The sequence below is a fragment of the Streptomyces sp. NPDC079167 genome, from assembly GCF_040686735.1.
Lineage (GTDB): Bacteria > Actinomycetota > Actinomycetes > Streptomycetales > Streptomycetaceae > Streptomyces.
Genome location: NZ_JBFBLO010000018.1, coordinates 57,672 through 113,801, shown reverse-complemented (window position 1 = coordinate 113,801; position 56,130 = coordinate 57,672). Strand labels below are relative to the sequence as shown.

Sequence of the window (56,130 nt, the reverse complement as noted above, 5' to 3'; positions counted from 1 at the left end):
GCGGCGTACCGTCCGGCCGGCACCGCCCCGGACCTGCTGACACGCGGCGGCGGATCCACCCACTACCTGGCCACGACGGAGTCCACGCACGGCGAGTTCGGGCTGTACCGCATCAACATGGGGCCCAAGGCCGGCGGCCCGGCCGAGCACTTCCACCGGTCGATCTCCGAGTCGTTCTTCATCCTCGGCGGGACGGTGCGGCTCTACGACGGCGAGCGGTGGGTCGACGCCACCGCCGGCGACTTCCTCTACGTACCCCAGGGCGGCCTGCACGCCTTCCGCAACGACTCCGAGGAACCCGCTTCCATGCTGCTGCTCTTCACGCCCGGAGCACCCCGCGAGGAGTACTTCGAGCAGGTCGGGAAGGTCTCCGACTGGCCCGAGAAGCAGCGGGCGGAGTTCTTCATCAAGCACGACACCTACTGGACGGGCTGATTCCGGGCACGCGGACCGTGCGGGGGCGGCCTTACCCCCGCACGGTCACATCGGCCGCCGGTCAGCGGCGGCGCAGCCCCCGGTCGACGGCGGTGATCAGCTCGCCGTCGTCCGTGTCGCCGTCCAGCGACCAGAACATCGCGCCGCCGAGACCCCGGTCGCGGATGTACGAGGACTTGGCGCGCAGCACCTGCGGATCGTCGTACGTCCACAGGGTGGTGCCGTCGAACAGCCAGGCGTGGCCGTTGCGGGTGTCCCGGTGCACCGCGAACCGTCCGGAGTCGGCCAGCTTCCTGAGCGCCTTGTAGTCCTCGTAGCCGGCGGCGTACGTGGCGGGCGCGGGCGCCGTCGCGGGCTGTCCGAGGCCGTCCCCGCCCCCGGTGACGCCCGTCCATCCCTGACCGTAGAACGGCATGCCCATCACGAGCTTGCGGGCGGGAGCGCCGCGCTTGATCCAGTCGCGGACCGTCCGGTCGACGCTGAAGTCGCCCCTGGCGTACAGCGCGGACTGCTGGGCGGTCGTCGTCTCGCCCGAGACGTGGAAGTCGTAGCCCTGGAGGTTGACGAAGTCGAAGTCCCGCATGATGCGCGGCACGTCGAAGCCCGCGTCGATCTTGGCGGGAGCGGCGGGGACGAAGGCGGACAGCTCGTAGTGCTTCGGCTTCCCCTTGCCCTTCCGGTTGCTCTTGGCATAGGCGTCGAGCTGGGTCCGGAACTCGTGCACCAGGGCTGTGAAGTTCTTCTTGTCCTCGGGGCGGTACACCGTGTCCGTGTCGCCGTCCGAGCCGGGCCACTCCCAGTCGAGGTCGATGCCGTCGAAGAGGCCGGCGGCGGCTCCCTCGCCTCCGCGGGCGCCGTCCACGGGCAGATTGCCCTTGATGTACAGGTCGAGGCAGGAGGAGACGAGCGCCTTGCGGGACGCGGCGGTGCGAGCCGCGTCCGAGAAGTGCGTGGACCAGCTCCAGCCGCCCAGGGAGATCATCACCTTGAGGCCGGGGTGCGCGGCCTTGAGCTCACGCAGCTGGTTGAAGTTGCCCGCGAGGGCCTGCGTGTCGGTGTCGGCGACGCCGTCGACCGACCCGGCGGCGTCCAGCGGACGGGCGTAGTCCGCCCAGGCGTCGGCCTCGCCGGGAACGTTGCCGGTGAAGCACCGGCCTTCGGCGTTCACGTTGCCGAAGGCGTAGTTGATGTGCGTGAGCTTGGCCGCCGTACCGCTGGTTTCCAGGTCCTTGACCTGGAAGTCGCGTCCGTAGACGCCCCATTGGGTGAAGTAGCCGACGGTGCGGTACGCGCGGCCGTGATGGTCCGGGCCCCGGTCGTGGCCGGGTCCGCCGGCGGTGGCCGCGGGGGCGAGGCCTGCCAGCAGGCCCAGGGCGCAGGCGGCGGTGGTCAGTCCGGTCAGGGTTCTTCGGCGCATGGGGCTCGTTCCTGTGCGTGGTCCGGGAAGGGCTGGAGCCGTGCTGTGCACAGGAAGGTATTGGTCTGGACCAAAAACGGTCAAGAGTCCGGGGCGTTCCGGGCGTATGGCTGGCCCGGGTATGCGCAGGTGGGCGCGGAATCATCACTTCGAGTGAAACCCTGGCCTGTGCTTGCGGTACTCAACCCACGGTTGCAACGCTGTTGCTGTCTGTCAACCTGTTGGGAGTGGCCTGTGCCTTTCGGTGAGCAGCCCGCCTATCTGCGCGTGGCGAGCGATCTCAGGGAGAAGATCGTCAACGGCGCGCTGCCGCCCCATACCCGCCTGCCGTCGCAGGCCCGTATCCGTGAGGAGTACGGCGTCTCGGACACCGTGGCGCTGGAGGCCCGCAAGGTGCTGATGGCCGAGGGCCTCGTCGAGGGCCGGTCGGGCTCGGGCACCTATGTGCGGGCGCGTCCGGTCCCGCGCCGGATCGCCCGCTCCGGCTACCGGTCGGGGTCGGGGGCCAGTCCGTTCCGTCAGGAGCAGACGGCGGAAGGGGCGCGGGGGACGTGGGAGTCCCGCAGCGAGCAGGAGGGGGCGAGCGACGAGATCGCCGAGCGGCTCGGGATCGAGCCGGGTGACCGTGTGATGCGCACGAGGTACGTCTTCCGGGAGGCGGGCGAGCCGATGATGCTGTCCACCTCCTGGGAGCCCCTGGCCGTCACGGGGCGTACGCCGGTGATGCTGCCGGAGGAGGGCCCGCTGGGCGGCTGCGGTGTCGTCGACCGCATGGCGGCGATCGACGTCGTCGTGGACAACGTGGCGGAGGAGGTCGGCGCGCGCCCGGGGCTGGCGGAGGAGCTCCTGGCGCTCGGCGGGGTGCCGGGCCATGTGGTGATGGTGATCGGGCGGACGTACTACGCCTCGGGGATGGCGGTGGAGACGGCCGATGTGGTCGTTCCCGCCGACCGCTACAGGATTGCCTACCATCTGCCCGTCAAGTAGCCGCCGGGGTGCGCGGGGTGACAGGTGGACGGCCGTGGTGACCGCTGGGAGCGACGGTCTGTCCGCATCGGTTGGCGCGGGCTTCATGAACCCCGGCCGTACGCAACCGGAGGGCAACCGTTCGCCGTGCCCCCTTGTCATGTCCAAGTCCTAACTTCCCGTGCGTCAGCCGCACGGCGGACCGACGGACGGGAAGTCACCGATGGCGGAAACCGCAACGTCCACGGCGGGCGAACCGTCGCGGCAGGAGCCGCAGGAAGACCCCCGGCCGCCCCGGCGCAGCTACGCCAGGCGCGCGGAGTTCAAGCGGGCTTACCTGTGCGCGGTCAATCCGGCCGGCTTCGGCGCGATGGTGATCGCGTCGACCGTCTCGATCCTCGCCTTCTTCGGTCTCTTCGGCTGATACGCGGAGGCCTTCTCGACCTTCATCGCGGCCGGACTGTCGCTGGTCCTCTGCCCGTTGATCGCCTGGCTGACGGAGGGGGAGTACTACCTGGCGCGGCCGAACCCGGTGAACGGCCCGGACGTCGACATCGCCGATATCACCGCCACGCACACCTGCACGGTGTGCGAAACCGCCTACGAGCTCCCTGACATCGCCGACTGCCCGGTCCGGTCGGGGCCGATCTGCTCCCCGTGCTTCTCGCTGGACGAGGAGTGCGGAGACGTCTGCCGCAAGGCACCCACTGCAGGCCCGGTGCCGATGCCGGTCGTACGGACGCCCGCCGGCTGATACCGCAGAGCCGCCGGCTCGTGGCCGGAAGGGGGCGCATTCTGAGGAGTGCGCCCCCTTTGGTATGGCCGGATGCGTGTCTCTTTGTGTAAACACGCATCCGCTGAGTGAAGGTCAGGCGTACGCTCGGGCATATGCGTACTGCGGTTTCCTGGGGATCCTTAGAGACGTGCACGCCGGTGGGGAGAGGGGCGGGATGCAGGGGAGGGAAGTCATGACTGACAGTGGTGCCGTGCTCCCCTGGCTGGTGATCAGACAGGACGACAACGGCAACAGATACCGCGTCGGGCGTTATGCGACGCAGGACGAGGCCCAGAAGATCGCCGAGGGCCTGGACCGTCATGGACACAAGCAGCTCTACTGGGTGGAGCGAACGAGCCGGAGCGCGCGCCCTTAGCACGCCGGCAGCGCACCGGCAGCGCAAGACGGCGCACAGCGGCGTACCGGTGGGAGGGATTCACCGGGGAGTTACGCTCCCGTCCATGAGTGATTCCGTGGTGGTGGCCGGGGCCGTCTGCCACGGCGGGCGGCTCCTGGCCGCCCGCCGCAGCGCCCCGCCGGAGCTGGCCGGGCGCTGGGAGCTGCCGGGCGGCAAGCTGGAACCCGGGGAGAGCGGCGAGCAGGCGCTCGTACGGGAACTCCGCGAGGAGCTCGGCGTGGAGTCGGAGCCCCTGGAGCGCCTCCCGGGGGAGTGGCCACTGAAGCCGGGCCTGGTGCTCCGGGTGTGGACGGTGCGGCTGCTGTCGGGTGAGCCCGCGCCGCTGGAGGACCACGACGAGCTGCGCTGGCTCGCGCCGGAGGAGACGGACACCGTCGACTGGCTGGACCAGGACCGTCCCGCCGTGGCCGAAGCCGTACGACGTCTGCGGGAGGCCGCGCGGGCCTGAGCGGCGCGGCCGCGCGCCCCTGGGGCGACGCCCGTTTCCGTTCGTTCGCCGCCCGGCAGGGCGACGTACACCCGTACGCCCTATAGGGCGGCACCTGCGGTAGGTTGCGACGTATATCGGGTATGTGCCGATTATGCCCTGCTGACAGGGTGCGCCCCCGCTGCCGTCTCTGGGAAGTGATCGGCGTGACCGATACCGAAGGCGATTGTGCCGAGTGGAGCTTCCCGGCGGTGCCGGGCTCCGTGCGCAGCGCCAGGCATGCGGTCCGTGACGCACTGCACCAGTGGGGGTTCGACGCGGCGGTGGGGGACGTCGCCGTGCTCCTCGTCAGCGAACTCGTGACCAATTCCCTGCGCTACGCCTCCGGCCCCATCGGCGTCCGGCTGAGGTGGCCGCATCCCGACGGTGAGGTGCCCGACGCAGGTGCCGAGGGGTGGGGCCTGCTGGTGGAAGTCTCCGATCCGGTTCCGGATCCGCCCACCGAACGCACGGCCGGACCCGAGGACGAGAGCGGTCGCGGACTGCAGCTCGTGGCTTGTTCCGCGCGCCGCTGGGGGACCCGGCGCGGCAGAAGTGGCAAGACCGTGTGGTTCGAGCTCGCTCTGCCTGGTTAGGAGAGGGAAGGGACGCACAGCGATCACCGGAGGTCGGGCAGAACCTGGCTGAAAGGGACTGAGACCGTGCTGTGATCGTGAACGCCGTGCCGGTGAGGGCCGTAGTGCTGAATACTGCGGGCAGGACCGGTCCGGTGTGTGAGCTGGAGGGGACGGTCGCGTGAGCGAGATACCTGGGACGGCGGGCGACGTCATGTGGCAGAGCAGCCCGCCCGGCTCGATCTATGACTACATCAGGGTCGCATCGTTCTCGATCGGGCCCGACGGGCTGATCGAGCAGTGGAGCCGGCGGGCCGCCGGCCTCTTCGGCATGGCCTCCGACGAGGTGGTGGGCAAGGACCCGGTCGAGGCGTTCATGCCCGCCGAGCTGCGCCCGGGCGCCCACAGGCGGGTCGCCGAGATCCTGGACGGCAAGGAGTGGACGGGCGTCGTCCCGTTCCGGATCCCGGGCGACGACGGGGTCGGCGGGCTTGCCGAGATCTATGTCATGCCGAGCGAGACGGGGGCCGGGGAGCGCGCCGCGCTCTGCATCGTGGTCGACGTCAGAGCGCTGCGGCGCATCGAGACGGACCTCGCTGCCTCACAGGCGATATTCGGCCAATCTCCCTTCGGTTTCGTCCTCTTCGGTACGGACTTCACCGTCGTGCGCGCCAACAAGCGGTTTGCGACCGTCTTCGGCGGCGAGGCCGACGACCACCGCGGCCGCACGGTGGACGACTACCTGACCCGCGGGGAGGCCGAGCGCCTCTCCGGCACGCTCAAGCGGGTCCTGGAGACCGGTGACGCCGTCACCGACCTCCAGCTCGTCGGCACCCCGCCCGGCACCACGGGCCGGCGCCACTGGTCCATGAACCTCTACCGGGTGCACAGCGGCGCCGGACGCCCCGTGGGCGTCGCGGGACTCGCCACCGATGTCACGCAACGGCACATCGCCGCCCGCGAGGCCGCCAGCGCCCGCCGCAATCTCGCCCTCCTCAACGAGGCCAGCGCCCGCATCGGTAACTCCCTCGACCTGGAGACCACCGCCCGGGAACTGCTGGACGTCGCGGTGCCCGTCTTCTGCGACCTCGCCTCCGTCGACCTCTACCAGGGGCTGCTCACCGGCGAGGAGGCCTCGCCCGCCAGCTGGGGCAGGCACCAGGAGTCCGGCACCGGCTCCGCCGAGCTGCGCCGGGTCGCCCATGCCAGCGCCGTCTCCGACGCCCTTCCCGGAGCCCTCTCCGGCGTGGGCGGTGGAGCGGAGGCCGCCGGGGACACCGGGCACCCCGCGCTCGGTGCGGTCCACCGCTACCCGTTCCACTCCCCCTGTGCCGTCGCCCTGCGCACCGGCCGTGTCGAGGACGTGCCCGGCGACGAACGCGGCTTCGTCCACTCCACCCTCGCCGTGCCGATGGTCGCGCACGACGTCGTCGTAGGCCTCGTCCAGTTCTCCCGCACCAAGGGCAGCGAGCCCTTCGGGGAGCGGGACCGGGCGCTGGCCACCGAGCTCGCCGCCCGCGCGGCCGTCTGTATCGACAACGCCCGCCTCTACCGCCGGGAGCACGAGCGGGCGCTCATCCTCCAGCGCAGCCTGCTCCCGCCGGGCGACCCCGAGGCGGCGGGCCTGGACATCGCCTGCCGCTACCTTCCGGGCAACACGGCCACGGAGGTCGGCGGCGACTGGTTCGACGTCATCGAGCTCCCCGGCCACCGCACGGCCCTGGTCGTCGGCGACGTGATGGGCCGTGGACTGCGGGCAGCCGTCGCGATGGGTGAACTCCGCACCGCCGTACGCACGCTGGCGCTCCTCGACCTGGAGCCCGCCGAGGTCCTCTCCGCCCTGGACGAGGTCGCCCGTGGGCTGGGCACCCCCGGGGGCGGCGAGCGGAGCGAAGGCTTCGGCGCGGGCGGCGGCGCCCAGTGGCCCTCGCGGGCCGCCCACAAGTCACGCGAGGCAGACCTCTCCGAGGTGTATCTGGCGACCTGTGTGTACGCGGTCTACGACCCGGTCACCCGGCGGTGCACCTTCGCCAACGCCGGTCACCTCCCTCCGGTGGTGGCCGAGCCGGGTGAGCCGGCCCTGCTGCTCGACGTGCCCCCGGGCATGCCGCTCGGCGTCGGCGGCGAACCCTTCGAGGAGGTCGAGGTGGAGCTCAAGGAGGGCGCCCTCCTCGCCCTGTACACCGACGGGCTCGTCGAGTCGCGCGACCATCCGCTCGACGAAGGCCTCGACGCCTTCCGGCATGCCCTCACCGAACCGTCACAGCCCCTCGAGGACGTCTGCGACCACGTGCTGACGACCCTCGACACCCGGCACGGCGAGGACGACATCGCCCTGCTGATGGCCCGTATCCAGGGGCTCGCCCCGGACGCGGTGGGCGACTGGCGGCTTCCGCGGGAGCTCCGCTCCGTCGCCCGCGCCCGTGAGCTGGCCCGTACACAGCTCATCAGCTGGGGCCTGGACGACCTGGTGGACACCACCGAACTGCTCGTCAGCGAACTCGTCACCAACGCCCTGCGCTACGGCGAGGGGGAGATCCGGCTCCGCCTGCTCCGCGACCGCACGCTCGTCTGCGAGGTGTGGGACGCGGGTCTCGTCCAGCCGCGGCGCCGGCGCGCCCGCGACACCGACGAGGGCGGCCGCGGGCTGCAGCTGGTCGGGCTGCTCAGCGCGGCCTGGGGCTCGCGGCGCACCCCGCGCGGCAAGACGGTGTGGTTCGAGCTGGCGCTGCCCGACGGAGAGCCCGCCGCCGAGCTCTCCGTGGAGCAGCTGCTGAGCATGTACTGACGGGGCCCGGCGAGGTCATGGCCCCGGTCAGGAAGCCGACTTCAGGGCGGCGAGCCGCGCCTCGATCTCCGCACTGTCCCCAAGGCTGTCCAGCTGCTCGAACTGGGCGTCCAGGGACGACGCGGCCAGTTCCTGCTTGCCCACCGCCCGCGCCTCCTCGCGCCGGACCTTGTCCTCGAAGCGGCCGAGCTCGCTCGTCGGGTCCATGACGTCGATGCTCTTGACGGCGTCCATCATCCGGTTCTGCGCCTGGGCGGACGCGGCGCGTGCGACCAGCTCGTCGCGCTTGGACTTCAGCTGGGTCAGCTTGGTCTTCATCTGGTCGAGACCCGTCTTCAGCTTGTCCACCACCACCGTCTGGGAGGCGATCGTCGGCTCGGCCGTCTTCGCCTCCTGCTCGGACTGGAGCTGCCTGCCCAGCGCCACCTTGGCGAGGTTGTCGAACTTGTCGGCGTCCACTCCCGCTGCCGCGGCGCGCAGCTCGTCCGCCTTCCTGCTGGCGGCGAGCGCCTTCCGGCCCCACTCCCTCGCCGCGTCGACATCCTCCCGGTGGTCCTCCTCCAGCAGCCTGAGGTTGCCGATGGTGGCGGCCACCGCCTGCTCGGCCTCCGCGATGTTGTTCGTGTAGTCGCGGATCAGCTGGTCCAGCATCTTCTGCGGATCCTCCGCCTGGTCGATCAGGGCGTTGATGTTGGCCCGCGCCAGCTGAGTGACGCGGCCGAGGACGGTCTGCTTGGTCATGGCACCTCTCCTTGTGCGAGATCTCTTCGTACGGAAGCCGGTGGGGCGTACGGAAGCCGGTGGAGCGTATCGCGGTCAGAAGCGGCCTCCGCCGCCCCGCCGGCCACGCGTCCCCCCGCCGCCGAAGCTGCCCGGCCCGCCGCCGAACCCACCCCCGGAACCACCGAACCCGCCCCCGAAGCCGCCGCCGAACCCTCCGCCCCGCCCGCCGAGCAGCCCGCCCAGGAGGATGCCGCCCAGCACGGCACCGCCCGTCCCGCCCCCGCCACGCGGACCTCCGAAGCCGCCACCGTCGCCGTAACCGCGTACGTCCTGCTCGGCCAGGCTCCGCGCCTGCGTGGCCAGGGCGTCCGCCTGCTGCGCCTCGGCCAGGGCGGCCTGCGGGTCGCCTCCCTCCGCCAGCACCCGGGCCCTCTCCCACCGCCGCTGGGCCTCCGCCAGCCGGGTGCGGGCCTGGCTGCCCACCGCGCCCCGGTTGGTGGTGACGTAGTCCGCCGCGGCACCGATCGCCGCCCGCGCGGTGAGCATCGCCTGGTCGAGCAGCGAACGGGCCCGCCGGTCGCCGTGCTCCTGCGCGCGTGCTCCCGCCAGCGCCTCGTCCAGCGCGGCGTCCGCCTCCTCCACCCTGCGCAGCGCGTCGATCGGGTCGTAAGGGCCGGCGCCGATCTCCCCCCTCACATCTCGGGCCACCGCCTCGGCGCGGGCCACCCGGCCCCGCAGGTCCGCGGTCGGCACGCCCTCGGGGGTGCCGTCCAGCAGCCCCCTGGCGTCGGCGAGGTCCGTCTCGGTCTCGGTGAGGGCGCCCGGCAGCCTCTCCGCGGCCTCGGCCAGCTCCCCGGCCCGCCGGTCGACCGCGTCCACGAGGGTGGCCACCTGCTTGATCGCGCCCTCCGCCGCACGGACGTACACGGCGGCCCGGGAGCTGTCCCCGCTGTCCACGGCCTGGCGCGCCTGGTTGAGGGTGGAGGTGACGAAGACCAGCCGGTCCTCGGCCTGCTCGACGTCCCCGGCGGCGGGAGCGGTCGCCGACTCCGCGTAACGCTCCCGCATCGCGCCGAGGGCCGTCTGCGCGGCGGAGACGCGAGCGACCAGGTCACGGTAGGAGGTCTCGGCGGTGGCCACGGCCTGCGGGGCGGTCTGTTCGAGGGAGCGCAACCGGTCGAAGTCCTCCGACACGGCGTCCAGGCGTCCGTTGGCGTCCGAACAGCGGCTGATGATCTCGTCGAGCATGCGGCGCCGTGTCGCGTCGTCCTCGGGGAAGGCGTCGTCCAGCTGCTGCCGCAGCCGGAAGGCCGCGGTCAGCTCGTTCTTGGCGTAACGGACCGCCTCGGCGAAGGGGGCCGCGGCCTCCTCGCCGAACTGGGCCGTGGCGAAGCCGAGCTCCTCCTCGCTGGTGCGCACGGCGTCGTCCGTGTCGACCAGGTCCTCCTTCGCCCTCGCGTCCAGGTCCGGCAGGGGCACCGGCGGCTCGGCCGCCGCCCCCGCCTCGCCGCCCCAGCCGCCCGCCGCCGGCGTCGTCCGGGTCGTCGTACTCCGTCTGCGGCGGGTGAGGGCGAAGACCGCGACGGCGCACGCGACGACGAGTACGGCGACGGGCACGATCAGGTTCGCCGAGGCACCGCCGCCGGAGCCGCCCCCGGGGTCGGCGGCGCCCGGCGTGACGGCGGGGGTGGGCACGGGCTCGCCCCCGAGCACCGCCGCGTAGCCGTCGGCGGCGCCGATCGCTGCTCCGGCCCAGTCGTTCTGCCGGAGAGCCGGCTCGATCGCCGTGTTCGCCACGTCCTGGAGCTGCGCGTCGGTGAGGCGTGACCCCTGGTCGACGGAGTAGGCGTACTGCCGGTCGCGGGTGGCCACGGCCAGCAGCACGTCCTCCTGACCCAGGCCGTTACGGTTCGCGGTCTCGTCGGTCCAGGTCCGGGCGTCCCGGCCGGAGAAGTCACGGACGTACGCCACGAACAGCTGCACCCGCTGCTCTTCGAACAAGCGGTCGAGGGAAGCCTCGACCTGCCGCTCCCGGTCGCCGAGCGCGTCCACCTTGTCGGTGATCTGCCCGTCACGGGACAGGGTCACGGGGTCCTCGGCCCGGGCTCCCGGAGTGCCCGGCAGGGCGGTCCAGAGCACCGCCGCCAGGGCGGCGATGAGGACCCTGCCGGGTATCGAAAGCCGGGACATCCCGGTACGGCTCGCAAGCGGCGTCACATTTGGGAGGCTATGTCCGCCCACTGCCGCCCGCGACCCGGCACCGGGACCCGGTCAGATGCGGTACCTGTCACGGAACCAGGCATGGAGCTGCCCGGACCCGGAGCCGCCCGCCGGTACGGCGACGGCGTCCGGGGCGGTGAGAGCCCCGGCCGACAGGGCGGCTGCCCCTGTCCCGGCGGCGGTGAGAAATGTGCGACGGTCCATCGGATACCTCGCGGGAGGAGCCATCGACTGTCACCGTGCCGGCGGAGGGGCCGGTCAGGGGCCCTGCCGGAGGGCCGGCTCAGGCGGTGCGGGGCAGCTCGCGGGAGCGGCCGAGGGAGCCCAGCAATGCGGCGGAAGGACGCGCGGTGCGTTCGAACGTCTCCCGGTCCACGCCGATCAGGCCGAACGTCGGGGCCAACGAGCCCCTGGGCCCGGCGACGGGCAACAGCGGGCCCGTCCGCGCGCGCCGCCGGCCTTTACCCAAGAATAGACAGGCTGCCTTGCAAGCTGCCCTGTCCATCTTTACGGTGGAGACCATGTCCGGAACGAGAGAGAACGCAGCACCGCAGACCCCCGTCGACCCCACGGCCGAGGATGTGGCGACGGACCTCTCGGCCGTGGTCGGGCGACTGCTCAGGCGGCTGCGGAGCTCCTCGGCCGACAGTCTGCTCACCCCCTCCCAGCGCTCGGCCCTCGCCAGACTGGAGGACGGCGGGCCGGCCACGACGGCGGCCCTGGCCAGGGCGGAGCTCGTGCGGCCCCAGTCGATGCGGCTGACCCTCGGCGCGCTGGAGAGCCAGGGTTTCGTCACCCGGGCCCCCGATCCGGCGGACGGCCGCAAGTCCCTCGTGTCGGTCACGGAGGAGGGGAGCACCGTCCTGGCCGGGGTGCGCGCAGCCAAGCGGAGCTGGCTGGCCGACGCGATCGCCGGCGAGCTGGACGGGGCGGAGCGCCGCGCGCTCGCCGAGGCCGTCGAGCTCATCGGCCGTCTGGTCGACAAGTGACCCGGCGCGGGACGGAACCGGCCACCGGCGCGCCGGTGGCGGAACCCCGGCCCGCGCCGGTGGCGGAACCCCGTCCCGGTTTCGGCGCCCGGCTCACCGCGCCGCTGCTGATGGGCTCCCTGCTCAACCCGCTGAACACCACGATGATCTCCACCGCCCTGGTGGCCATCGGGCACTCCTTCGACATCGGGGCAGCCGACACCGCCTGGCTCATCTCCGTCCTCTACCTCGCCAGCGCCGTCGCCCAGCCCGTCCTCGGCAAGCTCGCCGACACCCTCGGCCCGCGCCGGGTCTTCCTGGCCGGCCTCGTCGTCGTGGTCGCCTCCGGGCTGGTCGGCGCACTGGCCCCCGGTTTCGGCACCCTGATCGTCTCCCGGCTGCTGCTCGGCATCGGTACGTCGGCCGCCTACCCGGCCGCCATGGCCGTCCTGCGTGACGAGTCGCACCGGCTCGGCCGCCCCACCCCGCGCCCCGTGCTCGCCAGGCTCTCCTTCGCGGCCCTGGGCAGCGCAGCCGTCGGCCCCGCGCTCGGCGGGCTGCTCGTGTCGGCCGTCGGCTGGCGCGGCATCTTCGCCGTCAACGTGCCGGTCGCCCTGCTCGCCCTCGGTGCCGCGCTGCTCTGGGTCCCGGCCGACCCGCCGCGCGAGCGGGCCGCCGGCGGGGGCGCGCCGAAGCTCGCCCTGGACCCCCTGGGCATCGGACTGTTCACGACCGCGCTGACCGTGCTGGTCTTCTTCCTGCTCGACCTCGCCCACCCGCAGTGGTGGCTGCTCGCCCCCTTCGCCGTCCTGACGGCGGTCCTGGTCCGGTGGCAGTTGCGCACCCCGCAGCCGTTCATAGACATCCGGATGCTCGCCGGCAACGGCCCCCTGCTGCGTACGTACCTGCGCCACGGCCTCAGCTATCTGCTGATCTACTGCGTCATGTACGGCTACACACAGTGGCTGGAGGAGGCCCGCGGCTTCTCCTCCGGGCACACCGGGCTGCTCATGCTGCCGATGTCGGTCACCGCGCTCGTCTGCTCGCTGCTCGGCGCCCGTACGAAGGGGCTGCGCGCCCCGCTGACCGTGGCCTGCCTGCTGCTCACCGCCGGCGCGGGCCTCCTGCTGTTCCTCTCCGGCGAGACCCCGCTCGCCGTCCTGCTGCTCGCCGGAGCGTGCTTCGGCGTCCCCCAGGGACTCATCGGCACGAGCAACCAGGCGGCCGTCCAGGCCTACGCGCCCCCCGAGAGCATCGGCGCCGCCGCCGGGCTCCAGCGCACCGCCCAGTACATCGGCGCCATCACCGCGTCCAGCCTGATCGCCCTGGCCTACGCCGACGCGGCGAGCGACGCGGGACTGCACCTCATGGCGGCGGTCTCCGTCGTCCTGGCGGTGCTGCTGGCCGCCCTGACCCTCACCGACCGCGCCCTGCGGCCCCGCACCTGACCCCCGGCACGTCCGCACATCGCACATCGCACATCGCACATCGCACATCAAGGAGTACGCACATGACCGCCACCGTCCTGGACCCCCGGACCGCACTCGTCGTCGTCGACCTGCAGAAAGGCATCGTCGCCCTTCCCACGGCCCACCCGGCCGAGGACGTCGTGGCCAACTCGGTGACCCTCGCCGAAGCCTTCCGCGCCAAGGACCTCCCGGTCTTCCTGGTCCGCGTGACAGGCGGCGCCCCCGGCCGCAACGAGGGCAGGGCCCCGGGCGGCAGGCCCGCCGCTGACTGGGCCGACATCCTGCCCGAGCTCGGCCCGCGCGAAGGCGACACCGTCGTGACCAAGCAGCAGTGGGGCGCCTTCTACGGCACGGCGCTCGACCTCGAACTGCGCCGCCGCGGCATCACCCAGGTCGTGGTCACCGGCATCGCCACCAGCATCGGCGTCGAGTCCACCGCCCGCGCCGCGCACGAACACGGCTACCACGTCACCGTCGCGACGGACGCCGTCACCGACATGGACGCCGAGGCCCACCGCAACAGCGTCGAGAAGATCTTCCCCAGGCTCGGCGAGACCGGAACCACCGCCGCGATCGTCGAGCTCCTGGGCTGACCCGCCGCCCGGGCCGGTACCGGGGCCGCACGGGTGACGTCGGCGGCCCCACCGGCCGCGTCTGCCGCCTCCCGCGCGTGAAGGTGCTTTCAGTGGATCAGCGAATCAGTCTGATCAACTGCAAATGCCACCAGAACGCATCATCCGGTCCATTCCGGTACGGGGTGGGCCGGGCCGGCCCCGGAGGTATCAGCCATGGCCCACGTCGGCGTCCCACGCGGGACGGCCCGAAAGCGCCGCTCGCTCGCGCTCCTGGCGACAGGTGTGCTCACGATCCCGGCGCTGGCGGGCTGCACCTCGGACAGCGAGGGCCCCACCTCGGCGGCCGTCCCGCAGGACATCGCCCCCGCCTCCCGGGACCAGGTGACCGAGGGCTCCACCCTCAGGTGGGCGATCGACGCGGTCCCCGCCACCCTCAACACCTTCCAGGCCGACGCCGACAGCGCGACCACACGGATCACCGGCGCCCTGCTGCCCTCGCTCTTCCCGCTGGACGCGCGGGGGGAGCCGCAGCTGAACCCCGACTATCTGGAGTCGGCGAAGGTCATCGAGCAGGAGCCCAAGCAGGTCGTCCTCTACAAGCTCAACCAGCAGGCGGTGTGGAGCGACGGCCGGGAGATCGGCGCCCCCGACTTCGTCGCGCAGTGGCGTGCGCTGAGCGGGAAGGACTCGGCCTTCTGGACCGCGCGCAACGCGGGATACGAGCGGATCGAGAAGATCGAGCGCGGCAAGGACGACCTGCAGGTCCGGGTCACGTTCGCCAAGCCGTACGCGGACTGGCGCTCGCTCTTCTCGCCGCTGTACCCGAAGGAGGTGACGGGGTCGCCCGGCACCTTCAACGACGGTGCCAGGGCCACCCTGAAGAACACCGCCGGGCCGTTCCGGCTGCGCAGTGTGAACAAGGACAAGGGCACGGTCGTCCTCGACCGGAACCCGCGCTGGTGGGGCGACGAGGCCAAGCTCGAATCCCTGGTCTTCCGCGCCGTCGAGCCCGAGGACCGCACCGAGGCGCTGACCGAGGGCACGGTGGACGTCGCCGACATCGACTCCGCCACGGCGAACGACATCGCCCTCGCGGCGCGCTACCAGGGCGGCAACGGCGGGCCGCCCGCCCACGGCCCGGGAGCCGACATCACCCCCGCGGCGGCCCTGCGGTCCTGGGCCCTGGCCCACGGTTCGGACGAGGAGGCCGCCGAGACCGCGCAGGCCGCCCGCGAGAAGAACCGGGAAGCCGTCGCGGCGTACGCCGCCGAACAGCAGGCGCTGAAGGGCTTCGCCGTACGCAAGTCACTGGAGCCCGCCTACACGCAGCTCGCGCTGAACGGCGAGTCCGGGCCCCTCTCCGACGACCGGGTGCGCCGCGCCATCGCCCGCACCCTGGACCGCCAGGAGCTCGCCGACACCGTCCTGAAGCCGCTCGGCCTGCCCGCGAAGCCGCCCGGCAGCCACCTGGCCCTGGCCGGACAGCCCGGCTACCAGGACGGCAGCGGCGCGCTCGGCGACCAGGACACCAAGGAGGCGCAGGCGCTGCTGGCCGACGCGGGATGGACCGTGGGCGGGGCCGTCCGCAAGACCGAGGACACCAAGGCGGGCAGCGAGGCCGAGAAGAAGGCCGACGAGAAGAAGGCCGACGAGAAGAAGACGGCCGAGGAGAAGGGCGCCGACAAGGCGGAGAAGGACGACAAGGCCTCGCGCGAGGAGGGGACGTACATCGTCGGCGACGAGAAGCCGGGCGACCGCCCCGCCGGTGACGCCGAGATCACCGCGCAGGACAAGCAGCCCGGCGGCGCCGCCGGAGCCTACGCCCCCGCGGGCACGGCCGCACCGGCCCCCGCGGCCGTCAAGGACCGCCTGGGCAAGGGCGGCAAGCCGCTGAGCCTCCGTTTCGTCCTGCCGTCGGGCCCCGGATCGCAGCCGCTGCGGACCGTCGGCGAGAAGATCGTCGAGATGCTGGACTCGATCGGCATCAGCACACAGATCACCAAGGTCGACGACGACAGCTACTTCAAGGACCACATCGCCTCCGGCGACTACGACATGGCGCTGTACTCCTGGCCCGCCACCGCCTACCCGGCGACCGACGGCCGCCCGATCTTCGCCAAGCCCGAGCCCGCCACCGACGGGTCGCTCCTCGTCGAGCAGAACTACACGCGGGTCGGCTCGGACCACATCGACCAGCTCTTCGACCGCGCGGTCTCCGAGCTCGACGCCAACGCGTCGCGGGACCTCCTGAAGCAGGCCGACGCACGGATCTGGGCCGCCGCGGGATCGATTCCGCTGTATCAGAGGCCACAGCTGGTCGCCGTCGACAAGAAGCTGGCGAACATCGGCGCCTTCGGCTTCGCCGCACCTCGTTACGAGGACATCGGATTCACCGGGCGGGAAGCGGCAGGTTCCCCCGCGAATCGTAAGAAGTAGCAGGTCAAAGCCACATTTGAAGCTCAGATGCAGCTCAATTCCCTTGCCCGCCGGAGCCCCCGGCGGGCAAGGTGGTGTCTGCCCAGACCCGGGCCGCTCGTCCTCCCACACCCCTTGCCGTCCGGCCACGCACCGGTTGGACGATGGCGTAATACCAGCTGAATATCGGCTGAATAGTGGCTGTAGCCCTGGCCTGTGGATCGGGCAGGGAAGCCCCGGACCGATCGGGCCCGTACCATTGGACTAGCCGTGGCGTGCCGCCCGGCGGGCGTACGAGGACTCGAAGACCGACTGAGACGCCTGATCCCACGATCCGAGAGAAGCGCAAGCCACCCATGCCCACGCGCCACGACATCCGTAACGTAGCCATTGTCGCCCACGTCGACCACGGCAAGACCACGCTGGTCGACGCCATGCTCAAGCAGGCGGGCGCCTTCGCCGCGCACGCCGCCGAGAACCTCGACGAACGCATGATGGACTCGAACGACCTGGAGCGTGAGAAGGGCATCACGATCCTCGCCAAGAACACGGCGGTGAAGTATCACCCCAAGGACGGCGGGGACCCGATCACGATCAACATCATCGACACCCCCGGCCACGCCGACTTCGGCGGCGAGGTCGAGCGTGGTCTGTCGATGGTGGACGCGGTCGTCCTGCTGGTCGACGCCTCCGAGGGCCCGCTGCCCCAGACCCGCTTCGTGCTGCGCAAGGCCCTGACCGCCAAGCTGCCGGTCATCCTCTGCATCAACAAGACGGACCGGCCGGACTCCCGGATCGCCGAGGTCATCGACGAGACCTACGACCTCTTCCTGGACCTGGACGCCGACGAGGACCAGATCGAGTTCCCGATCGTCTACGCCTGCGCCCGTGACGGCGTCGCCTCGCTGACCAAGCCGGAGGACGGCACCGTCCCCGCGGACAGCGACAGCCTGGAGCCCTTCTTCACGACCATCCTCTCCACGGTCCCCGCGCCGGAGTACGACGAGGCCGCCCCGCTGCAGGCCCACGTCACCAACCTGGACGCCGACAACTTCCTCGGCCGTATCGCGCTGTGCCGCGTCGAGCAGGGCGAGCTGCGCAAGGGCCAGACGGTCGCGTGGATCAAGCGCGACGGCACGATCTCCAACGTGCGCATCACCGAGCTCCTGATGACCGAGGCGCTCACCCGCAAGCCGGCCGAGAAGGCGGGCCCGGGCGACATCTGCGCCGTCGCCGGTTTCCCGGACATCATGATCGGCGAGACGCTGGCCGACCCCGAGAACCCGGTCGCGCTCCCGCTGATCACGGTCGACGAGCCGGCCATCTCGATGACCATCGGCACGAACACCTCGCCGCTCGTCGGCAAGGGCGGCAAGGGCCACAAGGTCACCGCCCGCCAGGTGAAGGACCGCCTGGACCGCGAGCTCATCGGTAACGTCTCGCTCCGCGTCCTGGACACCGAGCGCCCGGACGCCTGGGAGGTCCAGGGCCGCGGTGAGCTCGCGCTGGCCATCCTGGTCGAGCAGATGCGCCGTGAGGGCTTCGAGCTGACGGTCGGGAAGCCGGAGGTCGTCACCAAGCAGATCGACGGCAAGACGCACGAGCCGATCGAGCGCATGACCATCGACTCGCCCGAGGAGCACCTCGGCGCCATCACGCAGCTGATGGCGACCCGTAAGGGCCGCATGGAGACGATGACGAACCACGGCTCCGGCTGGGTCCGCATGGAGTGGATCGTGCCCTCCCGCGGCCTCATCGGCTTCCGTACGGAGTTCCTGACCCAGACCCGCGGCACGGGCATCGCGCACTCCATCTTCGAGGGCCACGAGCCCTGGTTCGGTGACCTGCGCACCCGTCACAACGGCTCGCTGGTCGCCGACCGCTCGGGCTCGGTGACGCCGTTCGCGATGGTCAACCTCCAGGAGCGCGGTGTCATCTTCACCGAGGCCGGCACCGAGGTCTACGAGGGCATGATCGTCGGCGAGAACTCCCGCGCCGACGACATGGACGTGAACATCACCAAGGAGAAGAAGCTCACCAACATGCGTGCGGCTTCCGCGGACACCACGGAGAACGTGGTCCCCGCCCGCAAGCTCTCGCTGGAGCAGTCCCTGGAGTTCTGCCGCGAGGACGAGTGCATCGAGGTGACCCCGGAGACCGTGCGTATCCGCAAGGTCGTCCTGGACCAGAAGCAGCGCGGCCGTACGGCCTCGCGCGCGAAGAACGGCTGACCTGGTCCCGATCGCCCGAACCGGCGTCCGAACCGTCGGAACGAGCCATTGACACGAGGCCTGGGCCCCCGCAGACACTGTGGGGGCCCAGGCCTTTCGTCAACCTGTTTTCCTGACCGAGGTGTCCGGTTATCGGGCGTCGCTCTCCGGAACATGTGTTAACGGTCCGTTTCGGGGGTGTCTGTCTGGGATCACTTTGTCCGGATTTCGGGCAACCACCCCTTCTCGATGTTGTCAAACCGAGACCCTTTAAGTGTGGTTTACAGCCCGGTGTTCCTTAATAGTTGGCTCCATTGAGCTCGGGTCAATGGGTCGTCGCACTGTGGGGAGTGCGGACTCACGAGCACACTCGGGGCACTGCAAACGATCGCCGTCAGGGGTGTCGGTGGATCTGTTCAGTGCCCCTCTTGTAGTCAAAAGTGGACTCATGAGGAGGAAACCCATGCGCGGTGCCAAGAGCGCCAAGTGGGTCGCGGGAGCGGCAATCATCGCCCTGGCCGCGACTGCCTGTGGCGGGGGCGACAGTGACGACAGCAGCAATGCCTCGAAGGAGAAGGGCAAGCCCGCGGGCTACGTCTCCATCGACGTCGGTGAGCCGCAGAAGCCGCTGATCCCGGCCGACACCAACGAGTCGCTCGGCAGCTACGTCATCCAGTCGCTGTTCACCCAGCTCCTGGACTTCGACGCGGACGGCAACATCGTCTACACGAACGCCGAGTCCGTGAAGTCGACGGACAACAAGACGTGGACGGTCAAGCTCAAGGCCGGCTGGAAGTTCCACGACGGCACCCCGGTGACGTCCGAGTCCTACATCAAGGCCTGGAACTGGTACGCCAACAGCAAGAACGCCCAGCAGAACGCGTTCTGGTTCGAGGACATCAAGGGCTACGCGGACGTCCACCCCGAGAAGGGTGACCCCAAGGCCACGGAGATGTCCGGTCTGAAGGCGGTCGACGACACGACCTTCACGATCGAGCTCAACAACGCCGTGCCGTACTACGAGTACAAGCTCGGCTACACCACCTTCGCCCCGCTGCCGGAGGTGTTCTACAAGGACACCAAGGCGTTCGGCCAGGCTCCGGTCGGCAACGGTCCCTACATCTTCGAGAAGTGGGACCACAAGAAGCTCATCCAGGTCAAGGCCAACCCTGACTACCAGGGCCCGAACAAGGCCAAGAACAAGGGTGTCCTCTTCAAGAACTACGCGACCGTCGAGGCCGCGTACCAGGACCTCCTCTCCGGCAACCTGGACATGATCCGCCAGGTCGGCCCGAAGGACCTGCCGAAGTACAAGACGGACCTCGGTGACCGCGCGATCGACGAGCCGTACGCGGCCATCCAGTCGATCGTCCCGACGTTCTACTCGAAGACCTTCAAGGACATCAACCCGAAGGTCCTCCAGGGTCTGTCGATGGGCATCGACCGCGACACGATCACCAAGACCGTGCTCAACGGCACCCGCAAGCCCGCCACCAGCTTCACGCCTCCGGGCGTCGCCGGTAACCAGGACCTGGGCACCGACGTGTTCAAGTTCGACGCGGCCAAGGCGAAGAAGCTCGTCGCCGAGGGCGGCGGCGTTCCGGGCAACAAGCTCTGGATCCAGTACAACGCCGACGGCGGCCACAAGGAGTGGGTGACCGCGGTCTGCGAGTCCATCCGCAACTCGACCGGGGTCGACTGTGTCCCGGACGCCAAGCCGGACTTCCAGACCGACCTGGAGGCGCGTGACAACGACCAGGTCAAGTCGATGTACCGCGGTGGCTGGGTGGCCGACTACCCCGTGAACGTCAACTTCATGCGGGAGCTGTACGGCACCACGGCGGAGGCCAACAACGGCCGGTTCTCCGACAAGGAGGTCGACGCGGCCTTCAAGAAGGGCGACAACGCGAAGACCCTGGACGAGTCGATCAAGGCTTACCAGGACGCGGAGAAGCTCCTCCTCGAGAAGATGCCGGCGATCCCGCTCTGGGAGTACAAGACCAACGGTGGTTACTCGAAGGCTGTCGACAACGTGACCATCGACTTCCACGGTGACTACAACATCACCGAAGTCACGGTCAACAAGTAACACACGCCTGAGGGCCCCCACTCGGCCATCAGCCGCCCACACCAGGCAGTAGGTCCCGGGGGGCCGCTCTCCGTATCCGGAGGGCGGCCCCTGGGCTGCTTTACCCCTAATCGGAGGCAAACATGGGGCGTTACGTCGCGCGGCGACTGCTCCAGATGATCCCGGTCTTCCTCGGATCAACCGCGCTGGTCTTCGCCATGATGTATCTGCTGCCCGGCGACCCCGTGCGCGCACTTGCAGGCGAACAGGCAGTCGACCCCACGCAGATCGCGGAAATGAAGAAGGAGCTGGGGCTCGACCTGCCGTTCTGGCACCAGTACTGGAACTACCTCGTGAACCTGTTCCAGGGTGATTTCGGCACACAGATCGCCAGCGGGCGACCCGTCGCCGACATCATTTCGGAAGCGTTCCCGATCACCGTCCGGCTGGCCCTGTTTGCCTTCATCTTCACGGTCGTCGTCGGTATCTCCATGGGCGTCTTCGCGGGTCTGAAGGCCGACACCCTTCGCGACCGCGGGCTGCTCGTCCTGACGCTCCTGCTCATCTCGGTCCCCTCGTTCGTGCTGGGCTTCCTCGGCCAGTACTTCTTCGCCTTCCAGCTCGGCTGGGTCGAACCCAACGTGAGCCTGGAAGCGACCTCCAGCGAGCTGATCCTGCCCGCGGTCGTCCTCGGGTCACTGTCGCTCGCCTATGTGGCGCGACTGACCCGTACCTCGGTCGCGGAGAACCTGCGCTCCGACTACATGCGCACCGCCGTGGCCAAGGGGCTGCCGCGCCGTCGCATCGTCGGTGTCCACCTGATGCGTAACTCGATGATCCCCGTCGTCACCTTTCTCGGCACCGACCTCGGTGCCCTGCTGGGCGGCGCCGTCGTCACCGAGGGCATCTTCAACGTCAAGGGTGTCGGTTACAACGTCTTCGACGCGCTCCGGCACCGCGAAGGCGCCACCGTCGTCGGCATCGTGACACTGATCGTCGTCGTCTATCTCGTCGCCAGCCTGGTCGTCGACCTGCTCTACGCGGTCCTGGACCCGAGGATCCGTTATGCCTGAGACGCTCAAGGAAACCACCGCGGACAAGACCGAGGCCGTGGCCGCGCCCGCCACCGCCGCTCCCGTGGGCAAGCCCCGCAGTCTGTGGTCGGACGCCTGGCACGACCTGCGGCGCAGCCCGCTGTTCGTCGTCTCGGCCGTCCTGATCTTCTTCCTGCTGGTGATGGCGATATTCCCCGGCCTGTTCACCGGAGCCGACCCGCGCTACGCAGACCTGGCCCACCACTACCTGCAGAAGCCCAAGTGGGGGAACTTCTTCCAGGAGGACTGGTTCGGGTACGACATCCAGGGGCGCTCGATCTACGCGCGTGTCGTCTACGGCGCCCGTGCCTCGATCACCGTCGCCGTCGTCGTGACCGCCCTGGTCACGATCCTGGGCACCGTGGTCGGCATGCTCGCCGGCTACTTCGGCGGCTGGATCGACACGATTCTGTCCCGGGTCACCGACATCTTCTTCGGCGTGCCCTTCATCCTCGGCGCGATGGTCGTCCTGACCTCGTTCGAGGAGCGCAAGATCTGGGTCGTCATCCTGGCCCTGGCCTTCCTCGGCTGGACCCAGATCGCCCGTGTCGCGCGAGGCTCGGTGCTGACGATCAAGCAGGCGGACTACGTGATGGCGGCCAAGGCGCTCGGCGCCTCGACCACCCGCATCCTGCTCCGGCACATCCTGCCCAACGCGATCGCCCCGGTGATCGTGGTCGCGACCATCGCGCTCGGCGGCTACATCTCGGCCGAGGCGACCCTGTCCTTCCTGGGCATCGGGCTCGCCGAGCCGACCGTGTCGTGGGGTGTCGACATCTCCTCCGGCCAGGAGCAGCTGCGTAACGCCGCGTTCGTCCTGATCATCCCGTCGGTCATGGTGTCGATCACCGTTCTGGCGTTCATCATGCTCGGCGATGCGGTGCGCAACGCCCTCGATCCCAAGCTGCGCTGAGGGAGGCGTACATGACCATCATCGACAAGACGGCGGATGTTCCTGCTCCGCGTGGTTCGAACGACGAGAGCGGCCCGCTGCTCGAAGTCCGCGATCTGCACGTGGAGTTCCACACCCGTGACGGCGTCGCCAAGGCCGTCAACGGAGTCAACTACAGCGTCAGTGCCGGCGAGACCCTCGCCGTGCTCGGCGAGTCCGGTTCCGGCAAGTCCGTGACCGCTCAGGCGATCATGGGCATCCTGGACATGCCTCCGGGCCGCATCCCCAAGGGAGAGATCTTCTTCCGCGGCCAGGACATGCTCAAGATGTCCAACGAGGAGCGCCGGAAGATCCGCGGCCAGAAGATCGCCATGATCTTCCAGGACGCGCTCTCCTCGCTGAACCCGGTCCTCTCGGTGGGCTACCAGCTCGGCGAGATGTTCCGCGTGCACCAGGGCCTCTCCAAGAAGGAGGCCAAGGCCAAGGCCATCGCACTGATGGACCGCGTGCGCATCCCGGCCGCCAAGGAGCGGGTCAACGACTACCCGCACCAGTTCTCCGGCGGTATGCGCCAGCGCATCATGATCGCCATGGCGCTGGCCCTGGAGCCCGACCTGATCATCGCGGACGAGCCCACCACGGCGCTCGACGTGACCGTGCAGGCGCAGGTCATGGACCTGCTCGCGGAGCTCCAGCGCGACTTCAACATGGGCCTGATCCTGATCACGCACGACCTCGGCGTGGTCGCCGACGTCGCCGACAAGATCGCCGTGATGTACGCGGGCCGGATCGTCGAGACCGCTCCGGTCCACGAGATCTACAAGCGCCCCGCGCACCCGTACACCAAGGGCCTGCTGGAGTCGATCCCGCGCCTGGACCAGAAGGGCCAGGAGCTCTACGCGATCAAGGGCCTGCCGCCCAACCTGCTGCACGTGCCGTCCGGCTGCGCCTTCAACCCGCGCTGCTCGATGGCGCAGGACATCTGCCGTACGGACATCCCGGCGCTGCGCCCGGTGACCGAGCAGGACGGCACCGAGCTGGTCGGCCGCGGCAGCGCCTGCCACTTCTGGAAGGAGACGATCCATGGCTGACCTCGAGAAGGGGCCCGTGGACGCCACCCCGAACGTCACCGAAGTGGCGACGGTCAACGCGGGCACCGAGTCCGAGGCCGTCGCGGCCATCGACTCGCCGGTCCCGCAGGGGGAGCCGATCCTCCAGGTGCGCAACCTGGTCAAGCACTTCCCGCTGACCCAGGGCATCCTGTTCAAGAAGCAGGTCGGCGCGGTCAAGGCCGTGGACGGGATCTCGTTCGATCTCTACCAGGGCGAGACGCTCGGCATCGTGGGCGAGTCCGGCTGTGGCAAGTCCACCGTCGCCAAGCTCCTGATGACTCTGGAGCGGGCCACCGCCGGTGAGGTCTTCTACAAGGGCCAGGACATCACCAAGCTGTCCGGCCGTGCGCTGAAGGCCGTGCGCCGCAACATCCAGATGGTCTTCCAGGACCCGTACACCTCGCTGAACCCGCGTATGACGGTCGGCGACATCATCGGGGAGACCTTCGAGATCCACCCCGAGGCGGCCCCGAAGGGTGAGCGGCGCCGCAAGGTGCAGGACCTGCTGGACGTCGTCGGTCTGAACCCGGAGTACATCAACCGGTATCCGCACCAGTTCTCCGGCGGTCAGCGCCAGCGCATCGGGATCGCCCGGGGCCTCGCGCTCAACCCCGAGATCATCATCTGCGACGAGCCGGTCTCCGCGCTCGACGTGTCGGTGCAGGCGCAGGTCATCAACCTGATGGAGAAGCTCCAGGACGAGTTCAACCTCTCCTACCTCTTCATCGCGCACGACCTGTCGATCGTCCGGCACATCTCGGACCGGGTCGGGGTCATGTACCTCGGCAAGATGGCCGAGATCGGCACGGACCAGCAGATCTACGACCACCCGACGCACCCCTACACCCAGGCGCTGCTGTCGGCGGTCCCCGTACCGGACCCCGAGGCCCGTGACGGCCGGGAGCGCATCATCCTCTCCGGTGACGTCCCGTCGCCGGCGAACCCGCCGTCCGGCTGCCGCTTCCGTACGCGGTGCTGGAAGGCCCAGGACAAGTGCGCCACCGAGGTGCCGCTGCTGGCGATCCCCGAGCGCTTCAAGGCCTCGGACACGCCGGCGGCGCACGAGTCGGCCTGCCACTTCGCCGAGGAGAAGGACGTCGTGCACGCGGCGTAGGACCTGATCGGACCGAACCGGAACGCCCGGCCCCCCCCGAGGGGCCGGGCGTTCCGGCGTTCCGTCCCGCCCGTACGGCGTACGGCGTAGGCCGACATGCGACGGAGTGTCATATGGGGTGATATGAGGCATTGAGCCACTCAAGGGAACCCTAGGAGGCACTCCATGCGCGGAGCCACACAGGCCAGGTGGGCCGCATGCGCCGTCGCTGTCGCCCTGGCGGCCACGGCCTGCGGCGGCGGGGACAGCGGTGGCGGCGGTGGAGCCGACGGGATCGTGAGCTCGTCCTGGGGAGACCCGCAGAACCCGTTGGAGCCGGCGAACACGAACGAGGTGCAGGGCGGCAAGGTCCTCGACATGGTCTTCCGCGGGCTCGTGCGCTACGACCCCAAGACGGGCAAGGCCGAGAACGAGATCGCCGAGAAGATCGAGTCGACGGACTCGCAGAACTTCACGATCACGATCAAGGACAACTGGACCTTCAGCAACGGCGAGAAGATCACCGCGAAGTCTTTCGTCGACGCCTGGAACTACGGCGCCGCTCTGAAGAACAACCAGAAGAACGCCTACTTCTTCCAGTACATCGACGGTTACGACAAGGTGCACCCGGAGTCCGGCGAGGCGTCCGCCACCACCCTCTCCGGCCTCCAGGTGGTCAACGGCACGACCTTCACCGCCAAGCTGTCGCAGAAGTTCTCCCTCTGGCCCGACACCCTCGGCTACGCCGCTTTCGTGCCGCTGCCCAAGGTCTTCTACACCGACCACGACGCCTGGCTCTCCAAGCCCATCGGCAACGGTCCCTACACCATCGACCAGTACGCCAAGGGCTCGTCGATGAGCCTGCGCCGGTGGGACGACTACCCCGGTGCGGACAAGGCGCAGAACGGCGGCATCGACCTCAAGGTCTACACCGACAACAACACCGCCTACACCGACCTGACCGCGGGCAACCTCGACCTGGTCGACGACGTACCCGCCTCCCAGCTCAAGAACGTCGAGGCGGACCTGGGCGACCGGTACATCAACACACCCGCCGGCATCATCCAGACACTCGCCTTCCCCTTCTACGAGAAGGCCTGGGACACCCCGGACGCGACCAAGGTCCGCCGGGGACTGTCCATGGCGATCAACCGGGCCCAGATCACCGACCAGATCTTCCAGAAGACCCGCACCCCCGCCTCCGACTGGACCTCGCCGGTCCTCGGCGCGGAGGGCGGCTTCAAGAAGGGCCTCTGCGGCCCCGCCTGCGAGTACGACAAGGCGGAGGCCAAGAAGCTGATCGAGGAGGGCGGCGGCATCCCCGGCGGCCAGCTCAAGATCTCGTACAACGCCGACACCGGCTCCCACAAGGAGTGGGTCGACGCGGTCTGCAACAGCATCAACAACGTCATGGGCAACAACAAGGCGTGTGTCGGCGGGCCCGTCGGCACCTTCGCCGACTTCCGCAGCCAGGTCTCCACCCAGAAGCTGACCGGAGCCTGGCGCGCGGGCTGGCAGATGGACTACCCGCTGATCCAGAACTTCCTCCAGCCGCTCTACTACACCAACGCCCCGTCCAACGACGGGAAGTGGAGCAACCAGAAATTCGACGACCTGGTCGACAAGGCCAACGCGGAGAGCGACAAGGCCAAGGCCGTCGCCACCTTCCAGGACGCGGAGAAGGTCCTCGTCGAGCAGATGCCCGTCATCCCGCTCTGGTACCAGAACGGCAGCGCGGGCTACTCGGACAGGGTCGAGAACGTCTCGCTGAACCCTTTCAGCGTCCCGGTGTACGACCAGATCAAGGTCAAGTGACCCGCTGAAGCCGGGTGGCCGGTGCGGCAGCCGCACCGGCCACCCGGCTTTCCGGTCCTCCCGCCCGCCAGCCCCGACCCCCGGGAGTCCTCATGGGACGTTATGTGATCCGGCGGCTGCTGCAGATGATCCCGGTCTTCTTCGGCACCACGCTGCTGATCTTCCTCATGGTGCACGTGATGGGCGACCCCGTCGCGGGCCTCTGCGGCGACCGCCAGTGCGACCCCGCGACCGCCGCCCAGCTGCGCAGCGAGTTCGGCCTCGACAAGCCGGTCTGGCAGCAGTACCTGACCTACATGGGCAACGTCTTCACCGGCGACTTCGGCACCGCGTTCAACGGTCAGAAGGTCACGGAGCTGATGGGCACCGCCTTCCCGATCACCATCCGGCTCACCATCGTCGCCATCGTGTTCGAGATCGTCATCGGCATCAGCCTCGGCGTCGTCACCGGCCTGCGCCGCGGCCGGCCCGTCGACACCACGGTGCTGATCCTGACCCTGGTCGTCATCTCCGTACCGACGTTCGTCACCGGCCTGCTCCTCCAGCTCCTGCTGGGCGTGGAGTGGGGCGTCATCAAGCCGTCCGTCTCCTCGGAGGCCCCGGTCGACGAACTCATCGTCCCCGGACTCGTGCTGGCCTCCGTCTCACTCGCCTACGTCACCCGGCTCACCCGCACGTCGATCGCCGAGAACGCCCGCGCCGACTACGTCCGTACCGCCGTCGCCAAGGGCCTCCCCAGACGCCGCGTGGTCGTGCGGCACCTGCTGCGCAACTCCCTGATCCCCGTCATCACCTTCATCGGTACGGACGTGGGCGCCCTGATGGGCGGGGCGATCGTCACCGAGCGCATCTTCAACATCCACGGAGTCGGCTACCAGCTCTACCAGGGGATCCTGCGCCAGAACTCCCAGACCGTCGTCGGGTTCGTCACCGTGCTGGTCCTCGTCTTCCTGGCGGCCAACCTGATCGTCGACCTCCTGTACGCCGTACTCGACCCGAGGATCCGCTATGCCTGAGCCGAAGCCGTGGGACGGGACGACGGGCAGCGGAGCGATCTCGGGCGCCGGGGCGGGCGGCGCGATGGACCTCGCCATGGACGAGGGCACCACCCTGGAGAAGACGCCCGGAGGCCCCGAAGGCACCGGACCCACCGGCAAGCCGCGCAGCCTGTGGTCCGACGCCTGGCGCGACCTGCGCCGCAACCCGGTCTTCATCATCTCCGCACTGGTCATCCTCTTCCTGGTGATCATCTCGATCTGGCCGTCGCTGATCGCCGGCCAGGACCCCCTCGACTGCGACCTGGCCAAGGCACAGGAGGGCTCCCAGCCCGGGCACCCCTTCGGCTTCGACGGACAGGGCTGCGACGTCTACACCCGCACCGTCTACGGCGCGCGGACCTCGGTGGCGGTCGGCGTCCTCTCCACCCTCGGGGTCTCGCTGCTGGGGGGCGTGCTGGGTGGCCTCGCCGGCTTCTTCGGCGGGACGTGGGACGCCGTGCTCTCCCGCATCACGGACGTCTTCTTCGGCATCCCCGTGGTACTGGGCGGGCTGGTCTTCCTGTCCGTCGTCACCAGCTCCACCGTCTGGCCCGTGATCGGCTTCATCGTGCTGCTCGGCTGGCCCCAGATCGCACGTATCGCCCGGGGTTCCGTCATCACCGCCAAACAGAACGACTACGTCCAGGCGGCCCGCGCGCTGGGTGCCTCGAACTCGCGGATGATGCTCCGGCACATCACCCCCAACGCCATCGCCCCGGTGATCGTCGTCGCGACCATCGCCCTCGGTACGTACATCTCGCTGGAGGCGACCCTGTCGTTCCTCGGGGTGGGCCTGAAGCCGCCGGCGGTCTCCTGGGGGATCGACATCTCCGCCGCCTCCCAGTACATCCGCAACGCCCCGCACATGCTGCTCTGGCCGGCCGGGGCGCTGGCGGTCACCGTGCTCGCCTTCATCATGCTCGGCGACGCGGTGCGCGACGCCCTCGACCCCAAGCTGCGCTGAGGAGCCCGCTGCCATGTTGCTCGAAGTGCGCGATCTGCATGTGGAGTTCCACACCCGGGACGGTGTCGCCAAGGCCGTCAACGGGGTCAACTACTCGGTGTCCGAGGGGGAGACGCTCGCCGTCCTCGGCGAGTCCGGCTCGGGCAAGTCCGTCACCGCCCAGGCGATCATGGGCATCCTCGACATGCCGCCCGGGAAGATCAGCGGGGGCGAGATCCTCTTCAAGGACCGCGACCTGCTGAAGCTCAAGAACGAGGAGCGCCGGCGGATCCGCGGCCAGGAGATGGCCATGATCTTCCAGGACGCGCTGTCCTCGCTGAATCCGGTCCTCAGCGTGGGCGCGCAGCTCGGCGAGATGTTCGTCGTGCACCGGGGGATGTCACGCGGCGACGCCAAGGCCAAGGCGATCGAGCTGATGGACCGGGTGCGCATCCCGGCGGCCCGGCAGCGGGTGGGCGACTTCCCCCACCAGTTCTCCGGCGGTATGCGCCAGCGCATCATGATCGCGATGGCGCTGGCGCTGGAGCCCGACCTGATCATCGCCGACGAACCGACCACAGCCCTCGACGTGACCGTCCAGGCCCAGGTGATGGAGCTGCTCGCGGAGCTCCAGCGCGAGCTCAACATGGGGCTCATCCTCATCACCCACGACCTCGGCGTGGTCGCCGACGTCGCCGACAAGATCGCCGTGATGTACGCGGGCCGGATCGTCGAGACCTCACCCGTCCACGAGATCTACAAGGCACCGGCCCACCCGTACACCAAGGGCCTGCTGAAGTCGATCCCGCGCCTGGACCAGAAGGGCCAGGAGCTGTACGCGATCAAGGGGCTGCCGCCCAACCTGCTGCACATCCCGCCGGGCTGCGCCTTCCACCCGCGCTGCCCCATGGCGCAGGCCGTGTGCCGCACGGACGTGCCGCCGCTCTACACCGTGGACGAGGAACGCCGGAGCGCCTGCCACTTCTGGAAGGAGACGCTCGATGCACGCTGACGAGACGGGCCGCGGGGGCGGCGGTTCCACGCTCCGGGCCGAGGCGCCCGTGCGCCCGTACGCCGGGGGCGAACCGATCCTGGAGGTGCGCGGGCTGGTCAAGCACTACCCGCTGACCCGGGGCATCCTCTTCAAGAAGCAGGTCGGCGCGGTCAAGGCCGTCGACGGCGTGGACTTCGACCTCGCGGCGGGCGAGACGCTCGGCATCGTGGGGGAGTCCGGCTGCGGCAAGTCGACCGTCGCCAAGATGCTCGTCCACCTGGAGCCGCCGACCGGGGGCTCGATCCGCTACAGGGGCGAGGACATCACCAAGCTGTCCGGGCGCGCCCTGAAGGCCGTGCGCCGCAACATCCAGATGGTCTTCCAGGACCCGTACACCTCGCTGAACCCGCGTATGACGGTCGGCGACATCATCGGGGAGCCGTACGAGATCCACCCCGAGGTGGCGCCCAAGGGCAGCCGCCGGCAGAAGGTGCAGGACCTGCTGGACGTCGTCGGTCTGAACCCGGAGTACATCAACCGGTATCCGCACCAGTTCTCCGGCGGTCAGCGCCAGCGCATCGGGATCGCCCGGGGCCTCGCGCTCAACCCCGAGATCATCGTCGCCGACGAACCGGTCTCCGCGCTCGACGTGTCCGTCCAGGCCCAGGTCGTCAACCTGCTGGACCGGCTGCAGAGCGAATTCGACCTGAGCTTCCTCTTCATCGCGCACGACCTGTCTATCGTCCGGCACATCTCCGACCGGGTCGGCGTCATGTACCTCGGCAGGATCGTCGAGATCGGCACGGACGAGGAGATCTACGACCACCCGACGCACCCCTACACCCAGGCGCTGCTGTCGGCCGTCCCGGTGCCCGACCCGACGGCCCGTGAGCACCGCGAGCGGATCATCCTCCACGGTGACGTGCCCTCACCGGCGAACATCCCGTCCGGCTGCCGCTTCCGCACCCGGTGCTGGAAGGCGCAGGAACGGTGCGAGCTGGAGGTGCCGCTGCTGGCGGTCCCGGCGGTCCTCCGGGACACGGACACACCGGCCCGGCACGACTCCGCGTGCCACTTCGCGGAGGAGAAGCAGGTGGTGCCGCCGGAGGACGTGCGGGAGGCGCCCGAGGACGACAAAGGGCGATAAATGAGCCTCATTTCCGTTAACACAGAGGCAACTTGACCGTCGTCGCACCGATATACGGACCTCCCACCATGGAGTGCGTACGGCCGTGCGGGTGCCGTGAACCGGCCGGGGCGTTCATCACGTCGCCCCGGCCGGCTGCACGCGCCCGCTCCGCCTCACAGGTCCCCTTGTCCATCGGCGGACCGCGGTGGAGTATCGCCGGTGTGATACTCACACGGGGAGCCAGGATCACCGGAGCGGTGCTCTGCGCCGTACTCGCGGCCGTCGTCGCGGGATGGATCGTGCGGGATCTACGGGCCGTCGGTGACGTGCCGGTCCTGCTGCGGTACTGGGCCGGCTACACGGACGGCTGGCCGAAGGCACTGCCCGCCACCCTCCAGGCCGACCCGGTGCTGCTCGTCGTCTACGTCCTCGCGCTGATCGCCGCGCTGCGCTCCTCGGTCGCCGCGTCCACACTGGTCGCCACCGGCCTGGTCACGCTCGCCCTGCGACTGCCGGGCGTCTGGACGATCGGATCGTCATGGATGGACGGGCGGTTCGAGGACGAGCTCCGCACCCGTGCCCTCATCGGCACCTTCGTCGCCCTGGCCGCCGGCCTCGCACTCGTCGTCACCGGAGCAGCGGGCCGCAGGCAACCCGTCGACTCCTACGGCTCCGACGAGCCGCTGCCCACCCGGCCCGGCCGCGGCGCCGGGGTCACGGCCTTCCTGGCGCTCGGCACCTCGGGGGCGGTCCTGATCGCCTGGGAGATCCGTCAGCTCTTCACGCTCCCCGACGCGCTCTATCCCGCCTGGTTCATCGGCGGAAAGACCCTCACGCTCGGGCTGACGGCCACCCCGCCCGGCTGGAGCAGCCTCGCGCTCGGGACGGCCTGCCTGGTGGTGGCCTGGACCGCGCTCTTCCGTGCCGTCCACGCCCGCCCGCTCGGCATGATCGTCGCCGGATTCCTGCTGGTCTCCGGCGGGTGCGGAATCGCCCGCGTCGTCCACAACGGGTGGCTGGAGCACTTCGGCGGGGCGCCGCTCGAACAGCAGCTCAGCATGGGCACCTCGTTCCTCCTCGCCTTCGCCGGGGCCGCGGCACTCCTCGTCCTCGCGCGCAGGGGCTTCGAGCGCACCGGCGGACAGAACGAGGGGTACGGGGGCCACGGCTATCCGCAGGGCGGGGCGCCGGGTTACGAATACCCGCAGGGCGGGGCGCCCGGTTACGGACACCCGCAGAGCGGGGCGGCGCCCGGCTACGGATACCCGCAGACCGGGAGCACGCCTCCCTACGGCTATCCGCAGAGCGGCGGCAGGCCGGGCAACCCGCCGCCGCCCGCCTCCCCGCCGCCCGGCTGGTGACGGCCGGTCCGAGAGGCTGCCAGGGGCCTACGCCCGGGACAGACCCAGGGACCGCCGGAGGAAGTCCACCTGGAGCAGCAGCAGGTTTTCGGCCACCTGCTCCTGCGGGGTCATGTGCGTCACCCCGCTCAGCGGCAGCACCTCGTGCGGGCGCCCGGCGGACAGCAGCGCGGACGAGAGCCGCAGCGCGTGGGCGACCACCACGTTGTCGTCGGCGAGCCCGTGGACGATCATCATCGGCCGCACGGTGTCGGCCGGCTCGGAGAGCCCCTCGTCGGTCACCAGGGAGTTGCGGGCGTACACCCCGGGCTGTGCCGCCGGGTCGCCGAGATAGCGCTCGGTGTAGTGGGTGTCGTACAGCCGCCAGTCCGTCACCGGAGCGCCGACGACGGCCGCGTGGAAGACATCGGGACGCCGCAGCACCGCGAGTGCCGAGAGGTAGCCGCCGTACGACCAGCCGCGCATGGCCACCTTGGAGAGATCCAGGGGAAAGCGCCCGGCCAGGGCGTGCAGCGCCTCGACCTGGTCGTCGAGGGTGAGCGTCAGGTCGTCCCGCACCGCCTTCTCCCAGCCGGGCGAACGGCCGGGCGCGCCCCGGCCGTCCGCGACGATCACGGCGAAACCGTGGTCCGCGAACCACTGGGACGTGAGGTGCGGATTGTGGGCCGCGACCACCCGCCGGCCGTGCGGGCCGCCGTAGGGGTCCATCAGCACCGGGAGCGGGCCGTCCGATTCCTTGTATCCGGTGGGGAGCAGCACGGCGCACGGGATCCGCCGTGCGCCCCCCTCCGTCAGCCGGACGTTCGCGGTCAGGACCGGCTCCTGGGCGAGGTTCGCCACATCGGCGATCCGCTTGCCGTCCCGCAGTACCCGCACCGCCGCCCCGGGGTGCTCCAGGGACGCCGAGACCAGCACCGTCACACCGCCCGCCCGCACCGCGGAGTGCACCCCGGGGCCCTCGCTGACGCGCTCCACGCCCAGCTCGTTGACCCGGTACACATGGCTCTGCCCCGTCTCCGGGTCCGCCGCGCCCTCACCCGCGGTCGCCTGCACCAGGATGTCGGACTCCCCGATGTCCAGCACCGCCTGGACGTGCAGCTGGTCACCGGTCAGCGGCCGGTCACCGACCGAGAGCACCCGCGCGCCCCCCTCGTCGGCGACCCGCACGAGCCGCCCGTCAGGCGCCCAGGCGGGCACCCCGGCGAAAAGATCAAGCCACACACCGTCTTCGTCGACGTGCACCGTGCGGGTCGCGCCGCTCTCCGTGTCGACGGCCAGATACAGCTGGCTGCGCTGGTCGCGGGCCTGCACCAGAAGCAGCGGGGCGCCGTGCGATGACCAGTGCACCCGCGCCAGATAGGGGAAGCGGGACCGGTCCCAGACAACCTCCGTGCGGGTGCCGTCCAGGGCCATCACGAAGAGCCGCACCTCGGCGTTGGCCGTTCCCGCCGCCGGATAGGCCACCTCGGCCGGCTTGCTCCCGGGGTGTGCCGGATCGGCGATCCACCACCGCTGTACGGCGCTGTCGTCGGCCCGGGCGACCAGCAGGCGGTCCGAGTCCGGCGACCACCAGAAGCCGCGGTAGCGGCTCATCTCCTCGGCCGCGACGAACTCCGCGAGGCCGTACGACGTGTGTGCGTCCTCCGGCTCCGCGACCGGCCGGTCACCGTCGCCCTCCGCCCCCACGACGCGCAGCGCGCCCCGTGTCACGTAGGCGATGTGCCGGCCGTCGGGGGAGGGGCGCGGGTCGATCACCGGACCCGGTACGGGCAGGGCGCGTGCCGTGCCCGCCCTCAACTCGGCTACGTACGCCTTCCCGGAGAGTGCGAAGGCCGCCAACTCGGCGGCGCCGTCCACCGCGTAACCCACGATGCCCGCCGAGCCCTCCCTCGTCCGCTCGCGCCGCGCCCTCTCCTGGGGCGACAGCTTCTCCGCCGAACCGCCCAGCAGGGTCTCCGGATCGGCCGCGATCCGCTCGTCGCCCGTCGCGGTGTCCAGCACCATGAGCCGGTTCGTCCGGTCGGTGCCGGAAGCCGACCGGAGGAACAGCACCCGCGTCCCATCCGGTGAGACGGTGAAGGCGCGGGGTGCGCCGAGAGTGAACCGCTGGGTCCTGGCGTGCTGGCGGGGAAAGGTCAACTTCTGCGAGGTCATGGCCCCGAACCTAGTCTGCGGCGGCCGGTCCGTGCGCCCCTCGTGCTGCTGTGCCCCGATCAATGCGTCGGCACGGATAGTTATGATCCGTAGCGCTCGGTGGGTATGAACCTGCTGGCTCCATGTGTGCTGCCCGTCCCGACCGTACTGATGGAGGTGAACCGCCGTGGCACTCTCGATTTCGGCGGTGGTGCTGCTGGCGATCGTCGTCTTCCTGCTCATCCGGAAATCCGGACTGAAGGGCGGACACGCGGTGGTCTGCATGTTGCTCGGCTTCTACATGGCGAGCTCGTCGATCGCCCCGACCATCTCGGAGGTGACGTCGAACGTGGCAGGCATGATCGGGGGCATCAAGTTCTGACGACCGTCCCGCCCTCCGACGGATACCCCGCCGGGCGCCCCCCACACCGTGGGGCGTTCGGCCGGTGGGCCGGCCTGCTCGTAGGGTGGTCCCATGAAGGACCTCCCCACCCGCCGTCTGCTCCTGGTGCACGCGCACCCCGACGACGAGTCGATCAACAACGGCGCCACCATGGCCAGGTACGCGGCCGAGGGCGCCCACGTCGCCCTCGTGACGTGCACCCTCGGCGAGGAGGGCGAGGTCATCCCGCCGGACCTCGCGCATCTCGCCGCCGACCGGGACGGCGGACTGGGCGACCACCGCATCGGCGAACTCGCCGCCGCGATGCGGGCGCTCGGGGTCACCGACCACCGGTTCCTGGGCGGCCCCGGCAGGTTCCGTGACTCCGGGATGATGGGCACCGAGCAGAATCACCGGCCCGGCGCCTTCTGGGCCGCCGACCTCGACGAGGCGGCCGGCCACCTCGTCGGAGTGATCCGCTCCCTCCGCCCCCAGGTCCTCGTCACGTACGACCCCGACGGCGGCTACGGCCACCCGGACCACATCCAGGCGCACCGCGTCGCGATGCGCGCGGCCGGCCTGGCCGCCGATCCCGCGTACGACGCCGACGCCGGGGCCCCGCACACCATCGCCAAGATCTACTGGAACCGGGTGCCCCGCTCCGTGGCCGAGGCGGCCTTCACACGGCTGCGGGACACCGCCCCCGACACCTTCCCGGGGATCGCCGCGGTCGACGACGTGCCCGGTGTCGTGGACGACGCACGGATCACGGCGGAGATCGACGGTTCGGCGTACGCCACGGCCAAGACCGAGGCCATGCGGGCGCACGCCACCCAGATCGCCGTGGAGGGGCCGTTCTTCGCTCTTTCGAACGACTTGGGACAGCCCCTTTTCACCACCGAGTACTACGAGTTGGCGCGGGGTACCCGGGGCGGGGACGACGGTTCCCGCGAGCACGACCTCTTCGCGGGCGTGACGGACGCGGCCCTCGCACCGGGAGCACAGACATGAGCAGCAGGCAGAGGCCACGCGCCTCGTCACAGGCGCCGCGCACCAACGCCCCGCCGAGGAGCCCCGCCCCCACCGGTCTCGCCGCGCCCTTGAACCCCGCGCGGATCCCCCTGTACGTGGGACTCGCGGTGCTCGGCGCGGCCGTCGGGATCGCCGGCACCCTCGTCCAGGCGGCTCTGTTCCCGGGCGGGCTGCTGCTCGCACTCGCGGCGTCGGCGGGTCTCTTCTACGGCGGCCGGGTACTGACGGGGACACAGCTCGGCGCCCTGGCGCCGGCGGTGGGCTGGTTCATCGCCCTCGTGCTCCTCCTCGGCGGGCGACCCGAGGGCGACTACGTCTTCGGCCAGGAGCTCGGCCTGGCCCTCTTCATGCTCGGAGGGACGGCTGTGGCTGTGATGTGCGCCACGATGTCGCGGCTGCGGTATCCGGCCGGTGGCACCGGCCCGAACGGCGCGTGATGTGGTATGTCCGCTCCCGGATTGCCCCTCCGCGCGGTGACGGGTGCATCCTTGTTCCCCCCGGGCGCGGCGAGTCTTACGGTGGCGGCCAGTATGGTGGTGCGCGCGCCGAGCCGTCCCCTGGCCTGCGGCATGGGGGAAGTACGGGCGGCGGAGCCAATCGGGAGAACCTGCTTTGAGTCGTGAAACTGACAGTTCGTCCTCCGGGCCCCAGGGGCGCGGAGGAGCCGCGTACCCGTCGGGTACGCCGCCGTACGGATCACGCCAGTATCCGTCGCTGCACCCGTCCCAGGACGGGACGGAGGAGACTCCGGAGCCTGCGGATCCGCCTCAGCCCGAGGAGCCCAGAACAGAGACGACGCTGACGACGCGTATCCGGATCAACATTCCGGGCTCGCGTCCGATCCCGCCTGTCGTCATGCGTACGCCGATGAGTGACGCGTCCGCCGACCGTCCGGACCCGGAGCGCACCGCCTCCACCCCGAGGCCCGGCGCACCCGCGCCGTCCTCCGGTGGAGCGCCCGCTCCCGGCCCGGACGCGCGTGACGGCGGCCCGGCAGCCGACGCCCCGGCCGAGAAGCCGGCCAGGGAGAAGAGCGGCAGCGACTGGTTCGCGCCGCGCAAGGCCCCGGCCCCCGTCCCGGGCGTGGGCGCCGCGCCCGCGGCCTCGGCTGCGGGCGCGCCCGGCCAGGGTCCCGGACCCGGCCAGGGCCCCGGTCAGCGTCCTGGCGCAGGGCAGGGCCAGGGCCCCGGTGGTGGATCCGCCGGCGGTCCCTCCGGCGCGGGCGGTGGCCCCACGCCGCCCCGCCCGGACATGCCGTACTTCCCCGACGGTCCGCAGCGGCCCGGCGACCCGGGCGGCGCACCCCGTCCCGGCCGCAGTGCCCTCGACGACCTCGACTCCGGTCCTCGGTCCACTCCGAACCCGGGCATGCGGCCCCCGGCCGGCCAGGGCCCCACCGGGCCCACCACCGGCCCGGCCACCGGAAGTTCGTCCCTGACGCCGAACCTCGACCGTCTCCCCGGTGGACCCGGTGGACCCGGTGGACCCGGCGGACCCGGCGGACCCGGCCAGGCGGCGGCCGGCGGACCCTCCGGGCCCCGGCCCGGCGGCCCCGGTGGCGTACCCCCGCGGATGTCGGACGACACCGCGATCCTGACGCCGCAGGCTCCCGCCCCCGCCCCCGTCCCCGGCTCCGGCGGGCATGTCTCCGGTGACACGCTCACCAGCGGTATCCCCGTCATCCCCGCGGAGCCCCGCTCGGCGTTCCCGGGCGGTCCCGGTGGGATCCGGCCGCCCGAGGGCCCCAGGGGCGGCGGACCGGTGGACGAGGGCGCCCCGGCGCCCGCTCCCGCCCCCCGGCCCGCTCCGAAGCCCGCGGCGCCCGCCAGGAAGGGCCGCTCCAAGGTGGTCCTGCTGGGCGTGGCCGTCGTCGTGCTGCTCGGCGTGGCCTACGGCGCCGGCCTGCTGATGAACCACTCCGAGGTGCCCAAGGGCACCACCGTGCTCGGCGTCGACATCGGCGGCGGCACGAAGGAGGAGGCGGTCACCAAGCTGGAGGCCGCCCTCGGCAAGCGCGCCCGGACGCCTCTGCGGCTGTCCGTGGACGGCAAGGAGGAGAAGCTCGCCCCCGACAAGGCCGGCCTCACCCTGGACAGCCAGGAGACCGTCCGCGGCGCCGCGGGCAGCGACTACAACCCGGTCTCGGTGATCGGCTCGCTGTTCGGCGGGGCACGTCCCGCCGACCCGGTGATCCCGGTCGACGAGGAGAAGCTCGGGGTCGCGCTGACCGACCTGGCAGGCGTCGCCGGCTCCAGCAACGACGGCACGATCAAGTTCGAGCCGAACAAGGCCGTGGCCGTCCCCGGCAAGTCGGGCAAGTCGCTGGACGTCAACCGGTCGATGATCTCCGTCCGGGACGCCTATCGCGCGCAGGTCCAGACCGGCGAGCCGGCCGTCGTCGAACTGCCGGTAGCCGCCACCGAACCCACCATCACCCAGGCCGAACTGGACCGGGCGATGAAGGAGTTCGCCGAGCCGGCGATGTCCGGCCTGGTCACCATCAAGGCAGGACCCAAGCAGATCGACTTCGGCCCCGCGAGGTCCCTGCCGCAGATCCTGTCCATGAAGCCGGTCGACGGCAAGCTGGTCCCCGTCTACAACAGGGAAGCGATCGACACCCTGCTGGACGGCGTCTTCGACGGCATCATGATCACCAAGGGTGACGGGAAGAAGCACGAGGTCAGCCCGACCGACGTGGCCCAGGCCATGCAGGGCGCACTGCTCGGCAAGACCCCCGCGGAGCGCACCGCCACGATCGACCTGACCGGCGCGGGCTGACCGGACGCGATCCGCCCGCACGAACGCCCCCGCCCGGACTTCCGAGCGGGGGCGTTCGTCGTGAGGCCCTGCCCCGTCTAGGGGAAGGAGACGATCTGGGACGGGACGGTGTCCGTACCGGAGGTGGGGGCTCCGGTGTCGTTGATGACGTGGTCGTACTGTCCCTGGCCGCCGAGGGAGACGACGAGCAGGTCGTGGAATTTGACTCCGGGTTTCACCGGGGCCTGGAAGCCGTGCTGCTGTCGGATGGTCGGGTCGACGTTGAAGTAGCAGTAGCTGCCCATGCCCCAGCCCTCGTGGGTGGTGACGGAGTCGTCGACCTTGTAGGCGGCGTAGCCCTTGATGTCGCCGTTCTGGATGGCTGCCTGGCTGGGGGCGTCGTACGCCTTCTCGTTCTGGAAGAAGATCGTCCTGCCGTTCTCGCCGGACCACTGGACGTCGTACTTGTTGAAGTGCTCGACGAACAGCCCGGTGGCCAGCACGTCGTCGCCCTTGACGTGGACGCCGTAGTCGGCGCGGTTGGTCTCCCAGCCGACGCCCTCTCCGTGGTCCGCGCGCCAGACCCAGGTGTGGTCGATGATCGTGTCGTCGCTGTTGACGACGATGCTGGTGGTCGCCTTGCCGGGGCCGGCTCCACCGATGCGTACGAACACGTCCTGGAGGCTGGTCGGGTTGGCCGAGTGGTCGCCCGACGCGCCGTCGGGGCCGACCTCGACGAGCGTCTCGGAGTTGACCGGTCCCGCGTCCACGAGGAGTCCGGCGAGCTTGACGCCGTCGACGTCGCCGACCTTGATGGCGGTCACTCCGTTGTCCGGGATGATCGTGGCGAGGCCCAGGCCGAGGGCGACGGTGTTCGCCCGGTCGATCTCGATGGGCTGGTCGACGTGGTAGACGCCCGGGGTGAACAGCAGGTGCAGGCCCTGGCGTACGGCCGCGTTGATGGTCTGCGCGGTCGCGCCGGGCTTCACCACGTAGAACTGGCTGAGCGGGATGGACTCGCCCTGCGGGGTGCCGTTCCACGAGACCCCGCGTGCGTTGGTGCGCTTGGCGGGGACGAAGACTTTGTAGTCGTTGCCGTCGAGGTAGAGGAAGGGCTTTTCCCGGGAGACGGGGGTGGTGTCCAGGGTGGTGTAGGGCGGCTCGGGGAAGCTCTGGGCGGGGGCGCCCTCGACGCCGGAGAACGTCATGTTCCAGACGCCGTTGCCCCAGCTGCCGACGGAGCTGTCGCGGGTGTACCACTGCTGCTGCGAGTAGGGCCCGACCTGGCCGTCGATCTTGCTGTCGGCGATGTAGCCGCCGCTCGCCCAGCCGTAGCCGTCGGGTGCGAGGTTGAGGCCGCCCTTGACGTGCATACGGCGGAAGGGGGCGGCCTGGGAGACGGCCCACCGGTTGGTGCCGCTGACGGGGTTGAGGGCGAGGTTCTCGGCCGAGCGCCAGAAGTTCTGGGTGGCGTTGCCGTCGAACCAGCCCGCGTCCACGGTGACATCGCCGTTGAAGGTCGTGTCGTCGGGGTTCAGGCCGAGCCCGGCGATCGAGGTGTAGAAGCCGATCTGGGCGTTGATGTCGTCGTACGTGCCCGGCTTGAACATCAGCGCGTAACGGTCGCTGCCGAACTGGTTCGACTCCTGCTTCTTGAAGACCTCGTCGACCTTGCCCTGGATGTCCGGGGTCGAGGGGTCGAAGACCAGCACGTTGGGGCCGAGATCACCACCGCCGGGGACCTCCTCGGCCTCGTCACCGAACGCCGACCCGGCTGTGGGGAAGGCCATCAGCAGCGAAACGGCGAGCGCGGCGAAGCCGAGCGTCCTGGAGCGGCGGTGCCGGCGAGGTGCGGTGGGGGGTGCGGAACTCGTGGGGGGAACTTGCATGGATGACGTCTCCTGGGTCGTGGTACAGGTGCACGACGGAACCTCGAGAGAGGCGAGAGAGCGCTCTCTCGTGTCGCCGATGTAACCGGTTTCGCCCTGGACACGTCAAGAGGTGTGCGTCAGGAGCCTCACCCGATCGCCGAGCGGGCAAGAAATGGCGTGCTCCGTAAGGCAATTGAGGCCCTTTGTGTGCAGACGGCGCCCTCTGTGAGTTCACAGGGTGACCGCACGGGGACCGCCCTAGTTCAGCAGCGCTCTGGCTGCCTGCGCGCGGTGGCGGATGGCCTCGGCCGCCGTCGGCTCGATGCCGTCGACGATCTCGGCGTACTCGTCCATCTCCGCCGCCCCGCGCAGGAACTCCCCGCGCTGCACGAGGAGCTGGGCCCTCTCGTAGCGGAGCCTGGCCGGGTGCGAGGGCAGCAGCAGGGAGAGTTCGAGTGCCCACAGCGCCACGTCCGTACGCTCGGGACGCGCCGACGCCCAGGCCCGGACGTTGTTCAGGATCCGCAGCACGGTCTCCAGCGGCCTGGCGGGCACCGGCATCGCCGCCCCCGGCGGCTCCCCGGTCATCCCCGTCACCATCAGATCCGCGTCCTCGCCGCTCAGGGGCGCGCCGCCGGCGAAGGGGTCGGCCAGCACCCGCTCGGCCGGGTCGCCGAAACCGACGACGTAATGGCCGGGGAGGGCCAGCCCGTAGACGGGCGCTCCGGCCCGCCGCGCGACCTCGATCCAGACCACGGACAACAGGATGGGCAGCCCTCTGCGGCGCAGCAGCACCTGCTGGAGCACCGACGAGTCCAGCCGCTGGTAGTCCTGGGACGAGCCCGCGAAACCGCAGCGCTCGCCGAGCAGTCCGGCCAGTGCGGACGCCCACGCGCGGGCGTCACGGGCTCCGTACGGCAGGAGGCCCGCCAGCCGGTCCAGCTCGATCTGCGCCGCGTCGATGCCGTGGGGGTCGGCGTCCCCGGGTGACGGCGGCGCGGTCTCCGCGCCGAGCAGCAGACAGAGCAGCGCGAGGTCGGGCCGTTCGGCGCGTGCCTCCTCGGCGAACCGCCGTCGTCGTTCGGCCGTGCCGGGATCCTCGGCGCTCATGTGTGCACGTCCCCCTTGCTGCTCTCCCCGCTACGCGGGCCGGAAGTGGTGATAGCTGTGGTGGGTGGCGAAGCCCATGCCGTCGTACAGCGCACGGGCACCTTCATTGTCCGCCTCCACCTGGAGCCACGCGGCCGAGGCGCCCTCGTCCAGCGCCGTGCGGGCCAGCGCCGTCATGACGGCCGTCGCGAGACCGCGGCGCCGGTGCTCCGGGCCGACCTCGACGGCCATGAACCCCGCCCAGCGGCCGTCCACGACGCAACGCCCGATCGCGGCGGGAACCCCCGCCGGACCCTCGTCCGGGACGGAGGCGAACCACACGGAGGGGCCGCTGCCCAGCACCTTCAGCACATGGGCCCCCGGGGTCTCGAAGCGCTGGTACCGGGAGAGCCACGCCTCGTCCGGCGCACGTACCAGCCGTACGGCGGAGATGTCCGCGTCCAGGTCCCCGACGGGTGCGAGCGCCGCGATCCGCACCTCGGCGGTCACCTCGCGCCGCCACCCGTGCTCCTCCAGGTCCGCGCAGAGCGCCTCCTGCGTGCCCTCGGCGCCCGTGGCGGTCTGGACGTAGGCGGGCAGCCCCCGTTCCCCGTACCAGCGGCGGACACGCCCGAGCGCCTCGCCGATCGGGAGACCCGGATCGCCGAGCGGAAGCACGGAGTTGGCGCGGCGGGTGAATCCGCCGGCCGCGCGCAGCCGCCAGTCGCCCAGGAGTTCGCTCTCGACGGGCTCCCAGGCGCGCGCGGTCGCCCTGGCGAGTTCCCCGAACGACGCGGCGGGACCGCGGCGGCGAGCCGGGGCCGGAGGCACCACCTTCCCCGCCACCAGCGCCGATTCCGCAATCCGGATACTCTCGCCGTTCTTCGTCGTGACGGACAGCACTCCGCCGTCCCACGATGTGAGAACCCCGACCGTGTCGGTGAACTTCGCGCCCTCGCCGGGCACGTCGGCGGTGCGCCGTACCGATACGCGTTTGCCCACGTCAGCAGGGGTTATGCGAACCTCGAGCCGTCCGCCCATGGTGAATTCCACAGCTCTGTCTGCCCCTCCTGTTCGGATCGTGCCCCGGAACGGAGATACTAGGGGCGGGCATCGACGACGCCGCGCTCCCGCGCGAGAGCCAACGCCCTACCGAGGAGGAACGACAGCGTGACCTACGTCATCGCGCAGCCTTGTGTCGACGTGAAGGACAAGGCCTGCATCGAAGAGTGCCCCGTCGACTGCATCTACGAGGGCTCCAGGTCCTTGTACATCCATCCGGACGAGTGTGTCGACTGCGGAGCCTGTGAGCCGGTCTGCCCGGTCGAGGCCATCTTCTACGAGGACGACACCCCGGAGGAGTGGAAGGACTACTACAAGGCGAACGTCGAGTTCTTCGACGACCTCGGCTCGCCGGGCGGCGCCTCCAAGCTGGGTCTCATCGAGCGCGACCACGCGTTCATCGCCGCGCTGCCGCCGCAGAACCAGTAACGGCCCCACCCGCGGCAGGAAGTGAGCCGGCTCCCTGCCTGCCGCGGGTGAGCCGTCGGCGGTGGTACGAGCGCCGCCCGGTCCCGTACGGCTTGTCACCGTGCGGGACCGAGGCGTTTCCCGCCCCCACGTCCCCGTACGAGAAAGCAGAGTTCCGTGTCCGCAGCAGTTCCCGTCTCCTCCCGTCTCCCGGTCTTCCCCTGGGACAAGCTGGCGCCCTACAAGGCGACGGCCGTGGCCCACCCGGACGGCCTCGTGGACCTGTCGGTCGGCACGCCGGTCGACCCGGTACCCGAGCTGATCCAGCGGGCGCTGGTCGCCGCTGCGGACAGCCCCGGCTATCCGACGGTGTGGGGGACCGACGCGCTGCGTGACGCGCTGACCGGATGGGTGGAGCGCAGGCTCGGCGCGGCGGCCGGGGTGACCCACGAGAACGTGCTTCCGGTCGTGGGCTCCAAGGAGCTGGTCGCCTGGCTGCCGACCCAGCTGGGTCTCGGCGCGGGCGACAAGGTCGCCTACCCCCGGCTCGCCTACCCGACGTACGAGGTCGGCGCGCGGCTCTGCGGCGCCGAGCCCGTCGTCTACGACGACCCGACGGAGCTGGACCCGGAGGGCCTGAAGCTGCTCTGGCTCAACTCCCCGTCCAACCCGACGGGCCGCGTCCTGCCGAAGGACGAGCTGATCCGGATCGTCGCCTGGGCGCGCGAGCACGGGGTGCTGGTCTTCAGCGACGAGTGCTACCTCGAGCTCGGCTGGGAGGCCGAGCCCGTCTCCGTGCTCCACGCGGACGTCTGCGGCGGCACGTACGAGGGCGTCGTGGCCGTCCACTCGCTCTCCAAGCGCTCCAACCTCGCCGGTTACCGCGCGGCCTTCGTCGCGGGTGACGCGGCCGTCCTCGGTGAGCTGCTCCAGATCCGCAAGCACGGCGGGATGATGACTCCGGCCCCGGTCCAGGCGGCGACGGTCGCGGCGCTGGGCGACGACACGCACGTGGCGGAGCAGCGGGAGCGCTACGCGCGGCGGCGCACCGTGCTGCGGGCGGCCCTGGAGGCCCACGGCTTCCGGATCGAGCACAGCGAGGCGAGCCTCTACCTCTGGGCCACGCGCGACGAGCCCTGCTGGGAGACCGTGGCGCGTCTGGCGGAGCTCGGCATCCTCGTGGCGCCGGGCGACTTCTACGGGCCGGCCGGCGACCGCTTCGTACGGGTGGCCCTGACGGCCTCGGACGAGCGCGTGGACGCGGCGGTCAAGCGGCTGTCCTGAGCCCACGGACCCCCGGTGTACGCCGAGGGGCCTCGGGAGTGCGCACTCCCGAGGCCCCTCCGTGCGCCTGTGACGGCGCGTGTTCCGGCGGATCAGCCGATCGGCAGGCTCTTGGTCGGGAGGGTGTCCTCCGTCAGCTCGCCGTCCGCCACGGATCCGGCCGTCCGGAGGGTCTTGCCCGCGGCGGGAAGGGTCGTGCCGACCACCTTGCCGCCGGTCTCGTTCGCCACCTCGGAGCCCTGCTTCGACGCGGAGTCCAGCGTGCTGCTGAGTCCGGCGCCGTCGAGCGAGGTGAGGCCGCCGAGCGCGGGGGTCTGCGGGAGCCCCGCGGCACCCGCGGCACCGGCCGCGCCGACCACAGGGGCCGCACCCGCGGCGATCAGCAGCGCGGCACGGGCGATCCGGCGGGTCAGGGGGAGGGACATGATGCTCCTTCGACGGGACGTCAACGGTTACGCGGCGGACGTGGAGTCCGCCTGTCCGGTGATCGGACGCACTGAACAACCGGTCCGGGGGCGGGGAAGGTTGCGGGGCACCGAGGTAAAGACTGGGTAATGCGTCGGATAATCCGCAATGGAGGAACCCGGGCGAACGGCGCATTCGGTGGTCGTGTGATGAACCGTCACTTCCCTGCGTGGGCACGGGAATCGACCCGTAGTGCCAGGGCGGGGAAACAGGTGCGGCAGCAGGGGGCCGACGGACGCCGAACGGCCCGTACGGATGACAGGCCGTACTACTGAGCGAGTCGCATTCGGACCGTTGTGGCGCCCGATTCCTCGCGATCCGTCCGCCAGCCCGACCCGGCGGTCCACGTCCGGCCCGCGTACGAGACCTCCGCGATCCGCAGGGTCCCGGCCCGGGCGACCGCCCAGTGGGCGAGTTCCCAGCCGCGCCGGGGCATCGCCTCGTCCGCGGCCCGCACGGGCACCGACACCGTGCCCGCCGCCGAGGCGCCCGCCGACCCGGCCGACGGCAGGACGTCCGACCCGAAGGCACGCACCAGATCGGACCGGACCTCCGCCGCGTCCCCGGACTCCCCGGCCTCCGGCGCCGGCGCCGAGCAGGTCAGGGAGGCCGGGGCACGTCCGGTCAGCGCGTCGGCCAGCAGCCGGGCATCCGGCTCGTGCTTGGCGTACGCGTCCGGGAACGCGCTCTTCTGCACCCACTGGGCCGCGACGGTCAGCTTCAGGTCCAGATAGCGCGGGACCTCGACGAGCTCCTCGTAGAACTTCCCGGCCGAGTAGACCGGGTCCATGATCTGCCCGGGCGTGCCCCACCCCTGCGAGGGGCGCTGCTGGAAGAGGCCGAGCGAGTCCCGGTCCCCGTGGTCGAGGTTGCGCAGCGTGGACTCCTGCATCGCGGTCGCCAGCGCGATGGTCACCGCGCGCTCCGGCAGCCCCCGCGTGGTGCCCACGGCGGAGATCGTGGCGGCGTTGGCGGCCTGGTCCGGGCTCAGCTCGTACGTACGCCCCTCACCCCCGTCCGCGGGGCCCACGGTGCAGCGGGGCACGCCGCTGCCGCCGGAGAGGTACCGCACGGCGAGATAGCCGGCCAGTGACAGGATCACGGCGAAGGCGGCCGCGACACGGAAGGCGCGGCCACGGCGGGAAGAGGGGCTGGTCCTGGGCACGGGGCCACCGTACTGGAGGGTAGGAGCGGCGCCGGTTAGGGTCGTGGCCATGGATGGACACACGCTCGACCTCGCCCTGGACGGCCCGGCACTCACCGCACAGCTGGTCGATTTCCCGTCGGTCAGCGGGCAGGAGAAGGACCTCGCCGACGCCATCGAGGCGGCCCTGCGCCCGCTGCCGCACCTGACCGTCGACCGCCACGGCAACAACATCGTGGCCAGGACGCAGCTGGGCCGCGCCGAGCGGGTCGTGCTGGCGGGGCACATCGACACCGTCCCGATCGCGGACAACGTGCCGTCCAGGCTCGACGACGACGGCGTGCTGTGGGGCTGCGGGACCTCCGACATGAAGTCGGGCGTGGCCGTCCAGCTGCGCATCGCGGCGACGGTGCCGGAGCCCAACCGCGACCTCACCTTCATCTTCTACGACAACGAAGAGGTCGCCGCCCACCTCAACGGCCTCGGTCATGTGGCCGAGGCGCACCCCGAATGGCTCGACGCCGACTTCGCCGTGCTCCTCGAGGGCTCCAACGGTGAGGTCGAGGGCGGCTGCCAGGGCACGCTCCGCGTCCATCTGCGCTTCAAGGGCGAACGGGCCCACTCCGCACGCGGCTGGATGGGCTCCAACGCGGTCCACGCGGCGGCCCCGGCGCTGGCCCGGCTGGCCGCGTACGAGCCGCGCCGCCCGGTGATCGACGGGCTGGAGTACCGCGAAGGGCTGAACGCCGTCGGCATCGAGGGCGGCGTCGCCACCAATGTCATCCCGGACGCCTGCACCCTGGTCGTCAACTACCGCTACGCCCCCGACATCACGGCCGAGGAGGCCGAGGCACACGTCCAGGAGGTCTTCGCGGACTGCGGTGTCGACGAGTTCGTCGTGGACGACCACACCGGAGCCGCGATGCCCGGTCTCTCGCACCCCGCCGCCAAGGCGTTCATGGACGCGGTCGGCGGCGTCGCGCGGCCCAAGTTCGGCTGGACCGACGTGTCCCGGTTCGGCTCCCTGGGCGTTCCCGCGGTGAACTACGGCCCGGGCGACCCGCTCTTCGCGCACAAGCGGGACGAGCACGTGCGTGTCGAGCGGATCACGCACTGCGAGGAGCGCCTCCGCTCCTGGCTCACCAGCTGACTCACGGCATTCCCCTGCGCGTAACCTCCGCCGATCTACGCTGAAGCGACACACGCACATCGCAGGTCGGCGGAGGGAGCAGGTCATGGGCAACCCGGAGGACGCACGGATCCCCGAGGGCGCGCAGATTCCCGAGGGTGCGGTGAAGCCCGAGGAACAGCGACTGGGTCCGGTACTGCGCCGCAGGGACCAGGTCCAGCCGGGCACGACCGATCAGCGGCTGCTGGATACGGAGGGCGACTCGGAGTGGGTCCACACCGACCCCTGGCGGGTCATGCGGATCCAGTCCGAGTTCGTCGAGGGATTCGGCGCGCTGGCAGAACTTCCCAGCGCCATCAGCGTCTTCGGTTCGGCCCGCACCCCGGCGGGCGGACCTGAGTACGAGGCGGGCGTACAGATCGGCAAGGCGCTCGTCGAGGCGGGATTCGCCGTCATCACGGGCGGTGGCCCCGGCGCCATGGAGGCGGCGAACAAGGGGGCCAGGGACGCCAAGGGCGTCTCCGTCGGACTCGGCATCGAGCTGCCCTTCGAGTCCGGCCTGAATCCACATGTCGACATCGGCGTCAACTTCCGCTACTTCTTCGTCCGCAAGACGATGTTCGTGAAGTACGCGCAGGGCTTCGTCGTCCTGCCCGGCGGCCTGGGCACGCTGGACGAGCTCTTCGAGGCGCTGACCCTGGTGCAGACGGGCAAGGTGACGCGCTTCCCGATCGTCCTCTTCGGCACGGCGTACTGGGGCGGCCTGGTCGACTGGCTGAGGGACACCGTGGTCGCGGGGGGCAAGGCGTCCGAGCGGGACCTGATGCTGTTCCACGTCACGGACGACGTGGACGAGGCGGTCCGGCTGGTCACGAAGGAAGTCGGCCGCTAGCCGGGGCGGGGCGGGGCGGGGCCGCTGCCCCGCCCCGCCCTCCCGGGCTCCGCACGGCGACCGGCCTACGCGAGGCCCCGGCGCGCGACCGCCGGCGGCCGGTGGCCCGCGACGGACGCCACCATGTCGAGGACCTGCCGGGTCTCGGCCACCTCGTGCACCCGGTACACCCGCGCCCCCAGCCAGGCCGACACGGCCGTCGTCGCGAGCGTGCCGATGACGCGCTCCTTGACCGGCCTGTCGAGCGTCTCCCCGACGAAGTCCTTGTTGGAGAGGGAGACCAGCACCGGCCAGCCCGTGGCCGTCATCTCCTCCAGCCGGCGCGTCGCCTCCAGAGAGTGCCGGGTGTTCTTCCCGAAGTCGTGCCCCGGGTCGATCATGATCCCGTCCGGCCTCACCCCGAGCTCCACGGCACGCTCGGCGAGACCCAGGGTCACGCGCAGGATGTCCGCCATCACGTCGTCGTAGGCGGCTCGGTGCGGTCGCGTACGGGGCTCGGCGCCGCCCGCGTGCGTGCACACCAGGCCCGCCCCGAACCGCGCGGCCACCTCCGCCAGCTTCGGATCGACGCCGCCCCACGCGTCGTTCAGCAGATCCGCCCCGGCCTCGCAGACGGCCTCGCCCACGTCGTGCCGCCAGGTGTCCACGCTGATCACGACGTCCGGGTGGCGGCGGCGCACCTCGGCGACGAAGCCGACCGTACGGCGCGCCTCCTCCTGCGCCGTGACCTCCTCGCCGGGGCCGGCCTTCACCCCGCCGATGTCGATGATCGCGGCGCCGTCCGCGACGGCCTGCTCGACCCGGGAGAGCGCGGGTTCGTCATGGAAGGTCGCCCCCTGGTCGTAGAAGGAGTCGGGAGTCCGGTTCACGATCGCCATGATCACCGGCTCGTTCGGCCCGAACTCCCGCCGTCCCAGCCTGAGCGTCCCGCTTGGCATTCCTGCTTCCTCCCTGTAGCCCGCCTGCGACCTTAGACCGGCCGGCGGGCGGGAGGCGGCACCAGGTCACCCGGCGGAGTCCAGGCGTCCGCGCTGCCCGGCGGTCAGCTTCAGCGACACCCCGGCGAGCGCCTCGTCCAGTGGTCCAGGAGCTCGAACGAGCGGCGTTCGTCCTGGGCCGTGCCGAACGTCATGGCCCCGGGAATCAGGCTCTTGCTCATGACCTTCGCGCCAGGCGGATTCGGCCCGGCGCTACGCTCCGATGCCGTGGACCCTTCCCGGACCAATCACGCCTGGGCGACGCTGCTGGACGTCGGCCCACCGGAACGCGGCCGGCGCCGCCTGCACGACCGGCTGGCTCACGCCCTGCGCACCGCGATACGGGACGGCCGACTCGTGGAGGGCGCCGCCGTGCCCCCGAGCCGCGCGCTCGCCGAGGAACTCGGCTGCTCGCGCTGGGTCGTGACGGAGGCGTACGGGCAGCTCGTCGCGGAGGGATACCTCTCCGCCCGGGTCGGCTCCGCCACGCGCGTCTCGTGGTCACCGGAGACCACGCCGCCGCGACCCCGGGAGCGGCGGGCACCCGAGCGCCCGCCCATCCGTTACGACCTCGCGCCCGGGCTCCCCGACCTGTGGGCGTTTCCGCGCCGCAGGTGGGCGGAGGCCGTCCGGGCGGTCACGGGCTCGGCCGTCCATGACGACCTCGGGCGGCCCGACCCCACCGGACACGAGGTGCTGCGGACCACCGTCGGGGAGTACCTGCGGCGCTCACGCGGCGCGGACACGCACGCCGGATCCGTGTCCGTGTGCGCGGGCGCCACCGACGGTCTGTTCCGCACCTGCCGGGCGCTGCTGGCCGAGGGGATCGCCGACCTGGCCGTGGAGGACCCGGGCTGGAGGCGGCTGCGGGACGCCGCGACGAGCGCGGGCCTGCGTGTGCACCCGGTGCCCGTCGATCACCACGGCCTCCGCGTCGAGGACCTCGGGCGTACGCCCGCCAGGGCCGTCGTCGTCGGCGCGGCACACCAGTTCCCCACGGGTACCGTGCTGTCGCCGGAGCGCCGGGCCGGCCTGGTGCGCTGGGCCCGCGAGGTGGACGGCTTCGTCATCGAGGACGACTACGACGCCGAGTTCCGCTACGACCACCACCCCGTCGCCGTCATGCAGGGGATGGATCCGAGCAGGGTCGTCCTCCTCGGCTCGGTCAGCAAGACGCTGTCGCCCGCCCTCGGCCTGGGCTGGCTGGTCGCCCCCGCCCGCATGAGCCCGGCGCTCCGGGCGGCGAACCCCGTCGCCACGGCACCACCTGTACTCGACCAGCTCGCGCTCGCCACCTTCCTCGACCGCGGGTGGTACGACGCCCATCTGCGCGCGTCGCGGCGGCGGTTCCGCTCCCGCCGCGACCTGCTGGTCCGTACGCTCGGCGACCGGGTGCCGAAGGGCCGGGTCTCCGGCAGCGCCGCCGGGCTCCACATCCTGCTCCACCTGCCGGACGGCACCGGCCTCCGGGAGGCGGTCCGGTCCGCCGCAGCCGCCGGGCTGCGCCTGACGGACCTGGACGACTACCGCGCGGAGCGAACGGAGCGGCGCGCGCTCGTCCTCGGTTACGGCAACATCAGCGGGACGGAGATCCCTCCGGCCGTCGAGCTCCTGCGTGAGGCGCTGGGCCCGGCTGTTCCTCGGTGAGGCCCTGACTGTCGGTGGCGCATGGCACGATCTGACCTGGACAGGTATTCCGCTCCCGGGGAGATGCACGTGTTCTGGTTCTTGCTGCTCACGATGGCCGTGGTGGTGGCCGCGGTCACCCTGGCGGTGGTCGGCGGAGGCGGAAGCGCGGTGCTGCAGGACGTCGAGCCCGAGCGGCTCACCGACCCGCTGCCCGCCAACCGTCCGGTCGGCCGGGCCGACGTCGAAGCCATGCGGCTGCCGATGGCCGTGCGCGGCTACCGCATGACGGACGTGGACGAGGCCCTCGGCCGGCTGGGGGCCGAGCTCGCCGAGCGCGACGCCCACATCGCCGAGCTGGAGTCGGCGCTCGCCGGGGCCCAGGCGACCGCGGTGAACGGTCCCGACCTCTTCAAACGGCCGGGCGAGCCCGCCGCGGGGGACGGCCCGCAGGACGAGGAGGGCGGGCGATGAGTGACGCGGAGCCCGCGGCCGACGGGCGGCTGCGCTGCCCGTGGGGTCTGGCCACGGAGGACTACCTCACCTATCACGACACCGAGTGGGGCCGACCGGTCCACGGCGACGACGCCCTCTTCGAGCGGCTCTGCCTGGAGGCGTTCCAGTCGGGGCTGTCGTGGCTGACGATCCTGCGCCGCCGCGAGGGTTTCCGCAGCGCGTTCGCCGGATTCAAGATCTCCGCCGTGGCGGAGTTCACCGACGCCGACAAGGAGCGCCTCCTCGCCGACGCCGGGATCATCCGCAACCGCGCGAAGATCGACGCCACCCTCGCGAACGCCAAGGTGCTGGCGGGCTGGGACGCGGGCGAGCTGGACGCGCTCATCTGGTCGCACGCACCTGACCCGGCCTCGCGGCCGGTCCCGCGCGCACTCGCCGACGTCCCGGCGGTCACCCCGGAGTCCACGGCGCTGGCCAAGGAGCTGAAGAAGCGCTCCATCCGCTTCGTCGGGCCCACGACGGCGTACGCCCTGATGCAGGCCTGCGGCCTCGTCGACGACCACCTCGCCGACTGCGTGGCCAGGGGCGGCGGCCGGTAAGGCTTCCCCGTCCGGATCGGGCGATCCGGACGGGGGACCCCCTGCCCTACCTGCCGAGATACTTGGGGGGCTGCTTGGCGAGGAACGCCTCGACCGCGATCGTGTGGTCCTGCGACGCGCCCGCCCTCGTCTGGAGTTCGTCCTCCTTCTCCAGGGTCTCGGCGAGCGTGTGCCCGGCGCCGTACGCCACGGACGCCTTCAGCGCCGCGTAGGCCACCGTCGGTCCGTCCGCCAGGGCGCGGGCCACCGCGTGCGCCTCCTTCGCCAGGTCGGCGGCGGGCACCACCTTGTTCACGATGCCCAGCTCGTACGCCTCCTGGGCGGAGACCGAACGCGGGAAGAACAGCAGGTCGGCGGCGCGGCTCGCGCCGATCAACCGCGGCAGGGTCCAGGAGACACCCGAGTCGGCGGTCAGCGCGACCCCCGCGAAGGACGTGTTGAAGGCCGCGGTGTCGGCGACCACGCGGTAGTCGGCGGCGAGCGCGAACCCGAAACCCGCCCCGGCGGCGACCCCGTTGACGCCCGCGACCACGGGCTTCTCCATCTCCGTGATCGCGCGGACGATGGGGTTGTAGTGCTCCCGCACCGTGCTCAGCGCGTTGCCGCCGTCCGACTCGCGGGCCTCGGAGAGCTTGGCCACATGCTCCTTGAGGTCCTGGCCGACGCAGAAGGCGCGCCCGGTGGCCGTGAGCAGAACCGCGCGCACGGCGGGGTCGTCCGCGACCGCCAGAAGAGCGTCGCGGAGGGCGACCTTGGCGGCGGTGTTCATGGCGTTCATCGCGTCGGGGCGATTGATCGTGATCGTCGCGAGCCCGTCGCTCACGTCTGCGAGCACCGTGTCAGCCGTCTCGGCCATTGCAGGGTCTCCTTGCGGGTCCGGCGTCGTGCCTGTCCAGGCAAGCATGGCGGACTTCCGGCGGGCCGGACATGTGACCTGCGTCTAACGATTGGACTTCGGCTGGGGGTCGACGGCGGCGCAGTATCGCAGCTGGATCGCCGAATTGGGTGGTTTTGCGAGAGCGCGTTGCGCAAGCGATGCCGGCCGATGTTGGTCATCGGGGTCTCTGATGCGGGATAATGCGGAGGAAGCATTGTGTTCGACGCCGGTGAGGCAGCGCCTGTCATGGGGCCGCCGGCTGCGATGAGCTGGTTTCAGGAAGGGGAACGAGCATGGCGGCCATGAAGCCGCGGACGGGCGACGGCCCGCTCGAGGTGACAAAGGAGGGGCGGGGCATCGTCATGCGCGTTCCGCTCGAAGGCGGCGGTCGGCTTGTCGTCGAGCTGACTCCGGACGAGGCCGATGCACTCGGTGACGCGCTGAAGAAGGTCGTCGGCTGAGGCGGAGGCGCCCACACTTCACTGCTGCCCCGGCACGGATTCCGTGCCGGGGCAGCAGTGCGTCGGGGGAGCCCCGGCGGCCGTTCCCGTCAGGCCGGCTCAGCCGCGCCGCACCGCGCACAGCAGGCCGTCGCCCACCGGCAGCAGCGTCGCCATGAGCTCCTGGCTCTCGCGCACGGCCCGCAGCAGTTCGCGCAGGCGCAGCACCTCGGCCGGCTGCGCCGCCGAGTCGATCGTGCGGCCGTCGGCGAAGACGCCCTCGAAACAGACCAGTCCGCCAGGTCGCAGCAGGCGCAACGATTCAGCGAGACAGTCCAGACTCTCCAGCCGGTCGCCGTCGCAGAAGACGAGGTCGTAACCGCCGTCCGCGAGCCGCGGCAGTACGTCGAGGGCGCGCCCCGGGATGAACCGGGCCCGGTTCGTGGCGAAGCCCGCGGCCCGGAAGGCCTCGCGGGCGAACTGCTGGCGCTCGGGCTCCGGGTCGACGGTCGTCAGCACCCCGTCCGGGCGCATGCCCTGCAGCAGATAGATACCGGACACGCCGGTTCCGGTGCCGATCTCGGCCACCGCCTTGGCGTCCGCGGTGGCAGCGAGCAGGCGCAGTGCCGCGCCGGTGCCTGACGACACCGGGCGGAGCCCTGCCTCGTGGGCCCGGTCCCGGGCCCAGAGCAGAGCTTCTTCCTCGGCGACAAAGGCGTCGGCGAATGCCCAGCTCGTCTGCCGGTTGGCGGTAATGACCCTCTCCTGTCCCCGTAGTTGGCGCAACGGTGACTGTATCCGCTGGACCCGGGAACCCGCAGATGGGACCGGGCGTTATGAGGGGACGGGGAAGAACACCGGGACCGGGCCCTGCGGCCGGGTCCGGAATGTTCCTCTTGCTCCCGGGGACACCGGGACACCAGCAGGTAAAAAGGCTTATCCGGAGCTAACGGGCGAGGTGGCTATGGTAGGGGCTCCACTGGACACCACCAGAGCCGATAGGGGAGGTGCGGCTGCGCCTGTGGATCGGAGAGGTGCGCTGCGGCGCTTTCTCAGGTCGGCGGGTGAGCCGAAATCCGTGACCGACATCGCTGACCGTTCTTCCAACGATTCCGCACCGACCGCGACCTTCGCCTCAGATGCGGACTCCCAGGCGTGGACCCCGCCCTCATGGGAAGAGATCGTCAGCACCCACAGCGCCCGGGTGTACCGCCTCGCCTACCGGCTGACGGGTAACCAGCACGACGCCGAGGACCTCACCCAGGAAGTCTTCGTCCGCGTCTTCCGGTCGCTGTCGACCTACACGCCCGGCACTTTCGAGGGCTGGCTGCACAGGATCACGACGAATCTCTTCCTGGACATGGTCCGCCGCAAGCAGCGGATCCGCTTCGACTCCCTCGGTGACGACGCGGCCGAGCGGCTGCCGAGCCGTGAGCCGTCCCCGCAGCAGGTCTTCAACGACACGCACTTCGACGCGGACGTGCAGCAGGCGCTGGACACCCTCGCGCCCGAGTTCCGTGCCGCGGTCGTGCTCTGCGACATCGAGGGCCTCTCGTACGAGGAGATCGCCGCCACCCTCGGCGTCAAGCTCGGCACGGTGCGCAGCCGCATCCACCGTGGCCGCTCGCACCTGCGCAAGGCGCTCAAGCACCGTTCACCCGAGGCCCGCGCCGAGCAGCGTTCCCTCGCGGACGCGGTCCTGGCAGGGGAGGGCGGAACGGCGTGAGCGGCACAGGTCCGACCCCCGCGGAGCAGCACCTGGGGGACCGGCTCGCCGCGCTCGTCGACGGTGAGCTCAAACACGATGCCCGGGAGCGGGTCCTGGCCCATCTGGCGACCTGCGCCCGGTGCAAGGCCGAGGCCGACGCCCAGCGACGGCTGAAGAGCGCCTTCGCGACCTCCGCCTCCCCTTCGCCCTCCGAGGGCTTCCTCGCCCGTCTCCAGGGCCTCCCCGGGGGCCCCAGCGGCAGCGGCGGCGGTCCTGACGACGGCTCGAACGGGCGGTGGCGCTTCGCGGACGGAATGCTCCCCGTGCTGCAGCCCGGCTCCCCGGAGTCAGGCCGCTCCCCGCTGGACGGCTTCGGTTACCTCCCCACCGCTCACGGCTCGACCGCCGTGCTGCCGGGCGGCGCGTCCGGCTTCCGCATCCATGACGTGGCCCGGGACTCCGACCGTTCCCCGTGGCGGGCCCGGCGCTTCGCGTTCGTCGCGGCCAGCGCGGTCTCGCTCGCGGCCATCGCGCTGGGAGGCTCCCTCCCGCTCGACCACAGCCCGGAGACCCCGCTCAGCGCCGAAGGCGCGGGCAGCAGCGCGACCCCGCTCGATGCCGAGGAGCGGACCGGCAGCGCCGCCGCGGCGGCCAGCCGCAGCGGCGGCGGCGCGCTCGCCGTCGGACAGGGGCAGGACCTCCGCCCGGGCGCCGTCCCGGCCTCGTCCGCCCAGCCCGCCGCGCCCTCGCTGCTGAGCACCTCGGCGCTCACCGGAGGCACGTTCGCCTTCCCGGTGCTGAACGTGACCGTGCCGCCGCTCATACGCCCGACCGACGCCGACCCGCTGTACTCACCGGCGCTCCGCGCCGGAGTGGAGCCGAAGCCGTCAGCGACGGCCTCCGCCCCGCCGCTGCGGGAGCGCGCGATGCCGCTCACACCGCTGCGCTGACCGGGACCCTGCGCGGGGATTCGCAAACCTGGTTGAATTCCGGGAGGGACGCCTCCGTGAGGCGTGCAAGGGCCAGTTGCGGGGAGAGCATGGACGACGGGAAGCCCAGCGGGCCGAAGACGAAGTGGTGGAGCCGTCCCTCTACGGAGCGGGACCGCCCGGCCGGTCCGGAGGACGCGGTGACCGTCCCCGGCGTCGAGGGGACGACGCCGCCCCCGAGCGGGGAGCAGCCGGCCGGCGAGGCCGCCGGACCCCTCACCGGAGAGCCGCCCGCCCCCGGGACGGACGGCGACTTCCTGCCCGCACCACCGGCTGCCCGGCCGCCCGCACCACCGGCAGCCGAGCCGGCCGCGCCGCCGGAGGACGAGCCCCGCGAGTTCACGCCCGTGCCCCCGGCCGCCGAGCCGGCGCCGCCCCGCACGCAGCCGCTGCACGCGCCCGACGAGTACAGCACCCCGCCCTACGGCGGCCCGGGGCCGTGGGCGCCCGCGCCGCCCGTGCAGCGCCCGGTGCCCACTCCGGCCCACGGGACCGCCGTACCGCCGCCGTACGCCGGGACGAACGGGCACGGTGTGGCGACGCCCGCGGCCGTCCCCGTCACCGCCCCCGCTGCGGTCGGTCAGGGACATAACGAGGGCTGGGCGCCCCCGCCCCCGCCGCACACGGCGCCGCAGCAGCAGCTCCCCGTGCAGCCCCCGCAGACCCCGCAGCCCTCGCAGTGGCTGCGGTACGACCCCTGGGGCACGCCCCCGCAGCAGCCGCTGAGCCACCCCGGCCCCGCCCAGGGCCCGGACCCCCGGCCGCGCGGGAACCGCCGGGGGTCCGTCCTCGTCGGGGCTGCGCTGCTCGCCCTCGTGGCCGGTGGGATCGGCGGCGGAATCGGTGCCTACG

50 protein-coding genes and 2 pseudogenes (2 of these 52 running past the window's edge) are annotated in these 56,130 nt (G+C 71.1%); 38 read left to right on the top strand and 14 right to left on the bottom strand.

The features are described from left to right. Positions 1 to 435 carry the 3' portion of a cupin domain-containing protein gene (locus AB0P41_RS29770; RefSeq protein WP_356716021.1) on the top strand. 48 nt of this gene lie to the left of the window's left edge, so 435 of the gene's 483 nt are visible here — the last part of the coding sequence; its start codon lies off the left edge, out of view; its stop codon occupies positions 433 to 435. A gap of 61 nt (positions 436 to 496) precedes the next feature. On the opposite strand, the gene AB0P41_RS29765 is transcribed toward AB0P41_RS29770, so the two are convergent. After that, the gene (locus AB0P41_RS29765) at positions 497 to 1,852 is read right to left on the bottom strand and encodes a glycoside hydrolase family 18 protein (RefSeq protein WP_365935154.1); all 1,356 of its coding nucleotides are present in this window, start codon (positions 1,850 to 1,852) and stop codon (positions 497 to 499) included. A gap of 234 nt (positions 1,853 to 2,086) precedes the next feature. Here AB0P41_RS29765 and AB0P41_RS29760 point away from each other — a divergent pair, with 234 nt between their 5' ends. The 6 genes and pseudogenes from AB0P41_RS29760 (at position 2,087) to AB0P41_RS29735 (ending at position 7,840) form a co-directional block, all read left to right on the top strand. After that, positions 2,087 to 2,839, top strand: coding sequence for a GntR family transcriptional regulator (locus tag AB0P41_RS29760; RefSeq protein WP_356716017.1), 753 nt, complete (start codon positions 2,087 to 2,089; stop codon positions 2,837 to 2,839). A 298-nt stretch (positions 2,840 to 3,137) separates the two neighbouring features. Beyond that, positions 3,138 to 3,572, top strand: a pseudogene (locus AB0P41_RS29755) (hypothetical protein); the annotation flags it as partial. A 214-nt stretch (positions 3,573 to 3,786) separates the two neighbouring features. Then, the gene (locus tag AB0P41_RS29750; protein ID WP_356716015.1) at positions 3,787 to 3,969 is read left to right on the top strand and encodes an SPOR domain-containing protein; all 183 of its coding nucleotides are present in this window, start codon (positions 3,787 to 3,789) and stop codon (positions 3,967 to 3,969) included. A gap of 85 nt (positions 3,970 to 4,054) precedes the next feature. Continuing rightward, positions 4,055 to 4,459: a (deoxy)nucleoside triphosphate pyrophosphohydrolase gene (locus tag AB0P41_RS29745; RefSeq protein ID WP_356716013.1), complete on the top strand. Its 405-nt coding sequence runs from the start codon at positions 4,055 to 4,057 to the stop codon at positions 4,457 to 4,459. A gap of 176 nt (positions 4,460 to 4,635) precedes the next feature. Continuing rightward, the gene (locus AB0P41_RS29740) at positions 4,636 to 5,073 is read left to right on the top strand and encodes an ATP-binding protein (RefSeq protein WP_365935151.1); all 438 of its coding nucleotides are present in this window, start codon (positions 4,636 to 4,638) and stop codon (positions 5,071 to 5,073) included. Positions 5,074 to 5,266: 193 nt separating this feature from the next. Continuing rightward, positions 5,267 to 7,840 (top strand): SpoIIE family protein phosphatase, encoded by a 2,574-nt coding sequence (locus tag AB0P41_RS29735; protein ID WP_365935192.1) that lies wholly within the window; start codon positions 5,267 to 5,269, stop codon positions 7,838 to 7,840. Between the two features lie 27 nt (positions 7,841 to 7,867). Here the strand turns inward: AB0P41_RS29735 and AB0P41_RS29730 are convergent, their stop codons facing one another. From AB0P41_RS29730 to AB0P41_RS29715, 4 genes and pseudogenes are all read right to left on the bottom strand, one after another. Continuing rightward, entirely contained in the window at positions 7,868 to 8,581 is a 714-nt protein-coding gene (locus tag AB0P41_RS29730) for a PspA/IM30 family protein (RefSeq protein ID WP_356716009.1), read from the bottom strand. A 75-nt stretch (positions 8,582 to 8,656) separates the two neighbouring features. After that, a complete protein-coding gene (locus AB0P41_RS29725) occupies positions 8,657 to 10,753 on the bottom strand; it encodes a TPM domain-containing protein (RefSeq protein ID WP_365935190.1) in 2,097 nt (698 codons plus the stop codon). Positions 10,754 to 10,834: 81 nt separating this feature from the next. Continuing rightward, positions 10,835 to 10,987, bottom strand: a complete 153-nt coding sequence (locus AB0P41_RS29720; protein WP_365935150.1) for a twin-arginine translocation signal domain-containing protein — start codon at positions 10,985 to 10,987, stop codon at positions 10,835 to 10,837. A 79-nt stretch (positions 10,988 to 11,066) separates the two neighbouring features. After that, positions 11,067 to 11,192: pseudogene (locus AB0P41_RS29715) on the bottom strand (glycoside hydrolase family 1 protein); the annotation flags it as partial. Between the two features lie 112 nt (positions 11,193 to 11,304). On the opposite strand from AB0P41_RS29715, the gene AB0P41_RS29710 reads away from it, so the two are divergent. From AB0P41_RS29710 to AB0P41_RS29635, 16 genes are all read left to right on the top strand, one after another. Then, positions 11,305 to 11,772, top strand: a complete 468-nt coding sequence (locus AB0P41_RS29710) for a MarR family transcriptional regulator (protein ID WP_365935148.1) — start codon at positions 11,305 to 11,307, stop codon at positions 11,770 to 11,772. 35 nt (positions 11,773 to 11,807) lie between these two features. Next, positions 11,808 to 13,199, top strand: coding sequence for an MFS transporter (locus AB0P41_RS29705; RefSeq protein ID WP_365935188.1), 1,392 nt, complete (start codon positions 11,808 to 11,810; stop codon positions 13,197 to 13,199). A 62-nt stretch (positions 13,200 to 13,261) separates the two neighbouring features. After that, entirely contained in the window at positions 13,262 to 13,813 is a 552-nt protein-coding gene (locus AB0P41_RS29700) for an isochorismatase family protein (protein WP_356716005.1), read from the top strand. Between the two features lie 195 nt (positions 13,814 to 14,008). Beyond that, positions 14,009 to 16,231, top strand: coding sequence for an ABC transporter substrate-binding protein (locus AB0P41_RS29695; protein WP_365935146.1), 2,223 nt, complete (start codon positions 14,009 to 14,011; stop codon positions 16,229 to 16,231). Positions 16,232 to 16,566: 335 nt separating this feature from the next. Beyond that, positions 16,567 to 18,441: a translational GTPase TypA gene (gene typA, locus AB0P41_RS29690; RefSeq protein WP_356716001.1), complete on the top strand. Its 1,875-nt coding sequence runs from the start codon at positions 16,567 to 16,569 to the stop codon at positions 18,439 to 18,441. A gap of 442 nt (positions 18,442 to 18,883) precedes the next feature. Next, positions 18,884 to 20,509, top strand: a complete 1,626-nt coding sequence (locus AB0P41_RS29685; protein ID WP_365935143.1) for an ABC transporter substrate-binding protein — start codon at positions 18,884 to 18,886, stop codon at positions 20,507 to 20,509. Positions 20,510 to 20,631: 122 nt separating this feature from the next. Further along, positions 20,632 to 21,561 (top strand): ABC transporter permease, encoded by a 930-nt coding sequence (locus AB0P41_RS29680; protein WP_356715997.1) that lies wholly within the window; start codon positions 20,632 to 20,634, stop codon positions 21,559 to 21,561. Further along, a complete protein-coding gene (locus AB0P41_RS29675) occupies positions 21,554 to 22,495 on the top strand; it encodes an ABC transporter permease (RefSeq protein ID WP_356715995.1) in 942 nt (313 codons plus the stop codon). Before AB0P41_RS29680 ends, AB0P41_RS29675 begins: the two co-directional genes overlap by 8 nt. A gap of 11 nt (positions 22,496 to 22,506) precedes the next feature. Next, entirely contained in the window at positions 22,507 to 23,565 is a 1,059-nt protein-coding gene (locus AB0P41_RS29670) for an ABC transporter ATP-binding protein (protein ID WP_356715994.1), read from the top strand. Further along, the gene (locus AB0P41_RS29665) at positions 23,558 to 24,700 is read left to right on the top strand and encodes a dipeptide ABC transporter ATP-binding protein (protein ID WP_356715992.1); all 1,143 of its coding nucleotides are present in this window, start codon (positions 23,558 to 23,560) and stop codon (positions 24,698 to 24,700) included. Before AB0P41_RS29670 ends, AB0P41_RS29665 begins: the two co-directional genes overlap by 8 nt. 165 nt (positions 24,701 to 24,865) lie before the next feature. Next, entirely contained in the window at positions 24,866 to 26,494 is a 1,629-nt protein-coding gene (locus AB0P41_RS29660; RefSeq protein WP_365935140.1) for an ABC transporter substrate-binding protein, read from the top strand. A gap of 92 nt (positions 26,495 to 26,586) precedes the next feature. Further along, positions 26,587 to 27,510 (top strand): ABC transporter permease, encoded by a 924-nt coding sequence (locus tag AB0P41_RS29655; protein WP_365935139.1) that lies wholly within the window; start codon positions 26,587 to 26,589, stop codon positions 27,508 to 27,510. Continuing rightward, positions 27,503 to 28,495 (top strand): ABC transporter permease, encoded by a 993-nt coding sequence (locus tag AB0P41_RS29650; RefSeq protein ID WP_356715986.1) that lies wholly within the window; start codon positions 27,503 to 27,505, stop codon positions 28,493 to 28,495. Before AB0P41_RS29655 ends, AB0P41_RS29650 begins: the two co-directional genes overlap by 8 nt. A gap of 13 nt (positions 28,496 to 28,508) precedes the next feature. Continuing rightward, positions 28,509 to 29,486 carry an ABC transporter ATP-binding protein gene (locus tag AB0P41_RS29645; protein ID WP_365935137.1) on the top strand — a complete coding sequence of 326 codons (978 nt, stop codon included), beginning with the start codon at positions 28,509 to 28,511 and terminating at the stop codon, positions 29,484 to 29,486. Then, a complete protein-coding gene (locus AB0P41_RS29640; protein ID WP_365935136.1) occupies positions 29,476 to 30,615 on the top strand; it encodes a dipeptide ABC transporter ATP-binding protein in 1,140 nt (379 codons plus the stop codon). The genes AB0P41_RS29645 and AB0P41_RS29640 overlap by 11 nt, the downstream gene beginning before the upstream one ends. Positions 30,616 to 30,818: 203 nt before the next feature. Further along, a complete protein-coding gene (locus AB0P41_RS29635) occupies positions 30,819 to 31,958 on the top strand; it encodes a hypothetical protein (RefSeq protein ID WP_365935134.1) in 1,140 nt (379 codons plus the stop codon). Between the two features lie 27 nt (positions 31,959 to 31,985). Here the strand turns inward: AB0P41_RS29635 and AB0P41_RS29630 are convergent, their stop codons facing one another. Further along, positions 31,986 to 34,112: an alpha/beta fold hydrolase gene (locus AB0P41_RS29630; protein WP_365935133.1), complete on the bottom strand. Its 2,127-nt coding sequence runs from the start codon at positions 34,110 to 34,112 to the stop codon at positions 31,986 to 31,988. A 166-nt stretch (positions 34,113 to 34,278) separates the two neighbouring features. On the opposite strand from AB0P41_RS29630, the gene AB0P41_RS29625 reads away from it, so the two are divergent. From AB0P41_RS29625 to AB0P41_RS29610, 4 genes are all read left to right on the top strand, one after another. Then, positions 34,279 to 34,473: a DUF2304 family protein gene (locus tag AB0P41_RS29625; protein WP_056793925.1), complete on the top strand. Its 195-nt coding sequence runs from the start codon at positions 34,279 to 34,281 to the stop codon at positions 34,471 to 34,473. A gap of 93 nt (positions 34,474 to 34,566) precedes the next feature. Continuing rightward, positions 34,567 to 35,484 (top strand): N-acetyl-1-D-myo-inositol-2-amino-2-deoxy-alpha-D-glucopyranoside deacetylase, encoded by a 918-nt coding sequence (gene mshB / locus AB0P41_RS29620; protein WP_356715976.1) that lies wholly within the window; start codon positions 34,567 to 34,569, stop codon positions 35,482 to 35,484. Beyond that, positions 35,481 to 35,942 carry a DUF6113 family protein gene (locus tag AB0P41_RS29615; RefSeq protein WP_356715974.1) on the top strand — a complete coding sequence of 154 codons (462 nt, stop codon included), beginning with the start codon at positions 35,481 to 35,483 and terminating at the stop codon, positions 35,940 to 35,942. Before mshB ends, AB0P41_RS29615 begins: the two co-directional genes overlap by 4 nt. A 175-nt stretch (positions 35,943 to 36,117) precedes the next feature. Beyond that, positions 36,118 to 38,283, top strand: a complete 2,166-nt coding sequence (locus tag AB0P41_RS29610; protein ID WP_365935130.1) for a hypothetical protein — start codon at positions 36,118 to 36,120, stop codon at positions 38,281 to 38,283. Between the two features lie 77 nt (positions 38,284 to 38,360). Here the strand turns inward: AB0P41_RS29610 and AB0P41_RS29605 are convergent, their stop codons facing one another. From AB0P41_RS29605 to AB0P41_RS29595, 3 genes are all read right to left on the bottom strand, one after another. Continuing rightward, positions 38,361 to 40,151, bottom strand: a complete 1,791-nt coding sequence (locus AB0P41_RS29605; RefSeq protein WP_365935128.1) for a coagulation factor 5/8 type domain-containing protein — start codon at positions 40,149 to 40,151, stop codon at positions 38,361 to 38,363. A 240-nt stretch (positions 40,152 to 40,391) separates the two neighbouring features. Next, positions 40,392 to 41,243, bottom strand: coding sequence for a transglutaminase-like domain-containing protein (locus tag AB0P41_RS29600; RefSeq protein ID WP_365935126.1), 852 nt, complete (start codon positions 41,241 to 41,243; stop codon positions 40,392 to 40,394). Between the two features lie 30 nt (positions 41,244 to 41,273). Continuing rightward, positions 41,274 to 42,275, bottom strand: a complete 1,002-nt coding sequence (locus AB0P41_RS29595) for a GNAT family N-acetyltransferase (protein WP_365935124.1) — start codon at positions 42,273 to 42,275, stop codon at positions 41,274 to 41,276. A 117-nt stretch (positions 42,276 to 42,392) separates the two neighbouring features. Here AB0P41_RS29595 and fdxA point away from each other — a divergent pair, with 117 nt between their 5' ends. Together fdxA and dapC are read left to right on the top strand one after the other, a co-directional pair. Continuing rightward, the gene (fdxA, locus tag AB0P41_RS29590; protein ID WP_014154250.1) at positions 42,393 to 42,713 is read left to right on the top strand and encodes a ferredoxin; all 321 of its coding nucleotides are present in this window, start codon (positions 42,393 to 42,395) and stop codon (positions 42,711 to 42,713) included. Positions 42,714 to 42,869: 156 nt separating this feature from the next. Beyond that, the gene (gene dapC, locus AB0P41_RS29585; protein WP_356717171.1) at positions 42,870 to 43,976 is read left to right on the top strand and encodes a succinyldiaminopimelate transaminase; all 1,107 of its coding nucleotides are present in this window, start codon (positions 42,870 to 42,872) and stop codon (positions 43,974 to 43,976) included. A gap of 92 nt (positions 43,977 to 44,068) precedes the next feature. Here dapC and AB0P41_RS29580 read toward each other — a convergent pair whose 3' ends face one another. Both AB0P41_RS29580 and AB0P41_RS29575 read right to left on the bottom strand, forming a co-directional pair. Further along, positions 44,069 to 44,401, bottom strand: a complete 333-nt coding sequence (locus AB0P41_RS29580) for an ATP-binding protein (protein WP_365935122.1) — start codon at positions 44,399 to 44,401, stop codon at positions 44,069 to 44,071. 308 nt (positions 44,402 to 44,709) lie between these two features. After that, positions 44,710 to 45,606, bottom strand: coding sequence for a hypothetical protein (locus tag AB0P41_RS29575; RefSeq protein WP_365935120.1), 897 nt, complete (start codon positions 45,604 to 45,606; stop codon positions 44,710 to 44,712). Between the two features lie 49 nt (positions 45,607 to 45,655). On the opposite strand from AB0P41_RS29575, the gene dapE reads away from it, so the two are divergent. Together dapE and AB0P41_RS29565 are read left to right on the top strand one after the other, a co-directional pair. Next, positions 45,656 to 46,735 carry a succinyl-diaminopimelate desuccinylase gene (gene dapE / locus AB0P41_RS29570; protein ID WP_356716096.1) on the top strand — a complete coding sequence of 360 codons (1,080 nt, stop codon included), beginning with the start codon at positions 45,656 to 45,658 and terminating at the stop codon, positions 46,733 to 46,735. Positions 46,736 to 46,820: 85 nt separating this feature from the next. After that, positions 46,821 to 47,606, top strand: a complete 786-nt coding sequence (locus AB0P41_RS29565) for a TIGR00730 family Rossman fold protein (protein ID WP_356716098.1) — start codon at positions 46,821 to 46,823, stop codon at positions 47,604 to 47,606. Between the two features lie 65 nt (positions 47,607 to 47,671). Here the strand turns inward: AB0P41_RS29565 and folP are convergent, their stop codons facing one another. Continuing rightward, positions 47,672 to 48,544: a dihydropteroate synthase gene (gene folP, locus AB0P41_RS29560; protein ID WP_365935116.1), complete on the bottom strand. Its 873-nt coding sequence runs from the start codon at positions 48,542 to 48,544 to the stop codon at positions 47,672 to 47,674. Between the two features lie 219 nt (positions 48,545 to 48,763). On the opposite strand from folP, the gene AB0P41_RS29555 reads away from it, so the two are divergent. The 3 genes from AB0P41_RS29555 to AB0P41_RS29545 all read left to right on the top strand — a co-directional run bounded on the left by AB0P41_RS29555 (position 48,764) and on the right by AB0P41_RS29545 (position 51,264). After that, positions 48,764 to 50,230: a PLP-dependent aminotransferase family protein gene (locus tag AB0P41_RS29555; RefSeq protein ID WP_365935114.1), complete on the top strand. Its 1,467-nt coding sequence runs from the start codon at positions 48,764 to 48,766 to the stop codon at positions 50,228 to 50,230. A 63-nt stretch (positions 50,231 to 50,293) separates the two neighbouring features. Beyond that, entirely contained in the window at positions 50,294 to 50,683 is a 390-nt protein-coding gene (locus tag AB0P41_RS29550; RefSeq protein WP_356716198.1) for a DivIVA domain-containing protein, read from the top strand. Continuing rightward, positions 50,680 to 51,264 carry a DNA-3-methyladenine glycosylase I gene (locus tag AB0P41_RS29545; RefSeq protein WP_356716104.1) on the top strand — a complete coding sequence of 195 codons (585 nt, stop codon included), beginning with the start codon at positions 50,680 to 50,682 and terminating at the stop codon, positions 51,262 to 51,264. The genes AB0P41_RS29550 and AB0P41_RS29545 overlap by 4 nt, the downstream gene beginning before the upstream one ends. A 46-nt stretch (positions 51,265 to 51,310) precedes the next feature. On the opposite strand, the gene AB0P41_RS29540 is transcribed toward AB0P41_RS29545, so the two are convergent. After that, positions 51,311 to 52,120 (bottom strand): enoyl-CoA hydratase-related protein, encoded by an 810-nt coding sequence (locus AB0P41_RS29540; RefSeq protein WP_365935113.1) that lies wholly within the window; start codon positions 52,118 to 52,120, stop codon positions 51,311 to 51,313. A 314-nt stretch (positions 52,121 to 52,434) separates the two neighbouring features. Between AB0P41_RS29540 and AB0P41_RS29535 the strand changes: the two genes are divergently transcribed. Continuing rightward, entirely contained in the window at positions 52,435 to 52,602 is a 168-nt protein-coding gene (locus AB0P41_RS29535) for a DUF3117 domain-containing protein (protein ID WP_003966491.1), read from the top strand. A gap of 99 nt (positions 52,603 to 52,701) precedes the next feature. Here AB0P41_RS29535 and AB0P41_RS29530 read toward each other — a convergent pair whose 3' ends face one another. Then, positions 52,702 to 53,367 (bottom strand): O-methyltransferase, encoded by a 666-nt coding sequence (locus tag AB0P41_RS29530; protein ID WP_356716108.1) that lies wholly within the window; start codon positions 53,365 to 53,367, stop codon positions 52,702 to 52,704. A 178-nt stretch (positions 53,368 to 53,545) separates the two neighbouring features. On the opposite strand from AB0P41_RS29530, the gene sigE reads away from it, so the two are divergent. The 3 genes from sigE to AB0P41_RS29515 form a co-directional block, all read left to right on the top strand. Further along, positions 53,546 to 54,307 carry an RNA polymerase sigma factor SigE gene (gene sigE / locus AB0P41_RS29525; protein WP_187355817.1) on the top strand — a complete coding sequence of 254 codons (762 nt, stop codon included), beginning with the start codon at positions 53,546 to 53,548 and terminating at the stop codon, positions 54,305 to 54,307. Continuing rightward, complete coding sequence (locus AB0P41_RS29520; RefSeq protein WP_365935110.1) at positions 54,304 to 55,239, top strand: zf-HC2 domain-containing protein; 936 nt, start codon at positions 54,304 to 54,306, stop codon at positions 55,237 to 55,239. Before sigE ends, AB0P41_RS29520 begins: the two co-directional genes overlap by 4 nt. An 89-nt stretch (positions 55,240 to 55,328) precedes the next feature. Further along, positions 55,329 to 56,130, top strand: the 5' end (the start) of a protein-coding gene (locus AB0P41_RS29515; protein ID WP_365935108.1) for a trypsin-like peptidase domain-containing protein. Its footprint extends 1,025 nt past the window's final position; the window shows 802 of its 1,827 coding nt (coding positions 1-802); the start codon lies at positions 55,329 to 55,331; its stop codon lies beyond the right edge, outside the window.

Excerpts from the sequence above, each read along its gene's own strand:
- AB0P41_RS29765 (WP_365935154.1), bottom strand. The coding sequence starts at position 1,852 with ATGCGCCGAAGAACCCTGACCGGACTGACCACCGCCGCCTGCGCCCTG.
- AB0P41_RS29750 (WP_356716015.1), top strand. The coding sequence starts at position 3,787 with ATGACTGACAGTGGTGCCGTGCTCCCCTGGCTGGTGATCAGACAGGAC.
- AB0P41_RS29745 (WP_356716013.1), top strand. The coding sequence starts at position 4,055 with ATGAGTGATTCCGTGGTGGTGGCCGGGGCCGTCTGCCACGGCGGGCGG.
- AB0P41_RS29735 (WP_365935192.1), top strand. The coding sequence starts at position 5,267 with ATGTGGCAGAGCAGCCCGCCCGGCTCGATCTATGACTACATCAGGGTC.
- AB0P41_RS29730 (WP_356716009.1), bottom strand. The coding sequence starts at position 8,581 with ATGACCAAGCAGACCGTCCTCGGCCGCGTCACTCAGCTGGCGCGGGCC.
- AB0P41_RS29725 (WP_365935190.1), bottom strand. The coding sequence starts at position 10,753 with ATGTCCCGGCTTTCGATACCCGGCAGGGTCCTCATCGCCGCCCTGGCG.
- AB0P41_RS29720 (WP_365935150.1), bottom strand. The coding sequence starts at position 10,987 with ATGGACCGTCGCACATTTCTCACCGCCGCCGGGACAGGGGCAGCCGCC.
- AB0P41_RS29710 (WP_365935148.1), top strand. The coding sequence starts at position 11,305 with ATGTCCGGAACGAGAGAGAACGCAGCACCGCAGACCCCCGTCGACCCC.
- AB0P41_RS29700 (WP_356716005.1), top strand. The coding sequence starts at position 13,262 with ATGACCGCCACCGTCCTGGACCCCCGGACCGCACTCGTCGTCGTCGAC.
- AB0P41_RS29695 (WP_365935146.1), top strand. The coding sequence starts at position 14,009 with ATGGCCCACGTCGGCGTCCCACGCGGGACGGCCCGAAAGCGCCGCTCG.
- typA (WP_356716001.1), top strand. The coding sequence starts at position 16,567 with ATGCCCACGCGCCACGACATCCGTAACGTAGCCATTGTCGCCCACGTC.
- AB0P41_RS29685 (WP_365935143.1), top strand. The coding sequence starts at position 18,884 with ATGCGCGGTGCCAAGAGCGCCAAGTGGGTCGCGGGAGCGGCAATCATC.
- AB0P41_RS29680 (WP_356715997.1), top strand. The coding sequence starts at position 20,632 with ATGGGGCGTTACGTCGCGCGGCGACTGCTCCAGATGATCCCGGTCTTC.
- AB0P41_RS29675 (WP_356715995.1), top strand. The coding sequence starts at position 21,554 with ATGCCTGAGACGCTCAAGGAAACCACCGCGGACAAGACCGAGGCCGTG.
- AB0P41_RS29670 (WP_356715994.1), top strand. The coding sequence starts at position 22,507 with ATGACCATCATCGACAAGACGGCGGATGTTCCTGCTCCGCGTGGTTCG.
- AB0P41_RS29665 (WP_356715992.1), top strand. The coding sequence starts at position 23,558 with ATGGCTGACCTCGAGAAGGGGCCCGTGGACGCCACCCCGAACGTCACC.
- AB0P41_RS29660 (WP_365935140.1), top strand. The coding sequence starts at position 24,866 with ATGCGCGGAGCCACACAGGCCAGGTGGGCCGCATGCGCCGTCGCTGTC.
- AB0P41_RS29655 (WP_365935139.1), top strand. The coding sequence starts at position 26,587 with ATGGGACGTTATGTGATCCGGCGGCTGCTGCAGATGATCCCGGTCTTC.
- AB0P41_RS29650 (WP_356715986.1), top strand. The coding sequence starts at position 27,503 with ATGCCTGAGCCGAAGCCGTGGGACGGGACGACGGGCAGCGGAGCGATC.
- AB0P41_RS29645 (WP_365935137.1), top strand. The coding sequence starts at position 28,509 with ATGTTGCTCGAAGTGCGCGATCTGCATGTGGAGTTCCACACCCGGGAC.
- AB0P41_RS29640 (WP_365935136.1), top strand. The coding sequence starts at position 29,476 with ATGCACGCTGACGAGACGGGCCGCGGGGGCGGCGGTTCCACGCTCCGG.
- AB0P41_RS29630 (WP_365935133.1), bottom strand. The coding sequence starts at position 34,112 with ATGACCTCGCAGAAGTTGACCTTTCCCCGCCAGCACGCCAGGACCCAG.
- mshB (WP_356715976.1), top strand. The coding sequence starts at position 34,567 with ATGAAGGACCTCCCCACCCGCCGTCTGCTCCTGGTGCACGCGCACCCC.
- AB0P41_RS29615 (WP_356715974.1), top strand. The coding sequence starts at position 35,481 with ATGAGCAGCAGGCAGAGGCCACGCGCCTCGTCACAGGCGCCGCGCACC.
- AB0P41_RS29605 (WP_365935128.1), bottom strand. The coding sequence starts at position 40,151 with ATGCAAGTTCCCCCCACGAGTTCCGCACCCCCCACCGCACCTCGCCGG.
- AB0P41_RS29600 (WP_365935126.1), bottom strand. The coding sequence starts at position 41,243 with ATGAGCGCCGAGGATCCCGGCACGGCCGAACGACGACGGCGGTTCGCC.
- AB0P41_RS29580 (WP_365935122.1), bottom strand. The coding sequence starts at position 44,401 with ATGTCCCTCCCCCTGACCCGCCGGATCGCCCGTGCCGCGCTGCTGATC.
- dapE (WP_356716096.1), top strand. The coding sequence starts at position 45,656 with ATGGATGGACACACGCTCGACCTCGCCCTGGACGGCCCGGCACTCACC.
- AB0P41_RS29565 (WP_356716098.1), top strand. The coding sequence starts at position 46,821 with ATGGGCAACCCGGAGGACGCACGGATCCCCGAGGGCGCGCAGATTCCC.
- folP (WP_365935116.1), bottom strand. The coding sequence starts at position 48,544 with ATGCCAAGCGGGACGCTCAGGCTGGGACGGCGGGAGTTCGGGCCGAAC.
- AB0P41_RS29555 (WP_365935114.1), top strand. The coding sequence starts at position 48,764 with ATGACCTTCGCGCCAGGCGGATTCGGCCCGGCGCTACGCTCCGATGCC.
- AB0P41_RS29550 (WP_356716198.1), top strand. The coding sequence starts at position 50,294 with ATGCACGTGTTCTGGTTCTTGCTGCTCACGATGGCCGTGGTGGTGGCC.
- AB0P41_RS29545 (WP_356716104.1), top strand. The coding sequence starts at position 50,680 with ATGAGTGACGCGGAGCCCGCGGCCGACGGGCGGCTGCGCTGCCCGTGG.
- AB0P41_RS29540 (WP_365935113.1), bottom strand. The coding sequence starts at position 52,120 with ATGGCCGAGACGGCTGACACGGTGCTCGCAGACGTGAGCGACGGGCTC.
- AB0P41_RS29535 (WP_003966491.1), top strand. The coding sequence starts at position 52,435 with ATGGCGGCCATGAAGCCGCGGACGGGCGACGGCCCGCTCGAGGTGACA.
- sigE (WP_187355817.1), top strand. The coding sequence starts at position 53,546 with ATGGTAGGGGCTCCACTGGACACCACCAGAGCCGATAGGGGAGGTGCG.